This window comes from Streptomyces antnestii (genome assembly GCF_004005495.1).
Lineage (GTDB): Bacteria > Actinomycetota > Actinomycetes > Streptomycetales > Streptomycetaceae > Streptomyces > Streptomyces antnestii.
Genome location: NZ_RZYA01000018.1, coordinates 113,960 through 170,661 on the forward strand (window position 1 = coordinate 113,960; position 56,702 = coordinate 170,661).

48 protein-coding genes, 2 tRNA genes and 1 pseudogene (1 of these 51 cut by a window edge) are annotated in these 56,702 nt (G+C 71.3%); 23 read left to right on the forward strand and 28 right to left on the reverse strand.

What is annotated here, in order from left to right; genetic code table 11:
- The 4 genes from EOT10_RS30170 to EOT10_RS30185 all read right to left on the reverse strand — a co-directional run.
- Nucleotides 1–469: the 5' portion of an ATP-dependent Clp protease proteolytic subunit gene (locus EOT10_RS30170; RefSeq protein ID WP_127831536.1), read on the reverse strand. Its footprint begins 191 nt before the window's first position; 469 of the gene's 660 nt are visible here — the first part of the coding sequence; it begins with the start codon at nt 467–469; its stop codon lies off the left edge, out of view.
- 52 nt (nt 470–521) lie between these two features.
- Entirely contained in the window at nt 522–1,127 is a 606-nt protein-coding gene (locus EOT10_RS30175) for an ATP-dependent Clp protease proteolytic subunit (RefSeq protein WP_127831583.1), read from the reverse strand.
- Between the two features lie 428 nt (nt 1,128–1,555).
- Entirely contained in the window at nt 1,556–2,941 is a 1,386-nt protein-coding gene (tig, locus tag EOT10_RS30180) for a trigger factor (RefSeq protein ID WP_127831537.1), read from the reverse strand.
- Nucleotides 2,942–3,079: 138 nt separating this feature from the next.
- Nucleotides 3,080–3,156, reverse strand: a tRNA-Pro gene (locus EOT10_RS30185).
- A gap of 139 nt (nt 3,157–3,295) precedes the next feature.
- On the opposite strand from EOT10_RS30185, the gene EOT10_RS30190 reads away from it, so the two are divergent.
- Nucleotides 3,296–3,366, forward strand: a tRNA-Gly gene (locus EOT10_RS30190).
- 100 nt (nt 3,367–3,466) lie between these two features.
- Here the strand turns inward: EOT10_RS30190 and EOT10_RS30195 are convergent.
- Entirely contained in the window at nt 3,467–3,661 is a 195-nt protein-coding gene (locus tag EOT10_RS30195) for a hypothetical protein (protein WP_127831538.1), read from the reverse strand.
- A 535-nt stretch (nt 3,662–4,196) separates the two neighbouring features.
- Between EOT10_RS30195 and EOT10_RS30200 the strand changes: the two genes are divergently transcribed.
- Nucleotides 4,197–5,345: an acyltransferase family protein gene (locus EOT10_RS30200; protein ID WP_127831539.1), complete on the forward strand. Its 1,149-nt coding sequence runs from the start codon at nt 4,197–4,199 to the stop codon at nt 5,343–5,345.
- An 11-nt stretch (nt 5,346–5,356) separates the two neighbouring features.
- Here the strand turns inward: EOT10_RS30200 and EOT10_RS30205 are convergent, their stop codons facing one another.
- Together EOT10_RS30205 and EOT10_RS30210 are read right to left on the reverse strand one after the other, a co-directional pair.
- Nucleotides 5,357–5,803 (reverse strand): HD domain-containing protein, encoded by a 447-nt coding sequence (locus tag EOT10_RS30205; RefSeq protein ID WP_127831540.1) that lies wholly within the window; start codon nt 5,801–5,803, stop codon nt 5,357–5,359.
- Between the two features lie 262 nt (nt 5,804–6,065).
- Entirely contained in the window at nt 6,066–7,214 is a 1,149-nt protein-coding gene (locus EOT10_RS30210; RefSeq protein ID WP_127831541.1) for a PP2C family protein-serine/threonine phosphatase, read from the reverse strand.
- A gap of 148 nt (nt 7,215–7,362) precedes the next feature.
- Between EOT10_RS30210 and EOT10_RS30215 the strand changes: the two genes are divergently transcribed.
- Nucleotides 7,363–8,592 (forward strand): GNAT family N-acetyltransferase, encoded by a 1,230-nt coding sequence (locus EOT10_RS30215; RefSeq protein WP_127831542.1) that lies wholly within the window; start codon nt 7,363–7,365, stop codon nt 8,590–8,592.
- A 13-nt stretch (nt 8,593–8,605) separates the two neighbouring features.
- On the opposite strand, the gene EOT10_RS30220 is transcribed toward EOT10_RS30215, so the two are convergent.
- Together EOT10_RS30220 and EOT10_RS30225 are read right to left on the reverse strand one after the other, a co-directional pair.
- Complete coding sequence (locus EOT10_RS30220; protein WP_127831543.1) at nt 8,606–9,418, reverse strand: Fpg/Nei family DNA glycosylase; 813 nt, start codon at nt 9,416–9,418, stop codon at nt 8,606–8,608.
- Nucleotides 9,419–9,562: 144 nt separating this feature from the next.
- Nucleotides 9,563–10,048 carry a ribose-5-phosphate isomerase gene (locus tag EOT10_RS30225; protein ID WP_127831544.1) on the reverse strand — a complete coding sequence of 162 codons (486 nt, stop codon included), beginning with the start codon at nt 10,046–10,048 and terminating at the stop codon, nt 9,563–9,565.
- 173 nt (nt 10,049–10,221) lie between these two features.
- On the opposite strand from EOT10_RS30225, the gene EOT10_RS30230 reads away from it, so the two are divergent.
- A complete protein-coding gene (locus EOT10_RS30230) occupies nt 10,222–11,727 on the forward strand; it encodes an amino acid permease (protein ID WP_127831545.1) in 1,506 nt (501 codons plus the stop codon).
- 87 nt (nt 11,728–11,814) lie between these two features.
- A pseudogene (locus EOT10_RS30235) lies at nt 11,815–13,191 on the forward strand (FAD-binding oxidoreductase).
- A 33-nt stretch (nt 13,192–13,224) separates the two neighbouring features.
- Here EOT10_RS30235 and EOT10_RS30240 read toward each other — a convergent pair.
- Nucleotides 13,225–13,803, reverse strand: a complete 579-nt coding sequence (locus tag EOT10_RS30240; RefSeq protein ID WP_127831546.1) for a biotin transporter BioY — start codon at nt 13,801–13,803, stop codon at nt 13,225–13,227.
- A gap of 275 nt (nt 13,804–14,078) precedes the next feature.
- Between EOT10_RS30240 and EOT10_RS30245 the strand changes: the two genes are divergently transcribed.
- The 3 genes from EOT10_RS30245 (at nt 14,079) to EOT10_RS30255 (ending at nt 17,379) form a co-directional block, all read left to right on the forward strand.
- On the forward strand, nt 14,079–15,506 hold the full coding sequence (locus EOT10_RS30245) for an amino acid permease (protein WP_127831547.1): 1,428 nt from the start codon (nt 14,079–14,081) through the stop codon (nt 15,504–15,506).
- Between the two features lie 115 nt (nt 15,507–15,621).
- Nucleotides 15,622–17,061, forward strand: coding sequence for an amino acid permease (locus EOT10_RS30250; protein WP_127831548.1), 1,440 nt, complete (start codon nt 15,622–15,624; stop codon nt 17,059–17,061).
- A gap of 102 nt (nt 17,062–17,163) precedes the next feature.
- Nucleotides 17,164–17,379, forward strand: a complete 216-nt coding sequence (locus tag EOT10_RS30255) for a hypothetical protein (RefSeq protein ID WP_127831549.1) — start codon at nt 17,164–17,166, stop codon at nt 17,377–17,379.
- A gap of 1 nt (nt 17,380) precedes the next feature.
- Here EOT10_RS30255 and EOT10_RS30260 read toward each other — a convergent pair whose 3' ends face one another.
- Nucleotides 17,381–18,013, reverse strand: coding sequence for a mycothiol-dependent nitroreductase Rv2466c family protein (locus tag EOT10_RS30260; protein ID WP_127831550.1), 633 nt, complete (start codon nt 18,011–18,013; stop codon nt 17,381–17,383).
- 153 nt (nt 18,014–18,166) lie between these two features.
- On the opposite strand from EOT10_RS30260, the gene pepN (EOT10_RS30265) reads away from it, so the two are divergent.
- Both pepN (EOT10_RS30265) and EOT10_RS30270 read left to right on the forward strand, forming a co-directional pair.
- Nucleotides 18,167–20,746: an aminopeptidase N gene (gene pepN, locus EOT10_RS30265; protein WP_127831551.1), complete on the forward strand. Its 2,580-nt coding sequence runs from the start codon at nt 18,167–18,169 to the stop codon at nt 20,744–20,746.
- A gap of 189 nt (nt 20,747–20,935) precedes the next feature.
- On the forward strand, nt 20,936–22,027 hold the full coding sequence (locus tag EOT10_RS30270; RefSeq protein ID WP_127831552.1) for a hypothetical protein: 1,092 nt from the start codon (nt 20,936–20,938) through the stop codon (nt 22,025–22,027).
- A gap of 28 nt (nt 22,028–22,055) precedes the next feature.
- On the opposite strand, the gene EOT10_RS30275 is transcribed toward EOT10_RS30270, so the two are convergent.
- The 3 genes from EOT10_RS30275 to EOT10_RS30285 all read right to left on the reverse strand — a co-directional run bounded on the left by EOT10_RS30275 (nt 22,056) and on the right by EOT10_RS30285 (nt 25,808).
- Nucleotides 22,056–23,219, reverse strand: coding sequence for a serine hydrolase domain-containing protein (locus tag EOT10_RS30275; RefSeq protein ID WP_189492246.1), 1,164 nt, complete (start codon nt 23,217–23,219; stop codon nt 22,056–22,058).
- Between the two features lie 107 nt (nt 23,220–23,326).
- Nucleotides 23,327–25,105 (reverse strand): TIGR03767 family metallophosphoesterase, encoded by a 1,779-nt coding sequence (locus EOT10_RS30280; protein ID WP_127831553.1) that lies wholly within the window; start codon nt 25,103–25,105, stop codon nt 23,327–23,329.
- Between the two features lie 253 nt (nt 25,106–25,358).
- Nucleotides 25,359–25,808, reverse strand: coding sequence for an NUDIX hydrolase (locus EOT10_RS30285; RefSeq protein WP_127831554.1), 450 nt, complete (start codon nt 25,806–25,808; stop codon nt 25,359–25,361).
- Between the two features lie 234 nt (nt 25,809–26,042).
- Between EOT10_RS30285 and EOT10_RS30290 the strand changes: the two genes are divergently transcribed.
- Entirely contained in the window at nt 26,043–29,369 is a 3,327-nt protein-coding gene (locus tag EOT10_RS30290; protein WP_127831555.1) for a S8 family serine peptidase, read from the forward strand.
- A gap of 77 nt (nt 29,370–29,446) precedes the next feature.
- Here EOT10_RS30290 and EOT10_RS41435 read toward each other — a convergent pair whose 3' ends face one another.
- Nucleotides 29,447–30,166, reverse strand: a complete 720-nt coding sequence (locus EOT10_RS41435; protein ID WP_189492248.1) for a hypothetical protein — start codon at nt 30,164–30,166, stop codon at nt 29,447–29,449.
- A gap of 1 nt (nt 30,167) precedes the next feature.
- Entirely contained in the window at nt 30,168–30,689 is a 522-nt protein-coding gene (locus EOT10_RS30295; RefSeq protein WP_223281296.1) for a sigma-70 family RNA polymerase sigma factor, read from the reverse strand.
- Nucleotides 30,690–30,872: 183 nt separating this feature from the next.
- Between EOT10_RS30295 and EOT10_RS30300 the strand changes: the two genes are divergently transcribed.
- Nucleotides 30,873–31,892 carry an aspartate-semialdehyde dehydrogenase gene (locus EOT10_RS30300; protein WP_127831556.1) on the forward strand — a complete coding sequence of 340 codons (1,020 nt, stop codon included), beginning with the start codon at nt 30,873–30,875 and terminating at the stop codon, nt 31,890–31,892.
- On the opposite strand, the gene EOT10_RS30305 is transcribed toward EOT10_RS30300, so the two are convergent.
- Nucleotides 31,879–32,388 (reverse strand): DUF1203 domain-containing protein, encoded by a 510-nt coding sequence (locus tag EOT10_RS30305; RefSeq protein WP_127831557.1) that lies wholly within the window; start codon nt 32,386–32,388, stop codon nt 31,879–31,881. The genes EOT10_RS30300 and EOT10_RS30305 overlap by 14 nt on opposite strands.
- A gap of 131 nt (nt 32,389–32,519) precedes the next feature.
- On the opposite strand from EOT10_RS30305, the gene pepN (EOT10_RS30310) reads away from it, so the two are divergent.
- Nucleotides 32,520–35,093, forward strand: coding sequence for an aminopeptidase N (pepN, locus tag EOT10_RS30310; protein ID WP_127831558.1), 2,574 nt, complete (start codon nt 32,520–32,522; stop codon nt 35,091–35,093).
- A gap of 104 nt (nt 35,094–35,197) precedes the next feature.
- Here the strand turns inward: pepN (EOT10_RS30310) and alc are convergent, their stop codons facing one another.
- The 4 genes from alc to EOT10_RS30330 form a co-directional block, all read right to left on the reverse strand.
- Entirely contained in the window at nt 35,198–36,349 is a 1,152-nt protein-coding gene (gene alc / locus EOT10_RS30315; protein ID WP_127831559.1) for an allantoicase, read from the reverse strand.
- A 110-nt stretch (nt 36,350–36,459) separates the two neighbouring features.
- A complete protein-coding gene (locus EOT10_RS30320; RefSeq protein ID WP_127831560.1) occupies nt 36,460–37,365 on the reverse strand; it encodes a LysR family transcriptional regulator in 906 nt (301 codons plus the stop codon).
- A gap of 4 nt (nt 37,366–37,369) precedes the next feature.
- Nucleotides 37,370–38,434 (reverse strand): DMT family transporter, encoded by a 1,065-nt coding sequence (locus tag EOT10_RS30325; protein WP_127831561.1) that lies wholly within the window; start codon nt 38,432–38,434, stop codon nt 37,370–37,372.
- A gap of 38 nt (nt 38,435–38,472) precedes the next feature.
- Complete coding sequence (locus EOT10_RS30330) at nt 38,473–39,435, reverse strand: EamA family transporter (protein WP_127831562.1); 963 nt, start codon at nt 39,433–39,435, stop codon at nt 38,473–38,475.
- A gap of 111 nt (nt 39,436–39,546) precedes the next feature.
- On the opposite strand from EOT10_RS30330, the gene EOT10_RS30335 reads away from it, so the two are divergent.
- Nucleotides 39,547–40,047: a MarR family winged helix-turn-helix transcriptional regulator gene (locus EOT10_RS30335; RefSeq protein ID WP_127831563.1), complete on the forward strand. Its 501-nt coding sequence runs from the start codon at nt 39,547–39,549 to the stop codon at nt 40,045–40,047.
- Nucleotides 40,048–40,077: 30 nt separating this feature from the next.
- Here the strand turns inward: EOT10_RS30335 and EOT10_RS30340 are convergent, their stop codons facing one another.
- Entirely contained in the window at nt 40,078–41,532 is a 1,455-nt protein-coding gene (locus tag EOT10_RS30340) for an FAD-dependent monooxygenase (RefSeq protein ID WP_127831586.1), read from the reverse strand.
- Between the two features lie 153 nt (nt 41,533–41,685).
- On the opposite strand from EOT10_RS30340, the gene EOT10_RS30345 reads away from it, so the two are divergent.
- Complete coding sequence (locus tag EOT10_RS30345) at nt 41,686–42,258, forward strand: TetR/AcrR family transcriptional regulator (RefSeq protein ID WP_127831564.1); 573 nt, start codon at nt 41,686–41,688, stop codon at nt 42,256–42,258.
- Between the two features lie 128 nt (nt 42,259–42,386).
- Here the strand turns inward: EOT10_RS30345 and EOT10_RS30350 are convergent, their stop codons facing one another.
- The 3 genes from EOT10_RS30350 to EOT10_RS30360 form a co-directional block, all read right to left on the reverse strand.
- Entirely contained in the window at nt 42,387–42,626 is a 240-nt protein-coding gene (locus EOT10_RS30350; protein ID WP_127831565.1) for a hypothetical protein, read from the reverse strand.
- A 20-nt stretch (nt 42,627–42,646) separates the two neighbouring features.
- The gene (gene malQ / locus EOT10_RS30355) at nt 42,647–44,746 is read right to left on the reverse strand and encodes a 4-alpha-glucanotransferase (protein ID WP_127831566.1); all 2,100 of its coding nucleotides are present in this window, start codon (nt 44,744–44,746) and stop codon (nt 42,647–42,649) included.
- 214 nt (nt 44,747–44,960) lie between these two features.
- Nucleotides 44,961–45,209: a hypothetical protein gene (locus EOT10_RS30360; protein WP_127831567.1), complete on the reverse strand. Its 249-nt coding sequence runs from the start codon at nt 45,207–45,209 to the stop codon at nt 44,961–44,963.
- A gap of 322 nt (nt 45,210–45,531) precedes the next feature.
- Between EOT10_RS30360 and EOT10_RS30365 the strand changes: the two genes are divergently transcribed.
- The 6 genes from EOT10_RS30365 (at nt 45,532) to EOT10_RS30390 (ending at nt 52,852) form a co-directional block, all read left to right on the forward strand.
- Nucleotides 45,532–48,528: a glycoside hydrolase family 84 protein gene (locus EOT10_RS30365; RefSeq protein WP_127831568.1), complete on the forward strand. Its 2,997-nt coding sequence runs from the start codon at nt 45,532–45,534 to the stop codon at nt 48,526–48,528.
- 71 nt (nt 48,529–48,599) lie between these two features.
- Nucleotides 48,600–49,223, forward strand: a complete 624-nt coding sequence (locus EOT10_RS30370; protein WP_431313338.1) for an RNA polymerase sigma factor — start codon at nt 48,600–48,602, stop codon at nt 49,221–49,223.
- Complete coding sequence (locus EOT10_RS30375; protein WP_127831570.1) at nt 49,220–50,083, forward strand: zf-HC2 domain-containing protein; 864 nt, start codon at nt 49,220–49,222, stop codon at nt 50,081–50,083. Before EOT10_RS30370 ends, EOT10_RS30375 begins: the two co-directional genes overlap by 4 nt.
- Nucleotides 50,084–50,088: 5 nt before the next feature.
- Nucleotides 50,089–50,883: an ABC transporter ATP-binding protein gene (locus EOT10_RS30380; RefSeq protein ID WP_189492257.1), complete on the forward strand. Its 795-nt coding sequence runs from the start codon at nt 50,089–50,091 to the stop codon at nt 50,881–50,883.
- Nucleotides 50,880–52,253 carry a hypothetical protein gene (locus EOT10_RS30385; protein ID WP_127831571.1) on the forward strand — a complete coding sequence of 458 codons (1,374 nt, stop codon included), beginning with the start codon at nt 50,880–50,882 and terminating at the stop codon, nt 52,251–52,253. The genes EOT10_RS30380 and EOT10_RS30385 overlap by 4 nt, the downstream gene beginning before the upstream one ends.
- Nucleotides 52,250–52,852: a hypothetical protein gene (locus EOT10_RS30390; RefSeq protein WP_127831572.1), complete on the forward strand. Its 603-nt coding sequence runs from the start codon at nt 52,250–52,252 to the stop codon at nt 52,850–52,852. Before EOT10_RS30385 ends, EOT10_RS30390 begins: the two co-directional genes overlap by 4 nt.
- Before the next feature lie 25 nt (nt 52,853–52,877).
- On the opposite strand, the gene EOT10_RS30395 is transcribed toward EOT10_RS30390, so the two are convergent.
- Together EOT10_RS30395 and EOT10_RS30400 are read right to left on the reverse strand one after the other, a co-directional pair.
- Nucleotides 52,878–53,057, reverse strand: a complete 180-nt coding sequence (locus EOT10_RS30395; RefSeq protein ID WP_127831573.1) for a DUF397 domain-containing protein — start codon at nt 53,055–53,057, stop codon at nt 52,878–52,880.
- Between the two features lie 3 nt (nt 53,058–53,060).
- Nucleotides 53,061–53,903 (reverse strand): helix-turn-helix domain-containing protein, encoded by an 843-nt coding sequence (locus EOT10_RS30400; protein ID WP_127831574.1) that lies wholly within the window; start codon nt 53,901–53,903, stop codon nt 53,061–53,063.
- 262 nt (nt 53,904–54,165) lie between these two features.
- Between EOT10_RS30400 and EOT10_RS30405 the strand changes: the two genes are divergently transcribed.
- On the forward strand, nt 54,166–54,678 hold the full coding sequence (locus EOT10_RS30405; protein ID WP_127831575.1) for an ATP-binding protein: 513 nt from the start codon (nt 54,166–54,168) through the stop codon (nt 54,676–54,678).
- Nucleotides 54,679–54,814: 136 nt separating this feature from the next.
- Here EOT10_RS30405 and EOT10_RS30410 read toward each other — a convergent pair whose 3' ends face one another.
- Nucleotides 54,815–55,876: a mechanosensitive ion channel family protein gene (locus EOT10_RS30410; RefSeq protein ID WP_189492251.1), complete on the reverse strand. Its 1,062-nt coding sequence runs from the start codon at nt 55,874–55,876 to the stop codon at nt 54,815–54,817.
- Between the two features lie 258 nt (nt 55,877–56,134).
- On the opposite strand from EOT10_RS30410, the gene EOT10_RS30415 reads away from it, so the two are divergent.
- A complete protein-coding gene (locus tag EOT10_RS30415) occupies nt 56,135–56,671 on the forward strand; it encodes an HNH endonuclease (protein WP_127831577.1) in 537 nt (178 codons plus the stop codon).
- The last annotated feature ends 31 nt before the right edge of the window (nt 56,672–56,702 follow it).

The window sequence follows — 56,702 nt, forward strand, 5'->3', positions numbered from 1 at the left end:
CGATCTCCAGGTCGGAGAGCTGCTCACGGCCGGTGCCGCCGGAGGGCTGGTGGATCAGGACGCGGGCGTTCGGCAGCGCCATGCGCTTGCCCGCCGTACCGGCGGCGAGGAGCACGGCGGCCGCGGAGGACGCCTGGCCCATGCAGACCGTCTGGATGTCCGGCTTCACGAACTGCATCGTGTCGTAGATGGCCGTGAGGGCCGTGAACGAGCCGCCGGGGCTGTTGATGTAGATGGAGATGTCACGGTCCGGGTCCATCGACTCCAGGCACAGGAGCTGCGCCATGACGTCGTTGGCGGACGCGTCGTCGATCTGCACACCGAGGAAGATCACGCGCTCCTCGAAGAGCTTCGCGTACGGGTCGTACTCACGCACGCCCTGCGAGGTGCGCTCGACGAAGCGCGGGATGACATAGCGGTTGTCGACCTGGGGGCCGGTGTACAGGCCGCTGCCGGGGATGTTGTTCATGGTCGGTGTTCCGTCCTGGTGGAGGTGGGCTCGTTTAACCGCGTACCGGGAATCAGGCCCCGGTACCGCCGCCGCCCGGAACACCCGTAGCGGCAGTGATGATCTCGTCGATGAGGCCGTAGGCCTTGGCCTCCTCGGCGGTGTACCAGCGGTCGCGGTCACCGTCGCGGATGATCGTCTCCACGGTCTGTCCGGAGTGCCGGGCAGTGATCTCCGCCATGCGCTTCTTGGTACGCAGCAGGTACTCGGCCTGGATCTTGACGTCCGAGGCCGTACCGCCGATGCCGGCGGAGCCCTGGTGCATCAGGATGTCCGTGTTCGGGAGCGCGAAGCGCTTGCCGGCGGTGCCGCCCGTCAGCAGGAACTGGCCCATGGAGGCGGCCATGCCCATGCCGATGGTGACGACGTCGTTCGGGATGTACTGCATGGTGTCGTAGATCGCCATGCCGGCCGTCACCGAGCCGCCGGGGCTGTTGATGTAGAGGTAGATGTCCTTGTCAGGGTCCGCGGCGAGGAGGAGCATCTGCGCCGTGATCTTGTTCGCGATCTCGTCGTCGACCTGCTGGCCGAGGAAGATGATCCGCTCACCGAGCAGCCGGTTGTAGACATGGTCGCCGAGGCCACCACCGATGGACGGCTCGCCGGCGGCGGAAGGCATCAGATTCGTCACGTATCCACCTGCTCGTCTCTGACGGCAACGCGCCGTCTCGCGTCTTCTGCGGAGGGCTGGGGCCCGCGTGTGTGTGCCGTCTCCGACGGCGCCGGGGACTCCTGCCCTCGTACTCATGGACCCTAACGCGCGGGCCCCTCCGGGGAATCCCGCGAAGGTAGCTGTTCGCTGTGAGCGCAGGTCCGCTGCGCTCGCTGAGCGGCCTTTGAGGCGCGGGGAACTGCGCGCTCAGCCCCCTCAGAGCCGCACCCGCCATAGGGCCTCGCGGGGCACGCGCGTCTGCGGCCCGGTGGGGGCTTGTCGCGCCCACGCGGCGGAGCCGCAGATGTAACAGCCCCGCGCCCCTGGAGGGCGCGATGGGCCCCGGGACATGACACGTCCCGGGGCCCATCGTGCGTACTGTCAGAGCGAAGCGATTACGCCTCGGTGGTCTCCTCGGCCGCGCCGTCGACGACGGCCTCGACCGTCTCCTCGGCGGCGGCAGCCTCTTCCTCGTCCTCGAGGTCGACGATCTCGCCGTTCGTGTCCTTGACCGTGGCGGCCTCGACGACGACCGCGAGGGCCTTTCCGCGGGCGACCTCGCCGACCAGCATCGGGACCTGGCCGCCTTCGACGACGGCCTGGGCGAACTGGTCGGGGGACATGCCGGAGGACTGCGCGCGCCGCATGAGGTGCTCGGTGAGCTCCTCCTGGTTGACGTTCAGCTTCTCCTTGTTGACGAGCTCGTCGAGCACGAACTGCGTCTTGATGCCCTTGACCGCGGCAGCCTCGGTCTCGGTGTCGAACTCCTCGCGGGACTTGCCCTGGATCTCCAGGTACTTGTCCAGGTCGAGGCCCATCTGGCCGAGCTGGTGGTGCTCGAGGTTGTGCGTGCGGGTCTGGATCTCGTCCGCGAGGAGCTTCTCGGGGACGGGGACCTCGACCAGCTCGAGCAGCTTCTCCAGGACACGCTCCTGGGCCTGCGTGGCCTGGTCGTACTGCTTCATGTTCTCGAGGCGCTTGCGGCTGTCGGCCTTCAGCTCGTCGAGGGTGTCGAACTCGGAGGCGAGCTGGGCGAACTCGTCGTCCAGGCCCGGGAGTTCACGGGCGGCGACCTGGGTGACCTTGACGGTGACCTCGGCCTCCTTGCCCTCGGCGGAGCCGCCCTTGAGCTCGGAGGTGAAGGTGGCCTCGCCACCGGCCTCCAGGCCCTTCACGGCCTCGTCGATGCCTTCGAGGAGCTCGCCGGAGCCGATCGTGTAGGAGACGCCGGAAGCGACGCCGTCCTCCAGGACCTCGCCGTCGACCTTGGCCTCGAGGTCGATCGTGACGACGTCGCCGTCCTGGGCGGCACGCTCGACCGGGGAGGTCGAGGCGAAGCGCTCACGGAGCTGCTCGACGGACTTGTCGACGTCCTCGTCGGAGACCTCGATGGCGTCGACCTCGACCTCGATGCCGGAGTAGTCCGGGATCTCGATGGTCGGGCGGACGTCGACCTCGGCGGTGAAGTTCAGCGTCTCGCCGTCCTTCAGCTCCGTGATGTCGACCTCGGGCTGGCCGAGCACGTTGAGCTCGGCCTCGTTGACCGCTTCGGTGTAGAACTTCGGAAGCGCGTCGTTGACCGCCTCCTCCAGGACCGCACCGCGGCCGAAGCGCTGGTCGATGACGCGGGCCGGGATCTTGCCCTTGCGGAAGCCCTTCACCGTGACCTGCTGGTTGATCTTCTTGTACGCCGCGTCGAGGCTGTCCTTGAGCTCCTCGAAGGGCACCTCGATGCTGAGCCGAACCCGGGTCGGGTTCAGGGTCTCCACGGCGCTCTTCACGGTTCGGTCTCCTTGGGGGCTGACTTCTGGGTTCCTGCCCGGTTAAGAGACACACGGGCACGCAGCTTGCATAGTAACGGCAAGCCGGAGCCGACCCACAACGCGATCTTGAGGAGAGGTTGACGGCTGTTGAGACGCTGGTCGGGGTGGCGGGATTTGAACCCACGGCCTTCCGCTCCCAAAGCGGACGCGCTACCAAGCTGCGCCACACCCCGTCGGTGCGAGACGTAGGGTACATGCACGCGGCCGGTGCGGCTCCCGCATTGCGAGCGGCGGAATGCGGTGTGCGGTGACGGCTTCCGACCCGCTACGATGCTTCCCGTTGCCGCGGTCACCGACCTGCGGCAGTGCTGTGCGGGCGTAGCTCAATGGTAGAGCCCTAGTCTTCCAAACTAGCTACGCGGGTTCGATTCCCGTCGCCCGCTCTTGTGGCCCCGGGCCCGGTTCTCAGGAACCGGGCCCGGGGCTTTTTTGCGTGCCTCGTGCGCCTCGCGCATCTCGTACGCCTCGTGCGCGGAGGTCCGGTCAGAAGCGGATCGAGTTGATCATGCCCGCTATCGAGTTCAAGAACCTCTGGATGTCGTTGGCCATTCCGGTCGAGGCGAGGAAGAACCCGAACAGGATCGCCACGATGGCAGGCCCTGCCTTGATCGACCCTCCCCGGATCAGCACCACGAGAATGATCGCCAACAGCAGTACCACTGACAGCGAAATGGCCACACTGATCACACCCTAGGTCGGTCCGCTCTCCCGGCCCGGGGGTACGACCACGCACACCCCCGCCAGAACCATCGTGCCACCAACACGGCTTCCGTATGCGGCGGGTGACGCATCGTTCGGCCACCGGCGCGCGGGGGCGCGACGGCCCGGCGCCCATGGGGCACATGATCAGCGCGCGTTCCGGGGGCAATTTCGCGGGATCCCGTGGCCGGTAATTCGGCCTGATCGTTTCCATGCACACACAGCATGTCCACATGACGGGCACGAGCGGGCCGGCATGCGTTGTTCGTCGTTAATTCGAATTGTCGCGGCGGACACATCCCGGCCGGTCGAGTGTGACCGATATGCACTATTTAATCGGAATGAAAGCGGTCATAACGGACTGATATGGATGCCTCCCGAAGTTGCGTCCGAAGGCCTGCGGAAACGTCGCGATCGCTATGCCGACTTCTCCGAATCAGGGGTACTCGCGCGCTAAGGAGGATTTGGCGTGAGGGTTTTACGAAATACCGCGGGCGCCGCTAGGGTGCCTCAGATGTTCCGCGCTGCCCCCACCCGAGCCCCGCTCCCTGCGGCACAGAGGACCCCATCACACGAGCCACCGAACACGGCAGCCGCCTCCCCCACGCCGGCCGCCAAGCCCGCGAAACAGCGGGACGCGTTCTTCGACAACGCCAAGTACCTGGCCATCGTCTTTGTCGCGATGGGCCACTCCTGGGAACCGCTGACGGATCACAGCCGCGCCGCCGAGGCGCTCTATATGACCGTCTACACGTTCCACATGCCGGCGTTCATCATCATCTCCGGCTACTTCTCCCGCAGCTTCGACATGCGTCCGGACCGGCTCCGGCGCCTGATCACCGGGGTGCTGGTCCCGTACGTGATCTTCGAGGTCGCGTACACCTTCTTCAAGCGCTGGGCGGACAACGATCCGACGCAGCCCATCAGCCTGCTCGACCCCTGGTACCTGACCTGGTTCCTGGTCGCCCTGTTCGTATGGCGGCTCACCACCCCGCTGTGGAAGATCATCCGCTGGCCGGTGCCGCTCGCGGTCGCCATCGCGGTACTCGCCTCCGTCTCCCCCGACATCGGTGACGACCTCGACCTCCAGCGCGTCCTGCAGTTCCTCCCCTTCTTCGTACTCGGCCTGTTCCTGAAGCCCGAGCACTTCCAGCTGGTGCGCCGGCGCGAGGTGCGGATCCTGTCCGTGCCGGTCTTCGCGGCGGCGGTGGTGCTCGCGTACTGGGCCGCTCCGCGGATGACGTCGGCGTGGTTCTACCACCGCGACAGCGCGCAGGAGCTGGGCGCGCCGTGGTGGGCGGGCGTCGTGATGACGCTCGCGCTGTTCGGCTGCTCGGTCGTCCTCACGGCGTGCTTCTTCGCCTGGGTGCCGCGCCGGAAGATGTGGTTCACCGTCCTTGGCGCGGGGACGCTGTACGGCTACCTGCTGCACGGCTTCATCGCCAAGGGCTCCCGTTTCTGGGGCTGGTTCGACGACTACGCCTGGCTGCACAAGCCGCTGGGCGAGGTGTTCGTGACGGTCGTCGCGGCGACCGTCGTGACGGCGCTGTGCACGCCGCCGGTGCAGCGGATGTTCCGCTTCGCCATGGAGCCCAAGATGGAATGGGCGTTCAAGAAGGACGCGGCCCAGCTGGCGCGCGACCGCGGACGCGCCAAGGCCTAGGTTTACGACAACTACGGCTGGGCGCGCAGGCCCAGGAGTGCCCGCATCGTCGCGTACTTCTGGGTCAGGCGCTCCCGCGTCGGCGGGTCCAGTGCCGCGAGGCGGGCCGGGTCCGCGTTGTGGGCCAGGTCCGACTCCTTGACCAGGAGCGCGCCCGGAGTGGCCAGAATTCGCTCCGCGTACGCCTCCTGAGGTTCGCCGGCGCGCTTGGTGAGGGCGAGGACGACGGCCTTGGTGCGGTCGGTGAGGGCGGCGGTGTCGAGCCAGTCCCGCGAGAGCGCGTCGTCCTCGACCGCGTCGTGCAGCCAGGCCGCCGCGATCTGCTCGTCGTCGCCGCCCCGGGCACGTACCCCTTCGGCGACCGCCTCCAGGTGTTCCGTGTAGGGGCGTCCGGCCTTGTCGGTCTGGGCGGCGTGGGCCCGGCGTGCCAGGGCCTCCACCTCGGCGAGGGTCAGCATGTCGCCGACCCTATGTCTCGCGCGGGCTGGCCCGTCGGGGAGTTTCAGGGTGCGGCTTCGTCGCGGGGTGCGGCTCCGGTGGGGGCTGGTCGCGCAGTTCCCCGCGCCCCTTGAGATGCGCACTGCGTGCGCCATCTCATCGGGGCAATGCTGCGCGCAGCGCATGCATTTCAGGGGCGCGGGGCTGTGTCATCAGCGACTCCGCCGCGTGGGCGCGACCAGCCACGACGAAGCCGCACCCGGCAACGAACCCGCAGCCCCCTCACGCCTCCCGGCATATGAGGAGCAGCGCCCTGTCGTCGTTGACGTCCTTGGCCACCGCCTCGATGAGGTGCCAGGCCGCGCCGTGGAAGCCGCCGGAGACATAGCGGTCCGCCTCGCCGGTGAGGCGGTCGATGCCCTCGGCGATGTCCCGGTCGGACGTCTCGACGAGGCCGTCCGTGAAGAGCATCAGCACGTCGCCGGGGCGCAGCGAGCCCTTGATGGGGTCGAACTGGGCACCGTCGTACACGCCGAGGAGCGGGCCCTCGGCGGCCTTCTCCTCCCAGCGCCCGCTGCCCGCGCTGAGCTGGAGGCCCGGCGGGTGCCCCGCGGAGAAGAGTTCGTAGTCGCCCGACTCCAGGTCGAGGACCAGGTGGATGGAGGTCGCGAAGCCCTCGTCCCAGTCCTGGCGGAGCAGATACGCGTTCGCGGCGGGCAGGAAGGCGTGCGGCGGGAGCGAGCCGAGCAGGCCGCCGAAGGCGCCGGACAGGAGCAGGGCCCGTGAGCCCGCGTCCATGCCCTTGCCCGAGACGTCCGTGAGGACCGCCTCCAGGGTCCGGCCGCCGTTCGTGCGGGCCGCGACCACGAAGTCACCGGAGAAGGACTGGCCGCCGGCCGGCCGCAGCGCCATCTCGCGGTGCCAGCCCTCGGGCAGCTGCGGCAGCTTGCTCTGGACGCGGATGCGTTCGCGCAGGTCGAACAGCATGGTGCCACCGCGCCGCCAGGGCACGCCGACGCGGCTGCGGAACTGGGCGATGAGCAGGCCGAAGAAGCCGCAGGCGGCCACGACGAGGACGGTGCCGGGGGTGACCCGGGCCGCGCCCTCCGCGTAGGGGCCGAGCTTGGCCGATTCCACGATCATCGCGGCCGCGGCGGCCGCGTACAGGCCGAGGAGGCTGGCCGGGCGGAGCACCAGGCCGCCCGCCACGATCGGCAGGACGAGCGCCGTCGGGGAGCACCACACCGGGTCGACGAGGGTTCCGAGGGTGATGACCGGGACGGTGAGGAGCAGTCCCACGAGCGCGACCCAGTCGGAGCCCTCGCCGCGGAAGTAGTCGACACCCGACTTGCGCAGCGCGATGCGGGCCCGGTGCAGTCTCATCTTCATCCGGGCCGGAAACGTCTCGGCTTGCGCGCGTCGTCCTGCCATTGCTCGTGGACCCTATCCATCGGGCCACGGGCTTCGCACGGGAGGTCCCACTTGTCCCTCTTCCCGGGCCTCTTGGGGTGGCCGAAGGGGGCCGCACGGCGGGGAAAATCTCTCGCTTCGTCCGCGGTGTCCTGGTAGGGATGGGCTTATGACGACGGACGTACGCGTGCTGCGCCGGGACGACTGGAACGAGTGGTACGGGAAGCTGGAGCTGGCCTTCGGAGGCATCCCCGAAGCCCCCGAGGCGCGCGCACTCTATGAAGACCTCACGGAGTTCGACCGGTCGATCGGCACGTGGGACGGCGACCGGTGCGTGGGGACCGCGGGGGCGTTCACGTTCCGGGTGACGGTGCCCGGCGGCGCGCAGGTACCGGCGGCGGGCGTCACGATGGTCAGCGTCGCGGCGACGGACCGGCGGCGCGGTGTGCTGACGTCGATGATGCGGCGCCAGCTCGACGACGTACGGTCCTGGGGCGAGCCTCTGGCCGTGCTCACCGCGTCCGAGCCCGCCATCTACGGGCGCTTCGGGTACGGGATCGCGACCCGCCAGGCCTCCGTCGAGATCGACTCGACGCGCGTGCGGATCGACGCGCCGGCCGGCACGGACGACGTACGGCTGCGGTTCGCCGGCGTCGCGGAGGCCGCCGCCGAGTGCGAGGCCGTGTACGTACGGACGATCGGGTCCCGGCCCGGCATGCTCGCCCGCAGGCCCGGCTGGGAGCGCCTTCCGCTGCTCGACCCGCCGCAGGAGCGGGAGGGCGCGTCGCCGATGCAGTGCGTGCTGGCCGAGCGGGACGGGGAGACGGTCGGCTACGTCCGCTTCCACAACAAGCCGGAGTGGGACGCGGCGGGCCCCAAGGGCCGGATCACGCTGCGGCACATCGACGCGCTCGACCCGGCGGCGTACGCGGCGCTGTGGCGCTTCCTCCTCGGCATCGACCTGACGTCGGCCGTGCACGCGCGCAACCGGCCCGTCGACGACCCGTTGTTCTCCCTCGTCAGCGACATCCGGCGGTGCCGGGTGGGCGTGCGGGACTCGATGCACGTACGGCTCGTGGACGTGGGCGCTGCGCTTGAGGCCCGTACGTATCAGGTGCCCGTGGACGTCGTGTTCGACGTCGAGGACGACTTCTGTCCCTGGAACGCGGGGCGTTGGCGGCTGACCGGGGACGCGAAGGGAGCGTCCTGCAAGCGGACCGGGGACGAGCCCGATCTCGCCCTGTCCGTACGGGAGTTGGGCGCCGCCTACCTCGGTGACACGTCCCTGGCGGCGCTCGCGCGCGCCGGGCGGGTACGGGAGCTGCGGCCGGGCGCGGTCGACGAGGCGGCGCTCGCGTTCGGGTCGACCGTGGCGCCGTGGCTGCCGCACGGGTTCTGAGCCGGCGGGCCGGTCAGCGCGCGGGCTGGCACCTCGGGCACCAGAACAGGTTGCGGGCCGCGAGGGCCGCGGTGCGGATCTCGGTGCCGCAGAGGTGGCAGGGCATCGTGGCCCGGCGATAGACGTACACCTCGCCGCCGTGGTCGTCGACGCGCGGCGGGCGGCCCATCGCCTCGGGGGTGTGCTCGGGGCGGACGGTGTCGATGCGGTTGTGGCGGACGCCCTCGCGCATCAGCGCGACCAGGTCGGTCCAGATCGCCGTCCACTCGGCGGGGGTGACGGCCCTGCCGGGGGTGTACGGGTCGATGCCGTGGCGGAAGAGGACCTCGGCGCGGTAGACGTTGCCGACGCCCGCGATGACCTTCTGGTCCATGAGGAGCGCGGCGACGGTGGTGCGACTGCGGGAGACGCGGGCGTATGCCCTGGCCGGGTCGTCGGCGGGGCGCAGGGGGTCGGGGCCGAGGCGGTCGTGTATCGCCTGCTTCTCGGCGTCCGTGATCAACGCGCAGGTCGTGGGGCCGCGCAGGTCCGAGTAGTGGGTGTCGCTCAGGAGGCGGAGGCGGACGGTGTCCGTGGGGGGTGGGGCGGGGGTCTCTCCGAGGGTGTACTTGCCGAAGAGGCCGAGGTGGATGTGGATCCAGCCGGTTTCTGCGAAGCCCAGGAAGAGGTGTTTGCCGTGGGCTTCCGTGGTGTCCAGGACCTGGCCGTCCAGGAGGGCGGCGCTGTCCGAGAACTTGCCCTGCGGGCTCTTCACCGTCACCGGGTGGCCTGTGAAGCGGGTGCCGTGGTCTTGGGCCAGGCGGTGGATTGTGTGGCCCTCGGGCACGGGTTCTTTTTCTCCTGGATCTTCGGGTGCGGGTGGGTGGGGGCGGGGGTGGGGGTTTTACTCCCCCAGCCCGCCCCTTCCCGAAAGACCGGGGCTCTGCCCCGGACCCCGCTCCTCAAACGCCGGAGGGGCTGAAAGCAGGGGTTACGCCTGCGGATGGTGGGGCGGGATTGCGGGGAGTTCGCCCGTTTCCTCGTAGTGCGACAGCATCTCGATGCGGCGCGTGTGGCGGGGCTCGTTCGAGTACGGGGTGGAGAGGAAGATCTCGACGAACTTCGTCGCCTCTTCCTGCGTGTGCATGCGGCCGCCGATGGAGACCACGTTCGCGTTGTTGTGCTCGCGGCCGAGGGCCGCGGTCTGCTCGCTCCAGGCGAGGGCCGCACGGACGCCCTTCACCTTGTTCGCGGCGATCTGCTCACCGTTGCCCGAGCCGCCGATCACGATGCCGAGGGCGTCCGGGTCCGCCGCCGTCCGCTCCGCGGCGCGGAGGCAGAACGGGGGGTAGTCGTCCTGGGCGTCATAGATGTGGGGCCCGCAGTCGACGGGCTCGTGGCCGTGGGCCTTGAGCCATTCGACCAGGTGGTTCTTGAGTTCGTAGCCGGCATGATCCGAGCCGAGGTACACGCGCATGGGTCCGAGTGTGGCACGTCCCGCCGGGGCACGGCGCGGTCGGGTCGTCGTGGCGGCCCGGGCCGGCCGGCGGCGGCGAGTCGAAAATCACGATCCGGATTCAGGTCTTCCGTCGGGTATGCACCGGGGGTTTCAATGCCTGGGCTCGTGACCCGAGACTTAAGGATTCGTCCATGACCTCGCAACCCTCCCTTGCGAAGGCCGACCAGGCGTCCCACAATCCTGGAGCATCACACCCCGAGAACGGCCGGACCGGCACCACCGGTCCAGACGGTTCACAGGGTTCCGACGGACTCAAGGCCGGCCTCAAGAACCGGCACCTCTCCATGATCGCCATCGGCGGTGTGATCGGCGCCGGCCTCTTCGTCGGTTCCGGTTCGGGCATCGCCAAGGCCGGACCCGCGATCCTCGTCTCGTACGCCCTCGTCGGCACGATGGTCGTCATGGTGATGCGGATGCTCGGCGAGATGGCCGCCGCACGGCCGTCCTCCGGCTCCTTCTCCGCCTACGCCGACCAGGCGCTCGGCCGCTGGGCCGGCTTCTCCATCGGCTGGCTCTACTGGTTCTTCTGGGTCGTCGTACTGGCCGTCGAGGCCACCGCCGGCGCCGTGATCCTCAACGGCTGGGTACCGGCCGTGCCGCAGTGGGCCTGGGCCCTGATCGTGATGGTCGTCCTGACCGCGACGAACCTGGCCTCGGTCGCCTCGTACGGCGAGTTCGAGTTCTGGTTCGCCGGGATCAAGGTCGTCGCGATCGGCGCGTTCGTCATCATCGGCCTGCTCGCCGTGTTCGGTGTACTGCCGGGTTCCGACAACCCCGGGGCGGGATTCGCGCACCTCACGGACGCGGGCGGGTTCATGCCCAACGGGCCCGGGTCGATCCTGACCGGCGTACTGATGGTCGTCTTCTCCTTCATGGGCAGCGAGATCGTCACGCTGGCCGCCGGCGAGTCCGAGGACCCGCAGCGCGCCGTCACCAAGGCCACGAACAGCGTGATCTGGCGTATCGGCGTCTTCTACCTCGGCTCGATCTTCATCGTCCTGACGCTGCTGCCGTGGAACGACAAGTCGATCACCAAGGACGGCTCGTACGTCGCGGCCCTGAACTCGATCGGTATCCCCCACGCCGGTCAGGTCATGAACGTCATCGTGCTGACCGCGGTGCTGTCCTGTCTGAACTCCGGTCTCTACACCGCTTCCCGCATGGCGTTCTCGCTCGGCCAGCGCGGTGACGCGCCCAAGGCGTTCGCGAAGACCAGCAAGCGCGGGGTGCCGCAGGCCGCGATCCTCGGGTCGGTCGTCTTCGGGTTCCTCGCCGTCTGGTTCAACTACCAGTGGCCGACCACCGTCTTCAACTTCCTCCTCAACTCCTCCGGCGCCGTCGCCCTCTTCGTCTGGCTCGTCATCTGCTTCACGCAGCTGAGGATGCGCGGGATGATCCTGCGCGAGCAGCCGGAGAAGCTCGTCGTGAAGATGTGGCTCTTCCCGTATCTGACGTGGGCGACGATCGCGATGATCTCGTTCGTGCTCGTCTACATGCTCACCGACGACGCGGGGCGCGAGCAGGTCGTCCTGTCGCTGCTCGTGGCGGCCCTCGTGGTCGGCTTCGCGCTGGTGCGCGAGCAGGTGCAGAAGCGGAAGAAGGTCTCCGCCGGACCGGCCGACGAGCTGACGGGCTGACCGGCTGACCGGCTGACGCCGGCTCCTCCGGGATGACCCCGGAGGAGCTCACGGTGAATGTCAGTGGCGTCGTGCAGAGTTGGGCGCATGGACTCCGACGACACTCGTGCACACAGCCAACTGCTCGTCCTGCGGCCCGGCGACGCCGGGTACGACGAGGAACTGGCCGGTTTCCAGACCGGTTTCACCCAGCGGCCCGACGTCATCTACGCGGCAACCTCCGCGGACGACGTCGTGGCCGCTGTCTCGTACGCGGCCGGGGCCGGCCTGCCGGTCGGCGTGCAGGCCACCGGGCACGGCCTGCCCGGGACCTCTCAGGGCGGCGTACTGATCTCCACGCGGCGCATGGACTGCGTCGTCGTGGACCCGGCGGCGCGCACGGTGCGTGTGGCGGCCGGGACAAGGTGGGGGCAGGTCGTCGAGGCGGCCGCGCCGCACGGGCTCGCTCCCTGGGGGTACCTCCCACGCCCTTAAGGCAGTGGGGGAGGTTCGGCGCCGGGCGTGGGAGCGGTCTCGTACACCCTTGGCGGTGGACTCGGCATCCTGGCACGGGAGTTCGGGTACGCGGCCGATCACGTCCGGTCCCTCGACATCGTCACGGCGGACGGGCGCCTGCGCACGGTCTCCGCAGACGCCGAGCCCGGACTCTTCGCGGGGCTGCTCGGCGGCGGCGCGGACCTCGGCGTCGTGACGGCCATGGAGACGGCCCTGGTGCCGGTCGCGCGGCTCTACGGGGGCGCGCTCGCCTATGACGGGACCGAGGTCGACCCGGCAGCCGTCCTGCGGGCGTACACCGACTGGGCGCGGACCGTGCCGGACACCCTGACGTCGTCCCTGGGCGCCATCGCCTACCCGGACATCCCGGTGCTCCCGCCGCAGCTGCGCGGCCAGTACGTGGTCTCGGTACGGATCGCCTTCACGGGGAGCGCGGCCGAGGGCGAGCGGCTCGTCGCGCCGTTGCGGGCGGCGCTCGGACCGGCCGCGTCGGACACCGTGCGCGAGATGCCGTACAGCGAGAGCCACACCATTCACAGCGACCCGGACTTCCCGCACGCCTACTACGGGGACAGTGTGGTGCTGAGCGAGCTGGACGAGGCGGGCGTCGCCGAGCTGATCAGGATGTCCGGGCCCGGCGCGCGGGGCATGCACGTGGTGCAGGTGAACCAGCTGGGCGGCGCCCTGGCGCGGCCCGCGGCGAACTGTGTGCCGTACCGGGACGCGGGGTGGCTGGTGCGGATCCTGTCGCCGCTCGACGCCTCCGGCACCGAGGCCGCGCGCGCCCATCACACGCTGGCCTTCAAGCAGGTGGAGGGCCGGGCCGTGGGCCGGTCGCTGAACTTCTCGTTCGGCGGCGGGGACCGTACGGAGGGGCTGTACGACGCGGAGACGCGGAAGAGGCTCGCCGTGTTGAAGGCCGCGTACGACCCGGCGAACCTCTTCCGGAGGGACTTCACGATGCGCTGAGCGCGCCTCGGCAGGGACTGCTTTCGGCAGCGACTACTTGTCGGCGAACTTCCAGGCGGTGGGCAGCACGCCCATCGCCAGGGCCGCCTTCAGGGCGTCGCCGATCAGGAACGGCGTGAGGCCGGCGGCGACCGCCTGCGTCAGCGTCATGCCGGTCACAGCGGCGAGGTAGGGGACGCCGACCGCGTAGATGAGGGCGGAGCCGAGGACCATCGTGCCCGCGGTGCGCAGGACCGAGCGGTCGCCGCCGCGCCGGGCGAGCGCGCCGACGACGGTGGAGGCGAGCAGCATGCCGATGACGTAGCCGAAGGAGGCGCCGCCCGCGCCGGAGGTGCCCTGCGCGAACCACGGCACGCCGGCCATGCCGACGAGCGCGTACAGAGCGAGCGAGAGGAAGCCGCGGCGGGCGCCGAGCGCGGTGCCGACGAGGAGCGCGGCGAAGGTCTGCCCGGTGACGGGGACCGGCGAGCCCGGCACGGGCACGGCGAGCTGGGCCGCGATGCCGGTGAGGGCGGCGCCGCCGAGCACGAGCGCGATGTCACGCGTCCGCGAAGCGGGGAGCAGGTCGGCCAGGACCTTGCCGGGGCGGGTGGAGACGGCAGCCGTACTCATCGGGACTCCGCGGGGGTGAGAACAGGTAGGGACAGGTGGCGACTTCGTGACGCTATCCCAGTGCCCGATCCCCGATCACGGTCACTGCTCGACAAAGGGTGACGGCGGGGGTTGGTGGGGTCCGCACAAAGCCCGTGGTTCATGCGCGGGTTGGGGTGATGCTCGTCACTGAGGCCAGGGGCGAAACGGGCCGTTTTTGCGCCCGGAGGCGGGCGCCGGGGAGACTGTAGGTTCCTGCCAAACCCGAGCGAGCCCCGAAAGCGGTCTGAACCTCCATGCACGACCAGCTCCCGCCTGAGCCGGAACGGCCCGGCTCCCCGGCACCACAGGCGCCCGGATCACTCGACTCCGCGCCGGAACCGCTCGGCGGCGGACTCAAGCAGCGGCATCTGACGATGCTCGGCCTCGGCGGGGTCATCGGGGCGGGCCTCTTCGTCGGTTCGGGGGTCGGGATCGCGGTCGCGGGGCCCGGCATCGTCGTCTCCTACCTGATCGCCGGGGCGCTCGCGATGTGCGTGATGCGGATGCTCGGCGAGATGTCGGCCGCGATGCCCGCGTCCGGTTCGTTCTCGGTGCACGCCGAGCGGGCGCTCGGCCGCTGGGCCGGGTTCAGCGTGGGCTGGCTCTACTGGTTCCTGCTGGTCGTCGTCCTCGCCGTGGAGGCGACGGGCGCGGCGCAGATCGCGAACGGCTGGGTGCCGGGCGTGCCGCAGTGGACGTGGGTCCTGGTGTTCATGCTGGTCTTCACCGGGGCGAACCTGGCGGCCGTGAAGAACTTCGGCGAGTTCGAGTTCTGGTTCGCGACACTGAAGGTCTTCGCGATCGTCGCGTTCCTGGTCCTCGGCGCCCTGGCGGTCTTCGGGCTGCTCCCGGGCACGCTGCCCGTCGGCCTCATCAACCTGACCGGGCAGGGCGGTTTCCTGCCGCACGGCTGGCAGGGCGTCATCTCCGGTGTCCTCGCGGTGGTGTTCGCGTTCGGCGGCCTTGAGGTCGTCACGATCGCGGCCGCCGAGTCCGACGACCCGGTGCGCGCGGTGTCCCGGGCGGTGCGCAGCGCGGTCTACCGCATCCTGTTCTTCTACGTCGGCTCGATGCTGGTCATCGTGGCGGTGCTGCCCTGGACGGCGCAGAAGGCGGGCGTCAGCCCGTACGTCACCGTGCTCGACGCGATCGGGGTGCCGTCGGCGGGCCAGATCATGAACATCGTGGTGTTCGTGGCGCTGCTCTCGGCGCTGAACGCGAACCTCTACGGGGCGTCCCGCATGGTCTTCTCACTGGCCGAGCGGCGCGAGGCGCCGCAGGCGCTCCTGAAGGTGAGCGGCGGGGGTGTGCCGCGCCGGGCGGTGCTGGCGTCGGTCGCGTTCGGGTTCGTGTCGGTGCTGCTCAATCTGGAGTGGCCCGACTCCGTCTTCCTCTACATGCTCAACTCGGTCGGTGCGGTGCTGCTGTTCGTGTGGGCGCTGATCGCCGTGTCGCAGCTGCGTCTGCGGCGGCGCATCGAGCGGGCGGCGCCGGAGCGGCTCGTGCTGCGGATGTGGGGGTTCCCGTGGCTGACGTGGGTGGCGCTCGCGGCGATGGCTGCGGTGTTCGGGCTGATGCTGACGGACGACTCGGCCCGTCCGCAGTTGCTGTGGTCGGCCGGTGCGACGGCCCTCGTCCTGGCCGTCGCGGGCGTGCGGGAGCTGCGCGCACGGCGTGTGTGAACGTTCACGATGTGTGAACGTGGTGTCCGTATAGCGGTCGGCGGTTCCCTGCGACCGGTGCCGCTGCCCAGACTGTGGGCCTTTCCCCGTCTCACTTACTGAACAGGGCACATCCATGTCTCGGACGTCCGCGCAGTCGCAGTCGCCTGCCGACTCCCCCACGGCCGCGCCAGAGGTCCCGGTCGACTCGTCGCTCACCCCCGGACTCAAGCAGCGCCATCTCTCGATGATCGCGCTCGGCGGTGTGATCGGCGCCGGGCTCTTCGTGGGCTCGGGCACGGCCATCGCGGCGGCGGGCCCGTCGATCATCCTCGCGTACGCGATCTCGGGCGCGCTCGTCATGCTCGTGATGCGCATGCTGGGCGAGATGTCGGCCGCGTACCCCTCGTCGGGCTCCTTCTCGGTGCACTCCGAGCGGGCGATCGGCTCCTGGGCCGGTTTCACGGCGGGCTGGTCGTTCTGGTTCCTGCTCTGCGTCGCCGTCGGCCTCGAGGGCCTCGGCGCGGCCGGCATCGTGCACGGCTGGGTGCCGGGTGTCCCGGAGTGGGCGTGGGTCGCCCTGTTCATGCTGGTGTTCTGCGGCACGAACCTGGCCGCGGTGAAGAACTTCGGTGAGTTCGAGTTCTGGTTCGCCGCGCTGAAGGTCGGCGCGATCGCGCTCTTCCTGGTCATCGGCGTCCTGGCGATCCTGGGCGTCCTGCCCGGCACCGGCGCCCCCGGCATGTCCAACCTCACCGGCCACGGCGGCTTCATGCCGAACGGCAGCGAGGGCCTCATCGTCGGCCTGCTCGCCTCGGTCTTCGCATACGGCGGTCTGGAGACCGTCACCATCGCGGCGGCCGAGTCCGAGCACCCGGTGCAGGGCGTCGTGAAGGCGGTCCGCACCGCGATGTGGCGCATCGGCATCTTCTACGTCGGCTCGATGGCCGTCGTCGTGGCGCTGCTCCCCTGGACCGCCAAGGAGATCCCCGCCAAGGGCCCGTATGTCGCGACGCTCGACCACCTGGGCATCCCGGCCGCCGGCCAGATCATGAACGTGGTCGTGCTCGTCGCGCTGCTCTCGGCGATGAACGCCAACATCTACGGCGCCTCCCGCATGTCCGGTTCGCTGGTCTCCCGCGGCCTCGGCCCGAAGGCGCTCGGCGCGATCTCCGGCGGGGTGCCGCGCGTCGCCGTCCTGACCTCGTCGGTCTTCGGCTTTGTGTGCGTGCTGCTGAGCTACTGGCGGCCCGACGACGTCTTCATGTGGCTGCTCAACACCATCGGCGCGATCATCCTCGTCGTCTGGTTCTTCATCGCCGTCTCGCAGCTGATCCTGCGCCGCCGCCTGGAGCGCGAGGCCCCGGAGAAGCTGGTCGTGCGGATGTGGGCGTACCCGTACCTGACGATCGTGGCGCTGGTCGCCATGGCCGGCGTGTTCGTCCTGATGGCCCGCGAGGCCGGCACCCGCGACCAGCTCCTGTGGACGGGCGGCCTGACCCTGATCCTCGCGATCACGGGTTACGCCCGCCAGAAGCTCGGCGCCCCGAAGGAAGTTGCCACTCCGCAGGACTGACGTCCGGCGTCCGCCGCGATCAACGCCGAAGACCCCCGTGAGCACTTGGCTCACGGGGGTCTGTCGGTATGCGGGGTTCCGGGGGATCGTGCCCTTATGCCCATGTCCAAGCACTGCCCGAACTGCAAGGGCCCCCTCCAGGACTTCCGCCCCGCCAATGACAGGGAGAAGGCACATCTGGTCAACAAGGAGCAGCTGAAGTGGGCCGACGCTCACAGCTACTGGCGCTGTCAGGGCAACGAGGGGAAGTGCCGATGGATCCAGCCGCACCTGAACCAGAGCAAGGGCACCACCCTCCCCGAGAGCATCGACGACTAAGTCACTCGAAGCTCGGCGCAGCCGTCCGCGTCCGCTTGATCTCGTAGAAGCCCGGGACCGAGGCGACGAGCAGCGTGCCGTCCCACAGCTTGCCGGCCTCCTCGCCCTTGGGGGCCGGGGTGACGACCGGGCCGAAGAACGCGATCTGCTCGCCGTCCGCGCCCGGGACCGCGATGACCGGCGTGCCGACGTCCTGGCCGACCTTGTCAATGCCCTCCTGGTGGGAGGCGCGCAGCTCGGCGTCGTACGGCGTCTCGTCCCAGTGGTCGAGCAGGGTGACCGGCAGGCCCACCTCTTCGAGGGCACTCTTGACGGCTTCCTTCGTGGGGCCCTCGCCGCCGTTGTGGAAGCGCGTGCCGAGCGCCGTGTAGAGGTCGCCGAGCACCTCGGCGCCGTGCTCCTGCTGGGCGGCGATGACGACGCGGACCGGGCCCCAGGCCTTCGTCTCGAGCAGGTCCCGGTACTCCTCGGGCAGCTCGTCGAGCCGGTTCTCGTTGAGCACGGCGAGGCTCATGACGTGCCAGCGCACCTCGATGTCACGGATCTTCTCCACTTCGAGAATCCACCGCGAGGTCATCCAGGCCCAGGGGCACAGGGGGTCGAACCAGAAGTCGACGGGGGTCTTCTCGGACATGGTTCTCCTCGTGTCGTCCGTGGCATTGCCTCTACGGGCAACGCCCCGCCCGCCTCCGGCCATTCCCGGGTGTGTGTGGTCAGGGCCACATGGCAGGATCGGTGCCGTTCGCACCACAAGTGCAGCCAGCCGAATGATGAGGGAGTGCCGCCCGTGCCCGGAGAGAATCTTTCCCGCGACGAGGCCCGCGAGCGGGCGGGTCTGCTGTCCGTCGACGGGTACGAGGTACAGCTCGACCTGCGGTCCGCGGTCGGCGATGCCGAGGGTGACGGTCCCCGTACGTTCCGCTCGGTGACGACGATCCGGTTCCGGGCCGAGCCCGGCGCCGCGACCTTCGTGGACCTGATCGCGCCCTCCGTGAACGCGGTGACCCTCAACGGCGAGGACCTGGACGCGGCGGCCGTATTCGACGGGACGCGGATCGCGCTGGACGGTCTGGCCGCGGAGAACGAGCTGGTCGTGGACGCCCAGTGCGCCTACAGCCGCACCGGCGAGGGCATGCACCGCTTCGTCGACCCCGAGGACGGCGAGGTCTACCTCTACACGCAGTACGAGCCCGCCGACGCGCGGCGCGTGTACGCGAACTTCGAGCAGCCCGACCTCAAGGCGCCCTACCGGTTCGCGGTGCAGGCTCCCGAGGGGTGGACGGTCTGGTCGAACGGGGTGGGTGAACTGGCTGACGGCGTATGGAAGTTCGCCGAGACCAAGCCGATCTCGACGTACATCACGGCGGTCGTCGCGGGCCCGTACCACTACGTCACGGACTCCTACAGCCGTACCTTCGAGGACGGTTCGACGCTGGAGATCCCGCTCGGCGCGCTGTGCCGCAAGGGGCTCGCGAAGCACTTCGACTCCGACGACGTGTTCCTGGTGACGAAGCAGGGCCTGGACTTCTTCCACGACCACTTCGACTACCCGTACCCCTTCGGGAAGTACGACCAGGCGTTCGTGCCGGAGTACAACCTCGGCGCGATGGAGAACCCGGGGATGGTCACCTTCAAGGAGGAGTTCATCTTCCGCGGCAAGGTGACGCGGGCGTCGTACGAGCGGCGGGCGAACGTCGTCCTGCACGAGATGGCGCACATGTGGTTCGGCGACCTCGTCACCATGCAGTGGTGGGACGACCTGTGGCTCAAGGAGTCCTTCGCCGACTTCATGGGCACGTTCTCGATGGTCGAGGCGACCCGCTTCACCAACGGCTGGATCACCTTCGCCAACAACCGCAAGGCGTGGGCGTACCGCGCCGACCAGCTGCCCTCCACCCACCCCGTCACGGCCGACATCCGTGACCTGGAGGACGCCAAGCTCAACTTCGACGGGATCACGTACGCGAAGGGCGCGAGCGTCCTCAAGCAGCTCGTCGCCTACGTGGGGCGCGACGCGTTCCTCGAAGGGGCGCGCCGCTACTTCAAGCGGAACGCGTACGGCAACACGCAGCTCGGCGATCTGCTGTCCGTCCTGGAGGAGACCAGCGGGCGCGACCTGGCCACCTGGTCGCGGGCGTGGCTGCAGACCGCGGGCGTCAACTCCCTCACCCCGCAGGTGATTCTGGACGCCGAAGGCCGGATCGCGGAGCTGGCCGTGGTGCAGGAGGCGGCCGAGAGCCACCCCGAGCTGCGGCCGCACCGCGTCGCCGTGGGCCTGTACCGGCGCGAGGGCGTCGACGGATCGCTCACGCGGTACGCGCGCGCCGAGGTCGACGTGGACGGGCCGCGGACCGTGGTGGGAGAGCTGGCCGGCGCCGAGGCGCCCGACCTCGTCCTCGTCAACGACGACGACCTCACCTACTGCAAGATCCGCTTCGACGAGAACTCGCTGGCGACGCTGCGCGAGCACCTGGGCGAGATCACGGACCCGCTTGCCCGCGCCCTGTGCTGGTCGGCGCTGTGGAGCCTGACGCGGGACGGCCTCATGCCGACCCGCGACTTCGCGGACCTGGTCCTGCGGTTCGCCGGGCGCGAGAGCGACATCGGCGTCCTGCAGATGCTGCACGCGTGGGCCGGCTCCGCGGTCACCCACTACGCGGCGCCCGAGTGGCGCGCCGAGGGCAGCCGCCTGCTCGCCGAGGGTGCCCTGCGCGAGCTGCGGTCCGCCGAGCCGGGCAGCCAGCACCAGCTGACGTGGGCCAGGTTCTTCGCCTCCGTCGCCTCCTGCGAGGCCGATCTCCAGCTGCTGCGGGGTCTCCTCGACGGCACCGAGAAGATCGACGGGCTCGACGTGGATCAGGAGCTGCGCTGGTCATTCCTGGAGCCGCTGGCCGCGCACGCCGCCGCCGACGAGTCGGTGATCGGCGCGGAGCTCGCCCGTGACGACACCGCGTCCGGCAAGCGGCACCAGGTGCGCTGCCTCGCCGCACGCCCGTCCGCGGCGGTGAAGGCGCAGGCCTGGGCGCAGGTCGTCGAGTCCGACGCGCTGTCGAACGCGCTGGTCGAGGCGACGATCGCGGGCTTCCAGCAGCCGTCGCAGCGCGAGCTGACCGCGCCGTACGCCGAGAAGTACTTCGCGGCGATCGAGCGGGTGTGGGACGAGCGGTCCATCCAGATCGGCATGGACGTGGTGAAGGGTCTCTTCCCGTCGCTGCAGGACTCGCAGGGCACCCTCGACGCGACCGACGCGTGGCTGGAGTCGCACGAGGGCGCGGCCCCGGCGCTGCGCCGCCTCGTCCTGGAGGCGCGTGACGACCTGGCCCGCGCGCTGCGCGCACAGGCGTGCGACGCGAAGGCCGCGAACTAGCGGCGGAGGACACAACGGGGCGGCCACGGCCGGGAGTTACCGAATCCGGGTACTTCCGGCCGTAACCCGCCGCCCCGCCTGCCCTTCTCGGCAGTCGAACGCCCGTACTTTAGGGCAGGCTTGTCCCTCTTTGTCGACAGGCGTGTAACAGCGGTTAGCGGCCGGTCCCGTGCCGGGAATGGCCCGGTCATGAACCACAACACCCCGCTGTCCCCCCGCCCTCTCCAGCACCTCGCCGAGAGCCCGCAGCGTGTGCTGAGCGGTGCCCAGCTCAAGTCCCACGGGGTCGGCTCCGCGGCCCTGAACGAGCAGTGCAGGCCCGGCGGCCCCTGGCAGCAGCTCCTGCCCGGCGTGTATCTGCTCCACCCCGGCCCGCCCACCGCCGACGAGCGGCTGCACGCGGTCCTCCTCTACGCGGGCCGCCCCCAGGCCCGCGCCGCCGACGCGATCCCCGCGCAGCCCGACCATGGAGAGGCGCACTCCCCGCAGACCACGCCGCAGGCCCCGTACGCCAACGCGATGATCACCGGTCTCGCCGCGCTCGCCCTGCACCGCTTCGCGTCCGCTCCCCCGCTGGAATCCCTCGACCGGATCGACGTCCTGGTGCCGCGCACCCGGCGGCTGCGCTCGACCGGTTTCGCCCGGCTCGTGCGCGGCCATGGCCTGCCCACCCCGCAGCGGATCGCGGGGGTGCCGGTGGCCCCGGTGGCGCGGGCCCTCGCGGACGCCGTCGCCCAGCTCGCGGAGGCCGGCGCGGTACGGCGTCTGCTCACCGAGGCCGTGCGCGGCGGCCACTGCGAACCCGCTGCGGTGGTACGGGAGTTGAACCAGGCCAAGCTCCTCACCCGGCCGCACGTCATGGACGCCGTGGACTCGCTGCTCGCCGAGGGCCGGGCCATCGCCGAGGACCGCCTTTACGCGATGGTGCGCGAGCACGGCCTGCCGGACCCGCTGTGGAACGTGGACCTGCGCATGCCCGGCGGCCCGCACCTCGGCGGCGTCGACGCGTTCTGGCCCGACCAGGCCGTCGCCGTGGAACTGGACACGCGGGCACCCCGGCACGGCCTGCGCCCCGAGCCCCAGCAGGAGAGCGACGGCCTGGAGTGGTCCGAGTACGCCCGCAAGCGCGAGCACCTGGAGCGCCTCGGCATCACCGTCGTCCACCTCACCCCGCGCAAGCTGCGCGAGTCACCGGACCTTCAGGCGACGGTCGTGCGGACCGCCCTGATGGCGTCCGTGGACCGGGAGCCGGCGGCGTACGTGATGGTGCTCCCCCGTTGAGTACCGCCGGGTCCCCTTGCGTTCCGGGTTACTTCGGGCAGTACTCGGCCTCCATGACGGCCTGGCTGTCGCCCGACCAGTCGCCGTTGAAGTTGAACGCGAGGGAGTGGCGGCCGTCGGAGGTGGTCACCGCGTCCGAGCTGGAGCCGTGGATACCGCCGCTGTGGCCCCAGACCACCGTGCCGCAGCTCAGTTTCTGGCTCATCAGGGCGAGGCCGTAGCCCACCTCGGCTCCGTCCTCGCCCAGGGGCACGGGCACGGTCGTCTTCATCTCGGCGAGCTGCGCGGCGGGCAGCAGCCGGCCGCCGAGGAGCGCCGAGTAGAAGCGGTTCAGGTCGGCCGAGTCGGAGATCATCTCGCCGGCAGAGGAAGCGAGACTCGGGTTGAGTTCGGTGACGTCGTACGTCTTCTTGTCGGGGTCGTCGGGGAACTTGGAGTAGGCGCGGGACGCCGGGCGGGGCACGGTGGTGGACGTGCCGGGGAGGGTGGTGGCGCGCAGGTGGAGGGGCTCGATGACGCGGCGGCGGATCTCGTCGGCGTAGGAGTGTCCGGTGACCTTCTGGATGACCATGCCGGCCAATACGTAGTTGGTGTTGGAGTAGTTCCAGGACGTGCCGGGCGCGAAGTCGGGCTTGTGGGACATCGCGATCCGCACGAGCTCGTCCGGGGTCCAGGTGTCGTAGCGGTGCTTGAGGAAGCCGTCCCGTGCGAACACGGTCTGCTGGAAGCCTTTGTCCGCCGTGACGTTGTAGATGCCGCTGGTGTGGTTGAGGACCTGGCGGAGCGTGATCTTCCTGCCGTCGTGGCCGTGTCCGGTGACGACGCCGGGCAGCCAGTGGTCGACCGTGTCGTCCAGGTCGATCCTGCCCTCGGCCTCCAGCTGGAGGAGGACGGTCGCGACGAAGGTCTTGGTGATGCTGCCGACGCGGTACCGGTCGCGCTCCCCCCGCGGGGCGCCCGTCCGCAGGTCGCCGACGCCCGAAGTGCCCTTCCAGGTCCCGTACTTGTCCGTCGCCCGCCCGGTCACCCCGGGCACGCCCGCCGCGACGGCGGCGTCCAGGGCCTGCTGGGTCGCCCGGTGTCCTGTCCTGTGGGGCGCGTCGGCGAGGGCGGGGGACGCGAACGCCCCCGCCGTCACCGACACCACCGCAACCACCGCAACCACACCCACCAGGCCGGTACGCACTGACATCCCGTGTCTCCCTCTCCGCCGGTGCCGACAGCTGTGCGCTGCGGTCGACGTGGGTGACTCCGGTGCCGTGGGGCGGGGTTGAGGGGCGTCAGCGGGTTGGGCGCGAATCAGCCCTTTCGGAGGACGAGTTCCGTGTTGCGGTCGCCGGGGGTGCCGGAGAGGGTGGCGCGGGATCCCGGGGCGTTGAAGGAGAGTTCGCGGTAGAGGGCGGCGAGGCCGGTCTGCGTGAGGTCGGTGAAGTCGGTGCGGTGCGGGGCGGCGGACTCGATGAGCGTGGTGAACAGGGAGACCGTGCCGTCGTGGTTGTCGGTGATCTCGATGATGCGGGCGAGCTGCGGGAAGTCGACGTGGGATGCGGTGGAGATCTCCCAGAAGCCGCCGCCGGACGCGCCGGCGTGCGGGGTGATGTCGTTCTTGTGGCTGTGGCCGTTGATCCAGGCCAGGACGTTGCGATGGCGGCCGAGGAGCGCGGCGAGCTCGTCGCCTCCGTGCCGGGTCTCGCCGGGGTGGTGCGGGTCCTTGTTCAGATTGCGCATGGTCTTGCTGGTGTGGTGGCTGAAGACGAGGACGTGGTCGTCCTTGTGCGCGGCGAGGGTCCGCTCCAGCCAGGTGAGCTGGGCCGTGCCGAGGGACCCCTCGTAGTGGCCGCCGGGGTCGGTCGTGTCGAGGCTGATGCCGAGCACGTCGTCCGAGACGCGGAAGGCGTAGTACTGGGTGCCGGCGTCGACGTTGGCCTGGGTGTAGCCGTGGCCGTGGGGGCCGGGCCCGGTGTGCGCGGGGTCGAGGTGGGCCTTGAGGTACTCGGCCGGGGTGAAGGGGGCGCGGCGCTCGTCGGGGGTGACCGAACGCATGTGGCGGGCCTGTGACTTGAGGAGTTCCTCGAAGGCCTTGCCGCGGGGGTCGCCGCCCTTCTTGACGTTGTCCCAGATCGCCTTGGCGTCGGCCTCCGGAAGCTCCATCAGCTTCTTGCCGCCCACGGCGAACTCGGCGAAGAAGGAGTCGCCGGGCGCGTAGCAGCCGCCGGGCAGCGCGTCGTGGTTGCCGACGGTCGAGTACCAGGGGAGGTTGAGTCCGGGGCTGCGCAGCTCACCGATCGCGGCGTCCAGGAAGCCGGGGAGGCGGGGGAAGCCGAGCTGTTTGTCGGCGTCGCGCAGGGCGGCGTCCGGCTGCCAGTACAGCTTGAGGCCGCTGTTCTGGACGCCTTCGTAGTGGCGCGGGTCGCCGGTGTTCGGGGTGATGCGCCCGCCGCTCATTGCCTTCAGGAACCAGTCCAGTTCCGACCTGGCGTTGTTGTCGGTGTTGTCGCCGGTCGTCATGACGAAGTGCAGGGGCGAGGCGGTGACGGGCGCGCCGCGCAGGGCGTTGACCCGCTCCACGAGCGAGACCGCTCCGGCGACCGACAGGGACTCCTGCGGCCGCCACGCGCTCGCGGTCTGGGCGCGCAGGTACTCGTAGCGCAGGGGGTGTTGTACGTCGACCAGGTGCAGGTCGGTGAACTGGACGAACGCGGCGAGCGCGGTGCGGCGGGCCTCGCGTCCCGACCGGGCGCCGGCGAGGTCGCCGCGGACCACGCGCTGCCAGCCGGGGCCGTCGCCGAGGCGGCGGTAGCCCGTACCGGCCGGGGCGGCGGCGACGGATCCGAGGGTGGTGCCGCGCGTGTAGGGCGCGAGCGGGGCGGCGGGCGCCCGGCGCGAGACGGGGGCCGGAGCGGGGCCCGCGGCGGCCGTGCCCGTGCCGGGGCCGATGGCGTAGCCGATGCCGGCCGTCAGCGAGACGGCTCCGGACGCGGCGAGGAAGGTGCGGCGGTCGAGCGCCGAGGCGAGGGCGGCGGCCTTGGCGGCGGTGGCTGAAGCAGCGGTGTCGGCGACAGAGCGTATGCGCGGCATGGCGCGGTCTCCCCGAGTGCGAACGCGTCGGCAGTGGTCGCGGGGCGTTCGCCGTGGCAGAACTACCCGCTCGTACTGGATGGTTGGCATCGGGAATGACCTGTGCGTTAACGAGGCCGCAACGCGCGGCGCCGATCACGCCACGTGGATCACCGGCCACCCTGCGCGGTCACGCGCGCCTCGCGCGCCGGAGGGAAGCCGGTCACCCTGCGTTCATCTTTCAGGGAAGGGGGTGCCCTCCAAAGGCCGCCTTTCAGGGAAGGGGGCGCCCCGCCGGGGGCCGGTCGCGCCACAGCTGGAGACCTACGTCGACGAGTTCGACGCGGGCGAGGCGGCGCACGTCGTCGAGGGTGTGCCAGGCGGCGAGGTCGGTGGAGCCGTTCTCCTCGGGGCGCAGGGTGCCGCCGGTGACGCGGCCCTCGTAGACCAGGCGCAGCCCGTGGAAGTCGGCGACGGAGCCGTGGTCGCGCGGGTAGCGGCGCTGAACGGAGTGCACGCCGAGCAGGGTGACGGGCTCGACCGCGTAGCCGGTCTCCTCGTCGAGCTCGCGGATCACGGTGTCGTACGGGTCCTCGCCGTGGTCCATGCCCCCTCCCGGCAGCGTCCATCGCCTGCTGCCGTCGCCGGCCACCCAGCGGGCGAGCAGCACCTGTCCGTCCCGGACGCAGACGGCGTACGCCGCCACCCTCAGCTCTTTGTGCACAGACCGACGCTAGAACCAATACGGGGGATGCGCACGATGTCGGACGCCTCGATGTGCGGCGGGGGCAAATCCGGCTATCCACCCCCTTGTCCGTGATGGCGTATGGCGGAAGTACGCCATGGTCTGATCACGCCATCGGCAACTCTCCCCAAACAGACGTCACTTACGTAAAGCTGAGCGGTCATCCGGCACCGAATTCCGGACCCTTTCCGACCTTTACGTACAGGGATGCTGATGACCAACGATCCCCAGCGCGCACCGATATCCGGAGCGAGACGGGCGGCCCGGCTCGCGGCCGCCGCCGGTCTCGTCGCAGCGCTCACCGCAACCGGGCCGATACCCCTGGCCTTCTCCGCGGACACGGACACCACTCCGTCCTCCGACACGTCGGTCAAGTCCGCCGGTGACAAGCTCGGTTCGTCCGACGCCCAGCTCCTCTCCGAGGCGCAGGCGTCCGGCGAGAAGAACGTGACCATGATGGTCGCCACCGCGCCCGGCGCCACCGAGCAGGTCGCCCGCCAGCTCGACGCCGTCAAGGGCGGCTCGGTCGGCCGGACCTACGACAAGCTCGGCTATGTCCGCGCCACCGTGCCGACCTCACGGGCGGACGCGGCCATCAAGGCGGCCGAGAAGCTCTCCTCCGTGCACGGCATCGACCTGCGCCACGAGATCGAGCTCGACGACCCGACCCCGGCCGGCGACACGGCGAAGGGCGCGCAGGAGGCCGCCGGGGGCACGTACACCGGCCCCGGCAAGGACACCCCGGCGAAGAACCCGTACAACCCGTCCTTCGAGACGGGCGCCGTCGACTTCGTGAAGGACCACCCGAAGGCCGACGGCCGCGGCGTCACCATCGGCATCCTCGACTCCGGTGTCGACCTGGGGCACCCGGCGCTCCAGAAGACCACCACCGGCGAGCGCAAGATCGTCGACTGGGTCACCTCGACCGACCCGATCGTCGACGGCGACAAGACCTGGCGCCCGATGATCACCTCCGTGGCCGGCCCGGCGTTCACCTACAACGGGCGCGCCTTCAAGGCCGCCGCCGGCTCGTACCAGGTCTCCACGTTCAAGGAGTCCGACACCACCGGCGGCGACGCCAAGGGCGACCTGAACCGCGACGGCGACACCACCGACTCCTGGGCCGTCCTCTACGACGCCAAGGCCGGCACGGTCACCGTCGACCTGAACAACGACGCCGACTTCACCGACGACACCCCGATGAAGCCGTACAAGGACGGCTACCAGATCGGGTACTTCGGCAAGGACGACCCGGCGACCGACGTCGTCGAGCGCATCCCGTTCGTCGTGGAGATCCGCAAGGACGTCCCGATGGACCCGTACGGCGGCGACTGGGTCGGCAAGAAGGTCGACTTCGTCAACATCGGCGTCATCGAGTCCGAGCACGGCACGCACGTCGCGGGCATCACCTCCGCCAACGGCCTGTTCGGCGGGAAGATGAGCGGTGCCGCGCCCGGCGCGAAGATCGTCTCGTCGCGCGCCTGCACCTGGTCCGGCGGCTGCACCAACGTCGCGCTCACCGAGGGCATGATCGACCTCGTCACCCAGCGCGGTGTCGACATCGTCAACATGTCGATCGGCGGCCTGCCCGCCCTCAACGACGGCAACAACGCGCGCTCCGAGCTCTACAAGCGCCTCATCGACACCTACGGCGTCCAGCTGGTGATCTCCGCGGGCAACTCGGGCCCCGGCGCCAACACCATCGGCGACCCCGGCCTCGCCGACAAGGTCATCTCCGTCGGCGCCGCCATCTCCAAGGAGACCTGGGCGTCCAACTACGGCTCCGTCGTGGAGAAGCCGTACGCGATGATGCCGTTCTCGTCGCGCGGCCCGCGTGAGGACGGCGGCTTCACGCCGACGATCAGCGCGCCCGGCGCCGCGATCAACACGACGCAGACCTGGCTGCCGGGCTCCCCGGTCGCCGAGGCGGGCTACGCGCTGCCGGCCGGCTACTCGATGCTCCAGGGCACCTCGATGGCGTCCCCGCAGGCCGCGGGCGCCTCCGCGCTGCTCCTCTCGGCCGCCAAGCAGAAGCACATCGCTCTCACCCCGGCGAAGCTGCGCACCGCGCTCACCTCGACGGCGAAGCACATCAAGGGCGCGCAGGCGTACACCGAGGGCGCCGGCCTCATCGACATCGTCGACGCGTGGAATTCCATCGAGGACGGTGCGGACGGCGCGAGCGCCAACACCTACACGGTGAAGGCCCCGGTCGACACCGCGATCGACTACGCGCTCAAGGACCCGGGCTTCGGCACCGGCATCTACGACCGCGAGGGCGGCCTCAAGGCCGGCCAGAAGAAGACGTACGACGTCACGGTCACCCGCACGTCGGGCCCGGACCGCGCGGTCACGCACGAGCTGTCCCTGAAGAACAACTCGGGTGACACGTTCCGCATCCTCGGCGGCGACACGGTCTCGCTGCCGCTGAACAAGCCGGTCACCGTCAAGGTGCAGGCCGCGCCGCAGAGCGCGGGCCTTCGCAGCGCGATCCTCCAGGTGGACGACCCGCGCACCGAGGGCGTCGACCAGCAGATCATGGCGACCGTCGTCGTCTCGACGCCGCTCGCGAAGCCGTCGTACACCTTCTCGGACGCCGGCTCCGTGCAGCGCAACAGCACGAAGTCGTACTTCCTGACGGTCCCGGCGGGCGCGAAGTCCCTGGAGGTCGCGATGAGCGGCCTGGCCGACAAGAGCCAGACCCGCTTCATCTCGATCCACCCGTACGGCGTCCCGGTCGACGACACGTCGACGCCGAGCTGCTACCCGAACTACAACCCGGCCAACACCTGCCGCCCCGACCTGCGGTCGTACGCCGACCCGCAGGCCGGTGTCTGGGAGATCGAGGTCGAGGCCCGGCGTACGTCGCCGCAGCTCGACAACCCGTACCAGCTGGACGTCGCCGTGCTCGGCGCGGCCTTCGACCCGGCCGTGCAGACCGTCCCGGAGGCCAAGGCCGGCACCCCGGCCGCCGTCTCCTGGAAGGTGACGAACGGCTTCGCCGCGCTCGACGGCAAGCTCAAGGGCGGTCCGCTCGGCTCGTCGAAGACCGCTCGCCCGGCCATCAAGCAGGGCGAGAAGCAGACCAGCACGGTCGTCGTGCCCGCGGGCGCCGATCGCCTCGACGTCGCCATCGGCAACGTCTCCGACACGGCCGCCGACCTGGACCTGACGGTCTACGACCAGAACGGCAAGAAGGTCGCGCAGTCCGCCGACGGCGACTCCGAGGAGGCCGTCAGCATCAGCAAGCCGGCCGCCGGCACGTACACGGTCGAGGTCGCGGGCTACTCGGTCCCGTCCGGCTCGACGGACTACGACTACCGCGACGTGTTCTTCTCCCCGGCGCTCGGCCAGGTCAAGGTCGACGAGGCGAAGTCCGTGAAGCTCGGCAACGGTGACGCGACCCAGGTCACGGCCGAGGTCGTCGCCGCGGCGGCCGCGCCGGAGGGCCGGGAGTTCTTCGGCACGGTGCAGCTCGTGAACGGGCGCGGCACGGTCGCCGGGCTCGGCAGCGTGAAGATCGACAAGGTCACTCCGTAGCGGTTGTCGGGTGACGAGTGGGGCGGGCGTCCGGTCGGGCGCCCGCCCCTTGTCGTACTCCCGCCCCGCCCCCGGGCTCACAGGGCGGGGCCGGGGCCCCGCTCGCACGCCAGGCCGCGGGAGCCGGGCAGCGCCTTGACGATCATGTCCCGCAACGGCTTGATCTCCTTGCCGGTGGCCCAGTTGTCCGGGTGGTCGGCGCCCTTGGGGATGGTGATCAGCGCGTGGTCTCCCGGCTTCAGGCGGGGGTCGACGCCGTGGTCCATCCAGAACGTGACCTTCGCCGGTCCGCGGGCCGGTTTGTAGTGATGTGTCACCGTCAGCGTGATGCGGTCGCCGTCGATGCCGGGGACGGGAGCGACCCGGTCGACGGTGCCCTCCACGACGATCCGGGAGCACGCCACGAGGCCCTCCGGGCTCAGCTCCGCGCCCTTTCCGACCCGGCGGTCGTCACTCACGGACTTGTCGGCCCCGCCGGACGCCGCGTAGTCCCCGGGCTGGGCGACGAGCCACATCATGACGCCCGCGATCCCGCACGCGCCCACGGCGGCGAGCGAGCCGAGCGCAAGGCGCAGCCGGGGCCTGCGGGGCCGGACGCGGACGACGGGTGCCGGTGGCCGCACCCGCACCGGATCCGCCGCCAGCGCGTCCCCGATCCCCCGCAGCTGCTCCCCCAGGAGCGCGACATCCGCCGCCGCCTCCGCGAACGCGGCCGCCGCCCCCGGGTCGTCGCGGTCCTCCGGCGGAAGCGGCTCCCCGGTGAGCGCCAGCATCAGCAGCCGGTCCTCACGCTCCATGTCACACCACCTCCCCTTCGCGCAGCCGCGCCCGCAGCACGCGTACCGCCGTGTGCAGCCTGCTCTTGACCGTGCCCTCCGGAACGCCCAGCTCCGCCGCTATCGCCCGCACCGGGAGGTCCGCGTAGAAGCGCAGCACGACGACCTGGCGCTGCGGGTCCGGCAGCTCGTCCAGGCCCTGCGCCACCGCGAGGGACAGGACCCGGGACTCGGCGCCGTCCTCCGCCCGCTGTTCCTGGCGCAGCGAGGCGAGGCGTTCGCCGAGGCGTTCCTGGCGGCGCCTGGACCGGTGCCAGTCCATGGCCAGGTTCGAGGCGACGACGACGGCCCACGCCGATACGTCGCGCGGCGCCTCGTCGCCGCGCGCGGCCCGTTCCAGGAGCCTCAGCCGCACCTGCTGCACGCCGTCCTGAAGCTCGCCGTGCGGCACCCCTCCCAGCGACAGGACGGCCCGCACCCGGTCCTCCTGGGCGGCGTCCAGCGGATCGGCCGCCTCCGCGCGGCGCGTTCTTCTGCGCAGCAATGCCCCTCCCCTCCCCGCGTTTGTCCTAGGACGCCGGCAGGGGGCGAAACGTTCGCACCGTGAGACGGGGATTGTGGCGTCTTGCACGTCGGACAATGGATTGGACAAGGCGGCCGGGGACAGACGCATCATGGACTCACCCGCCAGGCCGGATGGCCGCACGCACGTACGGAGGAAACCCCTGTGAAGGTCGGAATCGTCGGAGCCACCGGTCAGGTCGGCACGGTCATGCGCAAGATCCTGGTCGAGCGGAACTTCCCGGTCGACGAGCTGCGCCTGTTCGCCTCGGCCCGCTCGGCCGGGAGCGTCGTCGACGGTGTGACGGTGGAGGACGCCTCCACGGCCGACTACACGGGTCTCGACATCGTCCTGTTCTCCGCGGGCGGCGCCACCTCGAAGGCCCTCGCCGAGAAGGTCGCCGCCCAGGGCGCGGTCGTGATCGACAACTCGTCCGCCTGGCGCAAGGACCCCGAGGTCCCGCTGGTCGTCTCCGAGGTCAACCCGCACGCGATCGCGAACCGCCCCAAGGGCATCATCGCCAACCCGAACTGCACGACGATGGCCGCGATGCCGGTCCTGCGTCCGCTGCACGACGAGGCCGGCCTCGAAGCGCTGGTCGTCGCCACGTACCAGGCGGTCTCCGGTTCCGGCCTCGCGGGCGTCGCCGAGCTGCACGGCCAGGCGCAGAAGGTCGTCGCCGAGGCGGACAGGCTGACCCACGACGGTGAGGCGGTCGAGTTCCCCGAGCCGCAGGTCTACAAGCGCCCCATCGCGTTCAACGTGCTCCCGCTCGCGGGCTCGATCGTCGACGACGGCCTGAACGAGACGGACGAGGAGCAGAAGCTCCGCAACGAGTCCCGCAAGATCCTGGAGATCCCGGGCCTCAAGGTCTCCGGCACCTGCGTGCGCGTGCCGGTCTTCTCCGGGCACTCGCTCCAGATCAACGCCCGCTTCGCCCGTCCGCTGTCCGTCGAGCGCGCCACCGAGCTGCTGTCCGGCGCCGACGGCGTCGAGCTGTCCGAGATCCCGACGCCGCTCCAGGCCGCGGGCAAGGACGCCTCGTACGTGGGCCGCATCCGCGGCGACGAGACCGTGGAGAACGGCCTGTCGCTGTTCGTCTCGAACGACAACCTCCGCAAGGGCGCCGCGCTGAACGCGGTGCAGATCGCGGAGCTGGTGGCGGCGGAGCTCAAGGGCGCCTGACCGCGAACTGGAAGCAGCCGTACTCGACGGCCCTGACATGCACCAGGGCCACCTCCGGGTCGGTGAACGCCTCGGCGAATGCCTGATCGAACCCCGCGTCGGCCGCCTCCGGAATCTCCAGGAGGCGGCCGCCGACGATGTGGCCGTCGGCGTTGTAGCGCCGCAGGGTGCGCAGCGCGCCGGGGCGGGCGAAGGGGTAGCCGTGGGCGTCCGCCGCCGGCCCCTCGCACGCGTCGGCGTGGATGAAGACCGGGCCCTGCTCGTCGTACGCGCCCGGGTGCGCTCCCGTGGCCTCGCTCCAGCGCCGCAGGGGCGCGTACGAGACGAGGGCGATGCGCTCGCCGGGCTCGATCGGGCGCAGGCAGCAGCGCAGGGGTGAGCCGACGGCGGCGTCGTCCGTCGCGGTGTACGCGACGCAGGGGCGCCCCGCGTCGTCGGTGTCCCGCAGTTCCTTGAGGGTGGCCGGTGCGATGGGCTGTGCCGTGTACGTGGTCATGGGGACAGCCTTGCCGCGCGCGTATGTGTTCACCGGCGGAAAACGGACATCGCGCTCTCCGCTTCCCCCATGGAAGGATGACCGGAAACGTCACAAACGTTGAACGCAGACCGGATCTAGGAGATGACCGCGTGCCTGGCACCAATCTGACCCGTGAAGAGGCGCAGCAGCGGGCGAAGCTGCTCAGTGTCGAGTCGTACGAGATCGATCTCGACCTCTCCGGCGCGCAGGAGGGCGGCACCTACCGGTCCGTGACCAGCGTGCGGTTCGAGAGCGCCGAGGCGGGCGCCGAGACGTTCATCGACCTGGTCGCCCCGGCGGTCCACGAGGTCGTCCTGAACGGGAAGTCGCTGGACGTCGCGGCCGTGTTCCGCGACTCGCGGATCGCGCTCGCGCACCTGGAGGCCGGGCCGAACGAGCTGAGGGTCGTCGCCGACTGCGCGTACACGAACACCGGTGAGGGCCTGCACCGCTTCGTCGACCCGGTCGACGAACAGGCCTATCTGTACACGCAGTTCGAGGTGCCGGACGCGCGCCGCGTGTTCGCGAACTTCGAGCAGCCGGACCTCAAGGCGACGTTCCGGTTCACGGTGAAGGCGCCGAGCGGCTGGACGGTGATCTCCAACTCCCCCACGCCGGAGCCCAAGGACGACATCTGGGCCTTCGAGCCGACGCCGCGCATCTCGACGTACATCACGGCCCTGATCGTCGGCCCGTACCACGCGGTGCACTCCTCGTACGAGAACCCCGGGACCGGGCAGTCGGTCCCGCTGGGCATCTACTGCCGTCCCTCGCTCGCCGAGTTCCTCGACTCGGACGCGATCTTCGAGGTCACGCGGCAGGGCTTCGACTGGTTCCAGGAGAAGTTCGACTACGCGTACCCGTTCGCCAAGTACGACCAGCTCTTCGTGCCGGAGTTCAACGCGGGCGCGATGGAGAACGCGGGCGCGGTCACGATCCGCGACCAGTACGTGTTCCGCTCGAAGGTGACGGACGCGGCGTACGAGGTGCGGGCGGAGACGATCCTGCACGAGCTGGCCCACATGTGGTTCGGCGACCTCGTGACGATGGAGTGGTGGAACGACCTCTGGCTGAACGAGTCGTTCGCCACGTACACGTCGATCGCCTGCCAGGCGTACCACCCCGAGTCGCGCTGGCCGCACTCGTGGACGACGTTCGCGAACTCCATGAAGACGTGGGCGTACCGGCAGGACCAGCTGCCGTCCACGCACCCGATCATGGCCGAGATCCGCGACCTCGACGACGTCCTCGTCAACTTCGACGGCATCACGTACGCGAAGGGCGCGAGCGTCCTCAAGCAGCTCGTCGCGTATGTCGGCATGGACGAGTTCTTCCAGGGCGTGCAGGCGTACTTCAAGCGCCACGCGTTCGGGAACACGCGCCTGAGTGACCTGCTCGGCGCCCTGGAGGAGACCAGCGGCCGTGACCTCACGGCCTGGTCGAAGGCGTGGCTGCAGACGGCCGGCATCAACGTCCTGCGTCCCGTGATCGACACGGACGAGCACGGCGTCATCACGTCCTTCGCCATCCGGCAGGAGGCCCCCGAGCTCCCCGCCGGCGCGAAGGGCGAGCCGACGCTGCGCCCGCACCGCATTGCGATCGGCCTCTACGACCTCGACGACGAGAGCGGCAAGCTGGTCCGCACCGACCGCGTCGAACTGGACGTCACGGCCACCGAGCTGACGCAGGTCGCGCAGCTGGCCGGCAAGCGCCGCCCCGACGTGATCCTCCTCAACGACGACGACCTGTCGTACGCGAAGGTCCGCCTCGACGAGAAGTCGCTCGCGTTCGTCACCGAGCACCTCGGCGACTTCGAGTCGTCCCTCCCCCGCGCCCTGTGCTGGGCGTCGGCGTGGGACATGACACGCGACGCCGAACTGCCCACCAGCGCCTACCTGGAGCTGGTCCTGTCGGGCATCGGCAAGGAGACGGACATCGGCGTCGTGCAGTCCCTGCACCGCCAGGTGAAGCTGGCGATCGACCTGTACGCGGCGCCCGCGCGCCGTGACGCGGCGCTGACCCGCTGGACCGAGGCGACGCTCGCGCATCTGCGCGCGGCGGAGGGCGGCAGCGACCACCAGCTCGCGTGGGCCCGCGCGTTCGCGGCGACGGCCCGCACGCCGGAGCAGCTGGACCTCCTTGAAGCCCTTCTTGAGGGCACGCAGACGATCGAGGGCCTGGCCGTCGACACGGAGCTGCGCTGGGCGTTCGTGGAGCGGCTCGCGGCGGTCGGCCGGTTCGACGAGACGGAGATCTCCGCCGAGTACGAGCGGGACAGGACGGCGGCGGGCGAGCGCCACGCGGCGACGGCCCGCGCGGCGCGCCCCACGGCGGAGGCGAAGGCGGAGGCGTGGGCCTCGGTCGTCGAGTCCGACAAGCTCCCGAACGCCATCCAGGAGGCGGTCATCGGCGGCTTCGTCCAGACCGACCAGCGCGAGCTGCTCGCCCCGTACACGGAGAAGTTCTTCGCCGCGGTCAAGGACGTGTGGGAGTCCCGCTCCCACGAGATGGCCCAGCAGGTCGCGGTCGGCCTCTACCCGGCGATCCAGGTCTCCCAGGAAACACTGGCCGCGACGGACACCTGGCTGACCACCGCCGAACCGAACGCGGCCCTGCGCCGCCTGATCTCGGAGTCCCGCTCGGGCGTGGAGCGTGCGCTGCGGGCACAGGAGGCGGACGCGTAGTCAGCCAGCCCACTCCGCTGTGGGCAGGCGTTCCGCAAGGGCGGAACGGGTGGGCACAGCCCCGGTGCCGGGTAACCGGTCCGAGGGGCGCCCACCCGTTCTCCCTACGCCAGCGACTCGAACCGCTCGCGCAGCTCCGCGCGTCCCGCCTCCGTCAGCGCGCCGTGCAGCCGCATGCGGGCCACTCCGCCGTCGGGGAACGCGTCCAGGCGGACGTGGGTGGCTATCGCCTCGGTGGGGAGCTTGAAGCGGTGGACGGTGTCGGGCTGGAGGCGGGTGCGGGGGATGATCTCGAACCATTCGCCGCTCTCGCCGTCGCGGCCGCTCAGGGCGATCCAGCCGGCCGAGTTGCCCTTCAGATAGGCCGTGTCGATCTCGACCGCGCGGATCGCGCCCTGCGCGGCGAGGCGGAAGCGGACCCAGTCGTTCGTGCCGCACACCCGGCGCCTGCGGTTCTCCCAGCCGTCGTCCATCTTGCGCGACGTGCCCGGCAGGATGATCTGCGTCGGCGACGAGTAGAACTTGTCCGACGCGTCCTCGTACGCACCGCCGTTGAGGACCGAGAGCAGGTCGAACGTGCCGAGCAGGTCGAGCCACTCGGGGTCCGGGACGACCTCGCCGTGCACGCGCAGGCGGGCCACGCCGCCGTCGGGGTGCTGGCACAGGCGCAGGTGGGTGTAGCGGCGCGGGGAGGTGATGGTGAAGGCGTTGGCCGCGTGGCCGCGTACCGGGGTCGGGGCGACCAGCTCCTCCCACTTCACATCGGCGGCGAGCACGTCCTCGGGGCTCGGGGAGCCTGCCACGGAGGCCGCCTGGATGCTCACGCGCTGCGGGTAGTTGCCGCGGAAGTGGGCGGTGTCGACGATGATGCCGCGGATCACGCCGGGCGCGCCGAGGCGGACGATCGCCCAGTCGTGCTCGTCGGGCTCGGGGAAGGGGTGCTCCGCGTCGGCCCCGCGGCGGCGCCGGGTCTCCCAGCCGTCCATGACCTTGCCCTTGTGCCCGAACCGCTCCGGGTCGAAGACCGCCCGCTCGCGCACGAGGAGGTTCTCCCGCTCCGCGAAGAACTCGTCGTTGGCCGCGATGACCCCGGCTCCGAGGCGCCGGTCGGCGAGGTCCACCAGGTCGGCGAAGCTCTCGGTGTCGCCGAAGTGGCGGTAGTCGGCGTAGGGGTCTCCGCCGCCGTAGGGGGCGGCGTCGTTGGCGTGCGGGTCTTCGGTGGCTTCGAGCGGCGAGGTCGCGTCGGCTGTCGTCATACGTCCACTGTCGGCCCGCACGAGTGCTTAGGTCCATCGAAACTTTTCGACCGACACGTTCAGAGAATCTGAATGGTCTGAGTGGTTGGGGAGGGGGGCGGTCCGCGCGGTCAGCGGTCCGCCGACGCCTCGCGCAGGGCGTCGAGGACCCGGGACACCGCCGGTGCCTCCTCGGCCCCCCGGCGGACAGCCGCCACCACGTGCCGGACCGGCCGGTCCTCGCCCAGTTCCCGCATCACCACACCGTCCCGGCCCGCCGCCGCCATGCGCGGCACGAGGGCGACGCCCATCCCGGCCTCGACCATCGCCAGGATCGCTGTCCAGCCCGCCGCGCTGTGCGCCTGCTCCGGCACGAACCCGGCCGCCTCGCAGGCCGCCGTCGTGATCTCCGACCAGGGCCCGGACCCCCCGAAGATCCAGTGCTCGCCGGCCAGCTCGGCGAGCCGCGGCCGCGCCCGCCCCGCCAGCGGATGCCCGGCCGGCAGGGCCACGTCGAGCGGGTCGGCGAGCAGCGGTACGCGGGTGAACTTGGGGTCGCGCGCGGTCGGCGCGTGCGCGGCGAGCGACAGGGCCAGGTCCACGTCACCGGCCGAGAGCAGTTCGAACGCCTCGGCGGCCTCGGCCTCGCGGACCCGGACGGTGATCCCCGGGTGGGCGGTACGCAGGGCGCGTACGGCGGGCACCACCAGGGCGGGCACGGCGGTGGAGAACGCGCCGACCCGCACCTCGCCGGACTCGCCCTGCAGATACGCGGCCAACTCGGCGTCGGCGCGCTCCAGTTGGGCGAACACCGCCTCGGCGTGCCGCAGGACGAGATGGGCGGCGTCGGTGAGGCGGACGCGCCGCCCGTGCGCCTCCAGGAGCGGCACGCCCAGTTGCCTGGCGAGATTGGTCAGCTGCTGCGACACGGCCGACGGGGTCATGAGCAGGGCCTGCGCGGTGGCCGTGACGGTCCCCCGGTCCCGCAGGGCCCGCAGGATCGCGAGCTTCTTGATGTCCCAGTCGGCGGTGCGCATGAGGTCAACGTATCCGGGCGGGGGGCTTGATGGCGGAGGCGAGGGCGGGGCTCTTGGTGGCGGAGCCGACGGCGGCGCTCCGGGTGGTGGAGCCGAGGGTCACGCCCGTCAGGATCAGCGCCATGCACACGATCTGCGTCCAGCCCATCGCCTCGCCCAGGACCGCGTACGAGAGCAGGGCCACACACACCGGCTGGAGGTAGTAGACGACGCCGGCGCGGGCCGCGCCTATCCGGTCGATCGCCTTGTTCCAGGCGAAGAAGGCGACGGCGGACGACACCACGCCCACGTAGAGAAGGGGTGAGACCGTGGCCGTCGTCGGCTCGAAGCCGCCCTGGACGGCCAGGCTGACGAGGAACACCGGCAGCAGCATCAGCGCCCCCAGGACGAACGTCGCCAGGAGGAACGCGGGCCCTTCGATCTCCGCGGGCCGGCGCCGCAGCAGCGCGCTGTACGAGCCGAAGCAGACCGCCGCCGCGACCACCCACAGGTCGCCCGCCGTGAAGTCCGGCGTCAGCGACCCCTTGCTGACCAGGAGCAGGACGCCGGCGCAGGCGATGACCGTGCCGGTCACCCGGCGGGCCCCGAGGCGCGCGCCGCCGAGGCGTTCGTACAGCGCCATCAGGACCGGCGAGGCGGCCATGATCATGCCCATGTTCCCGGCGGTCGTCGTCATCGCGGCCTGGTTGACGAGCGTGTTGTAGACGGTCACGCCGAGCAGCGCGGCGAGCAGCAGGAAGCGCAGGTGCGTACGCAGCAACTTCCTCTGCCGCCAGGCCGATCGCGCCGCGAAGGGGGCGACCGTCGCGATCGCGATGATCCAGCGCCAGAACGCGTGCTGGACGGGCGGCACGCTGTCGTGCAGGGCGCGGGAGGTGACGAAGCTGCCCGACCAGACCACCGTGGCGAGCGCCGCGAGCGCGAGGCCGGCGCCGAGCCCGTTGCCCACGCCGAGCCCGTTGCCCGCGCGGCGCCCTCCCGCCCCCGCGTCCCCCGCGCTCCCCGCATCCCCCGCGTCCCCCGTTGCGACCTTCTCGGCGCCGGTGGTCGTCCGGTCCAGGACTGCCATCCCGTATCCCCCTGAGCTGTGATCCCTGTGCGACCCGACTACCGTCGCACCCCTCCACCCATCAGGTCCATCGAAACTTTCTCGCCCTTCTCTTCAGCAGAACTGAAAGATTGGGCGGCCAGGGCAGGGGAAGCCGCGGCCCGGGCCGGACGCTGCCCCAGCAGCGTCGCGCCGAACGCCAGCGCCATGCCCACCAGCTGCACCGGCGTCAGCGCCTGCCCGAGCGCCGCCCAGCCGATCACCGCCGCCGTCAGCGGCGAGAGCGGCCCGAGGAACGTGACCTGCGTCGCCGAGAGCCGCCCGATCCCGCGGAACCACAGCCAGTACGCGACCGCCGTGTTGGCGAGCGCCAGGTACACGTAACCCGCCACCGCACGCCCGTCCAGGACCGGCGGCGCACCCTCGACCAGGAACGCGACGGGGGCGATCAGCAGGCCGCCGGCCGTCAGCTGCCAGCCCGTGAGGGCCAGCGGACCCACACCCTCCGGACGGCCCCACCGCTTGGTGAGGACCGTTCCCGTGGACATCGACGCCGTGGAGGCCAGCGCCGCGAGCGCGCCGACCGGGTCGAGCGCACCCGCCGCCTTGAGGACGACGAGGCTGACGCCGAGCGCGGCCGCGATGCCGGTCAACAGCGTGCGCCGGGTGGGGCGTTCACCGAGCAGGAGCGCCGCGAGACCCGCCACGAACAGCGGCCCGATCGAGCCGACCACCGCCGCCATGCCGCCCGGCAGGCGGTACGCGGAGAGGAACAGCAGCGGGAAGAACGCGCCGATGTTGAGCGCTCCGAGGACGAGCGACTTCCACCACCAGGCGCCGCGCGGCAGCGTGCGGGCGAGCCCGAGCAGGAGCAGGCCGGCGGGCAGCGCCCGCATCAGGCCGGTGAACAGGGGCCGGTCGGCCGGCAGGAACTCCGTGGTGACGGCATACGTGGAACCCCAGGACATCGGGGCCAGGGCGGTCAGCGCGATCACCGCACCGTTGCGCTTGGTCGTTCTCATCGGACGCTCCCCCATGGCGAAGTAGGTTGATGGAAAGTAGCTTAGCCGCAAGCTACTTTTCGTCAAGCCACTTTCTTGCGGCCGAGCGAAAACGGGTCGCATACTCGCCCCATGAGCAGCAGCAAGGACGCCGTCGACGCGATCGCCGACCAGTGGGCCGACGTCAGGCCCGACCTCGACACGACCGCGATGCAGGTCTTCGGCCGCATCTACCGGATCTCCCGCGCCATGGGCGACCGCATCGACAAGACGTACGCGCGCTTCGGCATCGCACGGGGCGAGTTCGACGTGCTGGCCACGCTGCGCCGCTCCGGCGATCCCTACACGCTCTCGCCGCGCCAGCTCTCGGCGACGCTGATGCTGACGACCGGCGGCATGACCGGGCGGCTCGACAAGCTGGAGCGGCGCGGCCTGCTGCGCCGCTCGCCCGACCCGCACGACCGTCGGGGCCTCCAGGTGACCCTCACCGACGAGGGCCGGGCCCTGGTCGACGAGGCGGTGGGCGCAGGGCTCGCCGTGCAGACGGAGGCGCTCGCCGCGCTCGACGAAAAGCAGGCCGGCCAACTCGCCGACCTGCTCCGCGAGTTGATGGCGGGAACCACGGCTTCCTGAGTTCCGCGGCCCCAGCCGACCGGCCGGAACCTAGCTCCCGAACCCGATCCCGTACGGGTCGAAGCCCCGCGAGAGGTCCGCTCCCGCATCCGCCGCCGAGTCCGACGCCCACGCGACATATCCGTCGGGGCGTACCAGGAGCGCCGTGCGGCGGTCGCTCGACCAGTGGGTGACCACGTAGCGGCCGTCGCTGTCGTGGTCGGTGCCTTCGGGCAGGATCAGGACGAACTCCCCGTCGCGCAGCGCCTCGTAGAGCCTGCCCTCCTTGAGGGTGACGTCGGGGACGCGGGTGCCGACGAGGCGGTGCGCGCCGCGCGGGCGCGGGTAGGCGTAGCCGACGCCGGTGATCTGGCCGATCATGCGCGTGCGGGCGGGGCGGACGCGGCCGAGGAACGCGGTGAGGGCGGCGCGGGCCGCCAGGGTCCAGGGGCGGTTGGCCATGGCGAGCCGGATGATGCCGCCGCTGCTGCGCAGGACGGCCTTGCCGACGGGGTGGCGTTCGGCCTCGTAGGTGTCCAGAAGGCCTGAGGGCGCACGGCCGTTGAGGACGGCGGCGAGCTTCCAGCCGAGGTTGGCGGCGTCCTGGAGGCCGGTGTTCATGCCCTGGCCGCCGGCCGGGGTGTGGACGTGCGCGGCGTCGCCGGCGAGCAGGACGCGGCCGACGCGGTACGCGGGCGCCTGGCGCTCGTCGCTGTGGAAGCGGGACATCCAGCGGGCGTCGTGCATGCCGTAGTCGCGGCCGAGGGCGAGCCGGGCGACCTCCTTGATCTCGTCGAGGCCGAGGGGCTCGGACTCGGGGACGTCACGGGAGCGGTTCCAGCCGATCACGCGGTAGTAGCCGTCGCCGAAGGGCGCGATGAACGCGAAGGCGTCGCCCACGGCGTTGGCCGTGAGGACGTTCTCGGGCTCCTCGGTGAGCTTCACGTCGGCGAGGACGACGGAGCGGATGACGGACTTGCCGGGGAAGGGCAGCCCGACGCTCTCGCGGACGGCACTGCGCATGCCGTCGGCGCCGACCACGTACGCGGCCCGCAGGGTCTCCGGCTCGCCGCCGGACACCCGCACCTGGAGGCTCACCCCGTCGGCGTCCTGGGTGAGGCCGGTGACCTCGGTCTCGTACGAGAAGTCGACGCCCGCGTCGGTGGCGCGCCGCAGGAGTGCTGCCTCGACCTCGTACTGCGGCAGGACGAGGAGGTGCCGGAAGCGGGAGGGGAGGTCGGTCAGGTCGACGGTGAGGCCGCCGAAGAGGCGCAGCTTGTCGAGGGCCCGGCCCTTGGCTTCGAGGCCGTCGGCGAGGCCGCGGGCGTCGAGCTGTTCGAGGGTGCGGGCGTGCAGGACGAAGGCGCGGGAGAGGTTGCTGACCTTGCGGGGACGCTTCTCGACGACGGTGACGGGGACGCCCGCGGCGGCGAGGTCCCCGGCGAGGAGCAGTCCGGTGGGTCCGGAACCGACGACGATCACGGTGCGAGGAGTGGTGCCGTTCATGGTGGCCTCCTGGGTCCCGGCGGTCATTGCGCGGTCATTGCGCGGTCTGCGCGGCCTGCGCGGTCATTGCCAACACTTGTTGGTCAACGTCTGTTGGCAAACGTAGGGGCGCAGCTATGGACTGTCAACAGGTGTTGGCCTACGTTTGTTGGCATGACAGGAACCACCTCCCAGGCACGCCGCTCGGACGCCACCCGCACCGCGATCCTCGCCGCCGCCCGCGAGCGCTTCGCGGCCGACGGATACGAGCGGGCCACGATCCGCGCCATCGCCAGGGACGCGGCGATCGACCCGTCGATGGTGATGCGCTACTACGGCAACAAGGAAGGGCTCTTCGCCGCGGCGATCGACCTGGACCTGCGGATGCCGGAGCCGTATGCCGGGCCGGACGGGGACGCCGGCCGTGTCCTCGTACGGCACTTCCTCGACCTGTGGGAGGAGAACGAGGTGCTCACCGCGCTGCTGCGGGTCGGCGTCACCAACGAGGCCGGGGCCGCGCGCATGCAGGAGCTCTTCAAGGAGCAGATACTGCCGGTCGCGCTGCGCCTGTGCCCGGACCCCGCCGAGGCACCGACGCGGGCGGCCCTCGGCGCGTCACAGGTGCTCGGGCTCGCCCTCGGCCGCTACGTGCTGAAGTTCCCGCCGACCGTGGCGATGAGCCGCGACGAGATCGTGGAGTGGCTCGCGCCGACGATCCAGCGCTATCTGACGGCCGAGCGGCCGTGACGGTCTGAGCGGCCGTGACGGTCCGGGCGGCCGTGACGGTCCGGGCGGCGGAACGCGCCGAGGGCGCCCCCGGTGCGCGGTGCACACGGGGACGCCCTCGGCGACGAAGGAGGTGAGAGGTGCGGCGGTCAGCCCTGGTTCTGCTGCTTGCGGGACTTGTCCCCGACCATCACGAGGCCGGCGATCACCAGGAACAGCACGATCGGCGCCACGACGTAGAGGCCGATGGTCTCGATGACCGAGAGACCCTGACCGGGGTCGTCGCCGTCGTCGCGCGTCAGCGCGAGCGCGGGGGACGACATGAGCAGCATCATCAGCGTCGTACCGGCAGCCAGGGCGCCGGCGCGCAGGGCGTTCTTCTTGTCCACGGTGCAAACGTAGCGAACACCTAAACGGGCCGCGCGCCCGGGGGTGCCGTACGGGGCAGTCCGGCCTTGAGGACGCCGAGGAGCGCGTGGGCCCGGGGCGAGGCCGTGAGCTCCTCGAAGGTGACCGGCCGGCCGGTCGGGCCGGCGATCGGGAGCCGCCAGTTCGGGTACTGGTCCCAGGTCCCCGGCAGGTTCTGCGGGCGCCGGTCGCCGACCGTGTCGGGCAGCCACACGCCGATCATGCGGGCCGGGGTGAGCAGCAGGAAGCGGTGGACGGCGCGGATCTCCTCCTCCTCGCACAGAGCCTCTCCCCCGCCGCCGGGCAGCAGTCCGAGACGCGCGAACAGGGCGGTCCACTCAGCGACTTCCGCGGTGGCCTCGGCCTCCTCCTTCTCGAGGGGCTGCCCGAGAAGGCCGAGCCGGTCGCGCAGGCGTACGTGGTCGCCGGTCAGCCGGGCCGCGGTGGACGGCAGGTCGTGGGTGGTGGCGGTCGCGACGCAGTCCGTGCGCCACCGCTCGGGCGGCACCGGGCGGCCCGTCCCCTCCCAGTCCCGCTCGAACCACAGCACGGATGTGCCGAGCACCCCGCGGGCGCCCAGGGCCTCGCGGACGCCGGGCTCGACGGTGCCGAGGTCCTCGCCGATCACGAGGGCTCCGGCGCGGTGGGCCTCCAGGGAGAGGACGGCGAGCATCGCCTCCGCGTCGTAACGGACGTACGCGCCCTCGGTCGGTGGCTGTCCGGCCGGCACCCACCAGAGCCGGAACAGGCCCATGACGTGGTCGATGCGGACCGCTCCCGCGTGGGCGAACAGGCCGCGCAGGAGCGCGCGGTACGGGGCGTAGCCGGCCCGCGCGAGACGGTCGGGGCGCCATGGGGGCAGGCCCCAGTCCTGGCCGCGGGAGTTGAAGGCGTCCGGGGGCGCGCCGGTCGACATGCCCTCGGCGACGATGTGCCGCTGGGCCCAGGCGTCGGCGCCCGCCGGATGCACGCCCACGGCCAGGTCGTGGACGAGTCCGACGGGCATGCCCGCGTCGCGTGCGGCGCGCTGGGCGGCGGCGAGTTGCGCGTCGGTGAGCCAGGCGAGGCGGCTGTGGAAGTCGACGCGGTCCCTCAACTCGGTACCCGCCCGGGCGGTTTCGGGCGAGGCGGGGTCGCGCAGGGGCTCGGGCCAGGTGTGCCAGTCGGGGCCGTGCCGCTCCGCGAGCGCGCACCAGGTGGCGTGGCGCTCCAGGTCCGTGCCCTGTTCCGCGAGGAAGTCCCAGTAGGCGGCGCGGCGGCCGGGGCTGAGCGGAACGCGCAGGACGAGGTCGAGGGCGCGGCGCTTGAGGTCCCACACGGCGTCGCGGTCGATGAGGGCGCCCTCGCGCAGGACGCCGTCGCGCAGCCGGGCGGCCCCGGCGAGCAGCTCGCGGACCCGGTCGCGGTCGGCGTCGGGCAGGTAGGCGTACTCGGGGACGTCCTCGACGCGCAGGTGGACCGGGTCGGGGAAGCGGCGCGACGACGGGCGGTACGGGGAAGGGTCGGTGGGTCCTTCGCCGCCGGGTACGGCCGCGTGGAGCGGGTTGACCTGGATGAAGCCGGCCCCGGCGGTGCGGCCCGCCCAGGCGGCGAGGTCGGCCAGGTCTCCGAGGTCGCCCATGCCCCAGGATCTCGCCGACAGCAGGGAGTAGAGCTGGACGAGCAGCCCGTACGTGCGCTCGCCGGGGGTGCGCACGCGGGGCGGGGCGACGATCAGGTGGGCGTCGGCGGCGGTCCCTTCGGGGGTGGTGGCGCGGAGCCGGTGGACGCCGAGGGGGACGGTGCCCGGCGGCTGCCAGTCGTCGACCCGTTCACCCTCTTCGGTGACGAGTCGGAGGGTCACCCCTTCGGGTAGGTCCCGCGCCCAGGCCGGGGCGGGCTCGCCGGACCACAGGACGACGGTCGGCGGCAGCAGCCGCTCCTTGTCCTCCGTCTCGCGCGCGGCCAGCGCGTCCCGTACGGACTCGGGGGTGCGCGCGTCGACCCCGAGGGCGGCGAGGACGGCGACGAGCGCGGCGTCCGGGGCCCGGACGGTGCGGCCGGGGGACGGGGAGTAGGACGGGGCGACCCCGTGCAGCTCGGCGAGGCGGGCAAGGGTCACTTAGGGCCTCTCTTTTGGATCAGGCCGACGGCGACATCTGCGGCTGCCGCCGCGGGGGGAGCGGGGTCTGGTGCCGTGCATCGCAAGGCGGAGGAGGGAGTCGACGCGGTGGGGGCACCTCCCAGCGGTAGCTGGGGGACGTCGGCGAGTGACGACAACGCCGCGAGGTGCGGTGCCAGGGCCCGCGAGCCCGGCATGATCCAAAAGAGGGGCCCTAAGCCCCCGAGGGGTCCAGGCCCGCGGCCGCACCACCGGTGGAGGAGGGCTCGCTGGTGAGGGGGGCGACGTCGATGAGGGCGGGCTCGCTGGTGAGCGGCTCCGCGTCGGCGAGGGGCGGCTCGCTGGTGAGGGGAAGCTCGGCGCCGAACGCGAACTCGTCCGGCAGCGGCAGGGCGGGGGCGGGCAGGATGACGTCCGCCTGTTTGGACAGGGCCGAGAGCAGAAGGTGCGCTGATGCGGCCATGAAGGCCTCCCTTTTCGCGGTTCTTCGCGGGTCTTGTCGTCGATCTTCTCGTCAGTGACGGTCTCGGCAGCTCTACCCAGCGAGCACGAACGCAGACATGCACGGCCGGACAACGTGGTACTGGTCACATTCTGTTCGCTGGGCGGATCCGCGCCAGTGGGCGGCCCGGAACACGTCTTCCCGCCGTACCCTGCCGGGCAATTGCGGCACAACGGCCACTCTCGTTGACACTCCGGGCCGGTCAGTGGTGGGCTCCGGTTGCCACCCTGGGACAGCCGTGACCGGTCCCACCAACGAGCCATGACCGATTGAGGAGTGAGCCGTGCAGCTCCGGCGCCGCAGGAAGGGGGCGGCGGCGATCGCTGTCGCCGTCATCGCCAGTGCGCTCGGAAGCGCGCCGGGAGCCGTCGCCGCTCCCCCCGGCGCCCCGGTCACCACGGGTGACCCCTGGGGAGACCGCGAGAGCGACACGGGGCTGCCCGCGGTGTGGCCCCGGCCGCAGTCCGTACGGGCTTCCGCCGACGGGGTCTCCGTGACCGACGAGGTGGTCCTCGTCGCGAGCCGGGACGCCGACACGTACGCGGTGGACGCTCTGCGGACCCTGTTGCGCGGGGCGGGGGCGCGGCACATCACGCAGGTCGCGGACGAGGCCTCGGTGCCCGGCGGTGCGGCGCTCGTCGTGCGCGTCGGCTCCGTGGCCGTGGGGACGCCGTCCACGGACGACGGGAAGGCGGCCGGCACACGGCTCGGCGGCCGGGCGCACGGCCACGGCCGCAGCCTCGACGGGACGCTCGGCGCACTCGGCGCGCCCGCCCGCAAGGACCTGCCGTCCGGCGGGTACCGGCTCGCCGTGGGCCGCGCGGACGGCCGGGACACGGTCGCGATGGAAGGCGTCGGCGACGACGGGCTTTTCCACGCGGTGCAGACGTTCCGGCAGCTGGTGCGCGGACGGCAGATCGCCGGGGTCGTCGTACGGGACTGGCCGGGGACCGCCGTGCGCGGCATGACGGAGGGTTTCTACGGGACTCCGTGGACGCGTGAACAGCGGCTCGCCCAGCTGGACTTCATGGGCCGCACCAAGCAGAACCGCTATCTTTACGCGCCGGGCGACGACCTGTACCGGCAGGCGCGGTGGCGCGAGCCGTATCCGGCCGGCCCGCGCGCGGACTTCCGGGCGCTCGCCGAGCGGGCGCGCGCCAACCACGTGACGCTGTCCTGGGCGGTGGCGCCCGGGCAGGCGATGTGCATGTCGTCGGACGACGACGTGCGGGCCCTGAACCGCAAGCTCGACGCCATGTGGGCGCTCGGCGTGCGGGCGTTCCAGCTCCAGTTCCAGGACGTGTCGTACAGCGAGTGGCACTGCGACGCGGACGCGAAGGCGTTCGGCTCGGGCCCGAAGGCGGCGGCGCGGGCGCAGGCGCGCGTGGCGAACGCGGTGGCGCGGCACCTCGCCGCCCGCCATCCGGAGGCGGGGCCGCTGTCCCTGATGCCGACCGAGTTCTACCAGGACGGGTCGACGGAGTACCGGGGCGCGCTCGCGAGCGGGCTCGACGACTCCGTCGAGGTCGCGTGGACGGGCGTGGGCGTGGTCCCGCGCACCATCACGGGGCATGAACTGGCGGGCGCGCGACGGGCGTTCGGGTCCGCGCACGACCTCGTCACCATGGACAACTATCCCGTCAACGACTACGCGCAGGACCGCATCTTCCTCGGCCCGTACACGGGCCGCGAACCGGCGGTGGCGACGGGCTCGGCGGCGCTGCTCGCCAACGCGATGGAGCAGCCCGCGGCCTCCCGCATCCCGCTGTTCACGGCGGCGGACTACGCGTGGAACCCGCGCGACTACCGCGCGCAGGAGTCCTGGAAGGCCGCGATCGACGATCTGGCCGGCGGTGACGCGCCCACCCGTGAGGCGCTCGGCGCGCTGGCGGGCAACGACGCGTCGTCGGTGCTCGGGGAGGACGAGTCCGCGTATCTGAAGCCGGATATCTCCGGCTTCTGGGACTCCCGTACGACGATGGTCACGGACCGCGCGCGGTTCGAGTCGGCGGCGAAGCGGCTGCGGGACGCGTTCACCGTGATGCGGCGGACGCCGGAGCGGCTGCGGTCGACGCCGCTCGACACCGAAGTGCGGCCCTGGAGCGACCAGTTGGCCCGCTACGGGGAGGCCGGGGAGGCGGCCGTGGACATGCTGCGCGCGCAGGCCCGCGGCGACGGTGCGGCGGCGTGGCGGGCGGCCAGGCTGCTCGACCACCGGCGGGCCGGACTGAAGGGCCGCCAGGTCACGGTGGGCGAGGGCGTCCTCGACCCGTTCCTCGACCGGGCGCAGAAGGCGTACGCGCAGTGGGCGGGGACCGGGCACACGGGCGCGGCGGGCGACGCGACGGCGACGTTCGCGCGGGCCCGCAAGCTCGCGGCGGTGACGGTCCTTGCCGACCCCGGCACCCGTGGCACCGTGCAGGCCCATGTGCCGGGCGCGGGCTGGAAGTCCGTCGGCACGCTGTCGGACACCGGATTCACCGAGCACAGGCCCAGGGACCTCCGTGCGGACGCGATCCGCGTGACCGGCGCCCCGAAGGACGCGGTCCGCCATGTCGTCCCCTGGTACGCGGACTCCCCCGAAGCGTCGTTCGAGCTGGGCCGCACGGAGCTGGACGCGGAGATCGGCGGCGCGGCGCGGCGGGTGACGGCGCGCCTGACGTCACAGCGGCCGGCCGACGTCGAGGGGCGGCTCAGCGCGAAGGGCCCGCACGGCATCAGGGTGCGGCTGCCCGCGCAGGCGAAGCTCCCACGCGGCACGGAGGTGATCGCTCCGGTGGACATCGCGGTCCCGGCGGGCACTCCGGCGGGCACGTACGACGTCCCGGTCAGCTTCGACGGCACGACGCGCACCGTGGCGGTGCGGGCGTATCCGCGTACCGGGGGCCCGGATCTGGCCCGGTCCGCGAAGCCCTCGTCCTCGGCCGACGAGACGGCGGACTTCCCGGCGTCGGCCGCCAACGACGGTGACCCGAGGACCCGTTGGTCCTCCCCCGCCGATGACGGCGCGTGGTGGCAGGCCGAACTGACGAAGCCGGTACGGCTCGGCCAGGTCGTCCTCCACTGGCAGGACGCGTACGCGAAGGGCTACCGGATCCAGACGTCCAGCGACGGCAGGACCTGGCGCACGGCGGCGACGGTGAAGGACGGCCAGGGCGGCCGCGAGTCGGTCCGCATGGACGCCCGCGACACCCGCTTCCTCCGCATCCAGGGCGACAAGAGGGCTACGAGGTACGGGTATTCCCTGTGGTCGGTGGAGGCGTACGCGGTCGCGGACTGAATCCTCCCGTGCGCGCGTGAACCGGCGACGGGCACCGCAGCGATAGACGGGGTGTGAGACTGTTCCGCCCCGTGGGGGGCCATCGAGACGATCAAGGGGACGCGGCTCTGCTGCGGGCCGTCGCGGACGGGGACTCCGCCGCGATGGCCGCGCTCTACGACCGGCACGCCGGGTGGCTCTACGCCCGGCTGACCCGGCGGTGCGCGGACCCCGAGGTCGTCCGCGAGGTACTGCAGGACACCTTCATGACGGTGTGGCGGTCGGCCGCCTCGCACCGGGGCGAGCAGGCCGGCGGCTGGCTGTGGGTCATCGCGGCGCGCCGTCTGGTCGACTCGCAGCGGGTGCAGGAACGCCGTACGCGGCTGGAGGAGAACGGTTCCCGGGCCCAGGACCCGGGCGGCGCCGCCCGGGAACGGCCCGTCGCCGCGGCTGCGCCCTCGGCCGAAGAGCACGTCCTGGCCGGTCTGGAGTACGGAGACGTGGGCACGGCCCTCGACCGTCTGTCACCGGAGTTGCGCCAGGTGCTGCAGGCCACGGTCGTCGACGGCCTGACCACCCGCGAGACCTCTCGGCTGCTCGGCATACCCGAGGGCACCGTCAAGACCCGCGCGATGCGAGCCCGCCGCGAACTGCGCGCGGCACTGGCCGCGTTGGGGGCGGCCGACGCACTGGAACCGATGGGAGGCGCCGTATGAGCGACTGGCATGTGAACGCGTCCACCGCCGAACGCTACGTGGACGGCACTCTCGCCGAGCCGGACTGCTGGTCCGTGGAACGGCATGTGGAGGGCTGCGCCCCCTGCGCGGGCCGTGTGTCGCGGGCGGTGGGGGCCGGGCCGGCGGGCGTGCTGCTCGGTGACGTACGGGCTTCGCTGCTCGCGCGGGTGCAGGGGGAAACCCTGGCGCCCGCGCAAGGTCGGCTGCCGACCCGGCTGTGGTGGGCGGTGGGGCCCGCACTGCGCGGGGCCTGGGCGCTCGCGCTGGTCGTCGTCGCGGCGGGGGCGGTGGGGCTCGCCCGCGGGGCGGACTTCGCCGGGGCGCGGTCGCTGCTGCTCGCGCTCGCGCCGGTGATCCCGGTGGCCGGGGTCGCCGTGTCGTACGGGCGGCACACCGACCCGCTGCATGAGATCGCCGCCTCGACGCCGCGTGGCGGGCTGCGGCTGCTGCTCATGCGCACGGTGGCCGTGCTGGCGGTGAGCCTGCCGGTGCTCGCCGTCGCGGGCCTGCTGCTGCCGGGCACCTCGGTGACGGCGCCGGGTCCCGCGACCTGGCTGCTGCCGGGCCTCGCACTCACCCTCGCCGCACTCGCACTCGGCGGCTACGTCGGCTCCCGCACCGCCGCGGCCCTGGTCGGCGGCGGCTGGCTGCTCGCGGTGGCGCTGCCCTGCCTGGGCGGGTCCGCGCCGGCGCAGACCCTCGCCGAACGCCTCGGTGAACAGCTCTCGCTCTACCTCGACGGACAGACGGCACAGACGAGTTGGGCGGCGGCACTCGTGCTGTGCGCCGCTGTCGTCGCCGTACGCAGAAACGTGTACGACCACTGGGAGACGATGTGACCACGATGACCCGGCCGACCACCGGTACCGGCGCCGTACAGGTGTCGGGCCTGACCGTTCGCCACCGCCGCACCACCGCCCTGGACGGCGTGGACCTGGACTTCGGCACCGGTGTGCACGGACTGCTCGGGCCCAACGGCGCGGGCAAGACCTCCCTGATCCGGGTCCTGGCGACCGTGGCCCGGCCCACGGGCGGCCGGGTGGAGCTGTTCGGCGGCGACCTGACGGCACCGCGCACCCTGCGTGACGCCCGCCGCCGACTCGGCTATCTCCCCCAGGACTTCGGCTACTACCCCGGCTTCACGGTGCGCGAGTTCGTCGCGTACGTGGCTTGGCTGAAGGAGATGCCCGCGGACACGACCCCGGCGGCGGTCGAGCGGGCCGTGGCCCGGGTCGGCCTCGCGGACCGGATCGACGCGAAGATCAGGACTCTGTCGGGCGGCATGGTGCGCCGCGTGGGCATCGCGCAGGCCGTCGTCAACGCGCCACAGCTGCTCCTGCTCGACGAGCCGACGGCGGGCCTCGACCCCGAACAGCGCGTCGAATTCCGTTCCTTGCTGAGGGAGTTGGGCGAAGAAGCCACCGTCATCGTCTCGACACACCTGGTGGAGGACGTCGCCGCGGCCTGTACGGACGTGACGCTGATCGAACGCGGCCGGGTCGCCTATCGCGGCACCCCGCAGTCACTGGCCGCGCTGGGGCGCGACGGCGACGAGAGCGACGGCAACACCACCGAGCGCGGCTACACCGCGGCCCTGCGCGCCCACCGCACCCACCTCACAGGCGGGGGCCAGGCATGACCGCACTTCTCGACCGCCCGGCCACCGACGCGCCGCCCGGGCCCAGCCGTGCACCACACCCTTTCCGCGTGGAGCTGCTGCGCGGCCTCGCCCCGTGGGCCGGCCTCGCACTGTTCCTCACACTCGCCTGGGCACTCATCGCCAAGTCGGCCACCTGGCAAGGCAGCTGGAGTGAGACCACGGTCGCGCTCCGCATGGCCGGCGTCATGCTGGGCGGCCCGCTCGCGCTCGCGGCGGGCTGCTGGCAGGGCGCACGGGAAAGGCGGCGGCGCACCGACGAGCTGCGCGCCTCGACGGCCCGAGGCCCACTGGCCCAGTTCATGACGGCGGCCCTGCCCCTCGCGCTGTGGGTACTGGCCGTGTACGCCGCGACGGTCGGGGCGGCCCTGCTGGCCTGCGCGCCCTACGCCTCACCGGGCGGCCTCGCGCCGACCGTGTTCCTCTCCACCGGCGCCGTACTGGTGGCCTGCACCCTGACCGGCCACGTGGTGGGCGCACGCCTGCCGTGGCGACTGACGGCACCGGTGCTGGCGGTGGCCGCGTTCGGAACGTTCGGCCTGTCCATGAACGCGTCGGGAGTGGCTGGTCTCCTGGGCCCGATACCGGAATACGCCCCCGACTTCGAGCTGCTCGCCTGGTGGCACCCGCTGCTCACGGCCGGATGGTTCCTCTCCCTCGCCTCGACGGCGGTGCTGGCTCACGCCGCATGCCGCCGCTGGTCGGCGCTGATCACGCTCGCCGCCGCCGCCACGACGGCGCTCGTGCTGTCCGGGACGGGCGACACCATGACCCACCGCGACCCGCGCGCCGGGCAGCAGGTCTGCACCACGACGACCACGCCGCAGATCTGCGTCAACGCCACCCGCGCCGCGCTCCTGCCCGAGGTGACGAAGGCACTGTCGGGCCTCACCGACCGCCTGAAGGGCGTAGGAAATCTCCCGGCGCGCTTCGAGGACCTGCCCCGCCGGTCGCACGCCGACGAGGCGGAGCTGCCGACGCTCACGCCGTACGGCTGGACCGTGGTGCGCGGGAAGATCGCCGACCACGACCGGTACGCATGGGAAGCGGCGATGCAGATGGTGGAGGCCGACTGCGCGAACCCGCAGGCCCCGGGCCGAGTCGAGATCGCGGACCGCGCGGTGGTGCGGTATCTCGCACCCACCGACCCCCAGGACTCGATGCGCGAGCACCGCTTCGAGTCTGCGCGCGCCGCGGACGACCAGGCGGAACTGCGGCGCCTCACGGCCGAGCAGAAGGCCTACGACCACCTGCGGACCATGAGCACGGCCGACCGCCGCGCCTGGCTGACCCGCTACTTCGCGCCCGCCGACCGCTGTGCCCGTACGGAGAGCGAGGTACCGGCGCTGTGACCTCGTTCGCCCTCTACGCGCGCTCCCGCGCCCTCCCCACCACCCTCGCCGCGTTCGCCGCGGCGACGCTCTTCACCCTCTGGGCGGCGACCCGCCCTGAGACCTACGTGGACCCGCAGCGGCGCATCCCGCTCCTCGCCCTGGCCCCCTTGCTCGCCACGTCGGCGATCGGCGTGAGCCTGCACCAGTACGCGCAGGAACTGGACCGCACCGCCGCCCGCCCCTGGTGGCGGCTGCGCCTGGCCCACCTGCTCGCCCTGACCGCGCTCGCCGCGCTGCTGCTCGCCATGGCCGTGCCGGGCCACAGCCAGGAGTTCGGCGCGGTGGCGATGGTCCGCAACATCCTCGGGGCCACCGGCATCACGGCAGCCGCCGCGGTGCTCGTCGGCGCCCGGCTGAGCTGGCTGCCGACCCTGCTCTATTTCGGGGCGGTCTTCCTGTCGTACTCGGCACCACACCTGAGGACCGCCACGGTATGGACCTGGTCCATGCAGCCGGGGCCGCAACGGGCGGCGTGGGCGGTGGCGATGACCGCCTTCGTCGTGGGCGGAGCGCTGTACGTGGCCGTGGGCACGCGCAGGGAGCGGGAACGCTCGTAGCGCGGGGCGCCTTCGGTGAGATTCGTCAGCGCAGGGAGGCTGTGAAGTCGGCCCAGGCGGTGGGAGTGAGACGGAGTATCGGGGCGTCGGCGTCTGCGTCCTTGGAGTCTCGGACGGCGACGGTTCCGGGGATGTTGCGGGCGACTTCAACGCACTCGCCGCCGGTGTTGCTGTACGTGGACTTGGTGAAATCGAACCCGTGCATCTGTCAGATCTCCTGGCGAATGGTGTCGATCAGCAGGACCGAGTCGTGCTGGGCGAGACTCAGCCGAGCCGTGCGGTCGAAGAACCCACCGTATGCGGCGCTCTCGGCCTCATTCTCCACCCACACGGTTGACGCGATGGTGTCGGCGTGAACCACGTCCACGGCCTCGGTCTCGGCGAACGAGACGATGGTGAACGGGCACGTGATGGACGGGTGCCCGCCCGCGCGGTACGGCAGCACCTGGAGCCGGACATTCGGAAGCCTGACCAACTCCAGCAGGCGTTCCAACTGGGTTCGCATCGTGTCCGGGCCGCCGATCAACTGCCGCAGCGCCGCTTCCCAGATGACGGCGTACACCTGGAGTGGGCGTTCGTCGTGCAAGCGCGCCTGGCGTCGCATACGGATCTCGACGAGGCGCTCGATCTCGTCGGGGTCCTCCCATACGCCCACACCTTCACTGACCGCCAGCGAGCGTGCGTATTCGGCGGTCTGGAACAGCCCAGGAACAAGAGAGAGTTGCCAGGTACGCACGCGGCTCGCGGCATCTTCCAGGGCGATGTACTCGGACAGCGCGCCCGGGTGGGGCGAGTGCTGCCACCACCCCTTGGCCTTGCGCCGCTCCCGGTCCAGCCTGGCCAAGTCCAGGAGCCGGGCAACGGCCTTGGGGTCCTCGAAGCCGTAGAACTCGCACAGGACCCGAATGTCCGGGTCCCGCATCGGAACCCATCCGCGCTCCATCTTCACGATCTTGGTACCGGTCGCGTTGATGGACTCGGCGGCCTGCTGCTGAGTCTTGCCCGCCTCGTCGCGCAGGCGCAGGAGTTCTCCACCGAGCCTGCGCCCCAAGACAGTTGATGCTCGATTTCCTTCGGGCTGCGTCGATCGCTTCACGGACACAGTGTGTCCTGTGAGCGTCACCGGGTCGACAGCATTCACACTTTGGGGAAGAACTTCCCAGAATTGATTGCTCCAGAGAAGCGCTAGTCGCTACGGTCAGTACTCAACCGCCCACCCAGCGAAGCCAGTTGGCGGAAGTGCACCGCCCTGCCCACACGCAGGATCGGCACAGCCACCGCCAACTCGCCGACCACACAACGAGGTGTGAGTCATGGCCGAACCCGAACCCGAGCGCGAACCTCAAGCCGTACCCCCGCCTGCCCTGCACGAGGACGTGCTGGACTACACCCCGACCTCGCGCAGCGTCCCCCTCGCCAGGCACCGAACCGCGAGGCTCGTGACCGAGTGGGGCCACCCCGCCCTCGCGGGAGACGTCGCACTCACGCTCTCCGAGTTAATGACGAACGCCCTCCTGCACGGCAGCCTCCGCGACCGGCTGATCCGCGTACGGGTCGCCCTGGCCGCCGCCACGCTCCGTGTCGAGGTGAGCGACCCCAGGGGCGAACGCCTGCCGAGATCGCGCCTCGCGGACGGGACGGACCAGTTCGGGCGGGGCCTGCTCCTCGTCGGGGCGCTGGCCGACCGGTGGGGATGCGAGCCGAGGAACGGACCCGGCAAGACCGTGTACGCGGAGTGGCGGCTCGACTGCGGGGCGTATCCACTCGCGAGCGAGAAGGAACGCCAGGAATGGCGTTCGCGCCGCCCATCGCGAGGTAGCCGGTGAATGACTGGCACCGGGAGTGCGGCTCGACTACCTGACGGACGCGTGAGGGGAACGGATCGTGCTGGTCCAGATCACCTGGTTCGGCTGATCCGGGACCGGGCCGCCCGCCCCCCCCTTGCTTATTCGTGTGCCGCCCCTACTTCGACATGTTCGGCGGTGCGAGCGGGGACGCCGCCAGGGACTGCGGGGACGTGCTCGACGCGTATGCGGACGGGGCCGCGACGCCCGCCGACGGGTCGGCGGTGGGCTCGTCGCCGGCCTGGGCCGGGACGCGGCCCACGATGCGGATGCCCGCCTCGTCGAAGGCCTGCTTGATGCGCCAGCGCAGCTCGCGCTCGACCGAGAGGGACTTCCCGGGCATGGTCTTCGCCGAGAGGCGGACGACCATCGAGTCGAGGAGCACGCTGTCCAGGCCGAGGACGTCGACCGGGCCCCACAGCGTCTCGTTCCAGGGCTCGTCCTTGCTCATGGCGAGGCCGACCTCGGTCAGCGTCTCGCGGACCTTCGTCAGGTCCTCGTCCGAGCGGACGGTCACGTCGACGCCGGCGGTGGACCAGCCCTGGGAGAGGTTGCCGATGCGCTTGACCTCGCCGTTGCGGACGTACCAGATCTCGCCGTCGGCGCCCCGCAGCTTGGTGACGCGCAGGCCGACCTCGATGACCTCGCCGGAGGCCACGCCCGCGTCGATGCTGTCCCCGACGCCGTACTGGTCCTCGAGGATCATGAAGACGCCGGACAGGAAGTCCGTGACGAGGTTGCGGGCGCCGAAGCCGATGGCCACACCCGCGACGCCCGCCGAGGCGAGCAGCGGGGCCAGGTTGATCTGGAACGTGCCGAGGATCATCAGGGCGGCTGTGCCGAGGATCACGAACGAGGCGACCGAGCGCAGCACGCTGCCGATGGCCTGCGAGCGCTGCCGGCGGCGCTCCACATTGACGAGCAGGCCCCCGAGCGCGGTGCCGTCGACGGCCTGGGCCGTGCGGTTCATGCGCTCTATGAGCTTGGTGATGGCCCGCCGGATGGCCACTCTGAGGACGGCGGCGATGACGACGATGAGCAGGATGCGCAGGCCGATGCTCAGCCACGTGGACCAGTTCTGCTGGACCCAGCTCGCGGCGTTGGTGGCCTGCTCCTGGGCGTCCTTGAAAGCGGTCGGACCCGATGGATCGCCGGGGGCCGACAGGACGGACAAGATCACGGCAGAAACCTCCAGGCATAGCGGCCGCCCGTGGAAAAAAGGTAACGGGCAGATACACCACACTAACGGGGCATCGTGAATGGATCGTTGCTCTGTTCGAGGGAGAGACGGTCCTCACCTGGGGATGTAGGAGGTGTGGGCGAAAACACTCCCAGCCCGTTACCGGCACATGGTGGCGCTTCCACCAGCCATGAGGGGAAACTGACTACAGATCGTCCCGGCGCGAGCCACGCGCCGCCGACGCCCAAGGAGGCACCCGTGCCGCATGTCCTGGTCCTCAACGCGTCGTACGAGCCACTCGGCGTCGTACCGCTCCGCCGCGCGCTCGTTCTGGTCCTCGAGAACAAGGCCATGTGCCTCGAGGAGTCCGGCGCCTTCATGCACAGCGCAACCCACACTGTCCCCGCACCGAGCGTGGTCCGCCTCAAGCGGTTCGTGCGGGTCCCCTACCGGGGGCCCGTTCCTCTGACCCGGCGGGCGCTGTTCGCCAGGGACGGCGGGCGGTGCATGTACTGCGGTGGCGTCGCAACCAGCGTCGACCACGTCATTCCCAAGAGCCGCGGCGGCCAGCACGCGTGGGAGAACGTGGTCGCGTCCTGCCGCCGCTGCAACCACGTCAAGGCCGACCGTCACCTGGTCGAGATCGGCTGGCGCCTGCGGCACACGCCGGCCCCGCCGACCGGGCTCGCCTGGCGCATCATCGGGACCGGGCATAGGGATCCGCGCTGGCTGCCGTACTTGCAGCCGTTCGGCGCGGACGAGGCCCTGGCCCGGATCGAAGGCATTTCCGCCTGACAACGATCCGGGTCTTTGCGTTCCGGGCCCG

Bases quoted from the DNA above. Each gene is read 5' to 3' on its own strand.
- EOT10_RS30320 (WP_127831560.1), bottom strand. From the start codon at position 37,365: ATGCGCACCGCCGACTGGGACATCAAGAAGCTCGCGATCCTGCGGGCC.
- EOT10_RS30380 (WP_189492257.1), top strand. From the start codon at position 50,089: ATGACCCGGCCGACCACCGGTACCGGCGCCGTACAGGTGTCGGGCCTG.
- EOT10_RS30280 (WP_127831553.1), bottom strand. From the start codon at position 25,105: ATGCCGCGCATACGCTCTGTCGCCGACACCGCTGCTTCAGCCACCGCC.
- EOT10_RS30225 (WP_127831544.1), bottom strand. From the start codon at position 10,048: ATGCGCGTGTACCTCGGCTCGGATCATGCCGGCTACGAACTCAAGAAC.
- EOT10_RS30330 (WP_127831562.1), bottom strand. From the start codon at position 39,435: ATGAGAACGACCAAGCGCAACGGTGCGGTGATCGCGCTGACCGCCCTG.
- EOT10_RS30375 (WP_127831570.1), top strand. From the start codon at position 49,220: ATGAGCGACTGGCATGTGAACGCGTCCACCGCCGAACGCTACGTGGAC.
- EOT10_RS30325 (WP_127831561.1), bottom strand. From the start codon at position 38,434: ATGGCAGTCCTGGACCGGACGACCACCGGCGCCGAGAAGGTCGCAACG.
- EOT10_RS30240 (WP_127831546.1), bottom strand. From the start codon at position 13,803: ATGAGTACGGCTGCCGTCTCCACCCGCCCCGGCAAGGTCCTGGCCGAC.
- EOT10_RS30290 (WP_127831555.1), top strand. From the start codon at position 26,043: ATGACCAACGATCCCCAGCGCGCACCGATATCCGGAGCGAGACGGGCG.
- alc (WP_127831559.1), bottom strand. From the start codon at position 36,349: ATGACGACAGCCGACGCGACCTCGCCGCTCGAAGCCACCGAAGACCCG.
- EOT10_RS30405 (WP_127831575.1), top strand. From the start codon at position 54,166: ATGGCCGAACCCGAACCCGAGCGCGAACCTCAAGCCGTACCCCCGCCT.
- EOT10_RS30360 (WP_127831567.1), bottom strand. From the start codon at position 45,209: ATGGCCGCATCAGCGCACCTTCTGCTCTCGGCCCTGTCCAAACAGGCG.
- EOT10_RS30335 (WP_127831563.1), top strand. From the start codon at position 39,547: ATGAGCAGCAGCAAGGACGCCGTCGACGCGATCGCCGACCAGTGGGCC.
- EOT10_RS30260 (WP_127831550.1), bottom strand. From the start codon at position 18,013: ATGTCCGAGAAGACCCCCGTCGACTTCTGGTTCGACCCCCTGTGCCCC.
- EOT10_RS30250 (WP_127831548.1), top strand. From the start codon at position 15,622: ATGTCTCGGACGTCCGCGCAGTCGCAGTCGCCTGCCGACTCCCCCACG.
- EOT10_RS30305 (WP_127831557.1), bottom strand. From the start codon at position 32,388: ATGACCACGTACACGGCACAGCCCATCGCACCGGCCACCCTCAAGGAA.
- EOT10_RS30205 (WP_127831540.1), bottom strand. From the start codon at position 5,803: ATGCTGACCCTCGCCGAGGTGGAGGCCCTGGCACGCCGGGCCCACGCC.
- EOT10_RS30215 (WP_127831542.1), top strand. From the start codon at position 7,363: ATGACGACGGACGTACGCGTGCTGCGCCGGGACGACTGGAACGAGTGG.
- EOT10_RS30345 (WP_127831564.1), top strand. From the start codon at position 41,686: ATGACAGGAACCACCTCCCAGGCACGCCGCTCGGACGCCACCCGCACC.
- EOT10_RS41435 (WP_189492248.1), bottom strand. From the start codon at position 30,166: ATGGAGCGTGAGGACCGGCTGCTGATGCTGGCGCTCACCGGGGAGCCG.
- EOT10_RS30255 (WP_127831549.1), top strand. From the start codon at position 17,164: ATGTCCAAGCACTGCCCGAACTGCAAGGGCCCCCTCCAGGACTTCCGC.
- EOT10_RS30340 (WP_127831586.1), bottom strand. From the start codon at position 41,532: ATGAACGGCACCACTCCTCGCACCGTGATCGTCGTCGGTTCCGGACCC.
- EOT10_RS30210 (WP_127831541.1), bottom strand. From the start codon at position 7,214: ATGGCAGGACGACGCGCGCAAGCCGAGACGTTTCCGGCCCGGATGAAG.
- EOT10_RS30245 (WP_127831547.1), top strand. From the start codon at position 14,079: ATGCACGACCAGCTCCCGCCTGAGCCGGAACGGCCCGGCTCCCCGGCA.
- EOT10_RS30230 (WP_127831545.1), top strand. From the start codon at position 10,222: ATGACCTCGCAACCCTCCCTTGCGAAGGCCGACCAGGCGTCCCACAAT.
- EOT10_RS30270 (WP_127831552.1), top strand. From the start codon at position 20,936: ATGAACCACAACACCCCGCTGTCCCCCCGCCCTCTCCAGCACCTCGCC.
- EOT10_RS30275 (WP_189492246.1), bottom strand. From the start codon at position 23,219: ATGTCAGTGCGTACCGGCCTGGTGGGTGTGGTTGCGGTGGTTGCGGTG.
- EOT10_RS30385 (WP_127831571.1), top strand. From the start codon at position 50,880: ATGACCGCACTTCTCGACCGCCCGGCCACCGACGCGCCGCCCGGGCCC.
- EOT10_RS30200 (WP_127831539.1), top strand. From the start codon at position 4,197: ATGTTCCGCGCTGCCCCCACCCGAGCCCCGCTCCCTGCGGCACAGAGG.
- EOT10_RS30395 (WP_127831573.1), bottom strand. From the start codon at position 53,057: ATGCACGGGTTCGATTTCACCAAGTCCACGTACAGCAACACCGGCGGC.
- EOT10_RS30175 (WP_127831583.1), bottom strand. From the start codon at position 1,127: ATGCCTTCCGCCGCCGGCGAGCCGTCCATCGGTGGTGGCCTCGGCGAC.